The organism is Bacillus sp. SN1, from assembly GCF_002796895.1.
GTDB lineage: Bacteria > Bacillota > Bacilli > Bacillales > Bacillaceae > Bacillus > Bacillus inaquosorum.
Genome location: NZ_PHIE01000004.1, coordinates 287,258 through 344,928, shown reverse-complemented (window position 1 = coordinate 344,928; position 57,671 = coordinate 287,258). Strand labels below are relative to the sequence as shown.

Below are 57,671 nucleotides of genomic sequence, written 5' to 3'. Positions count from 1 at the left end.
AGTTCGCTGATTTGGCTTTCAGCAGCACTGTCATCCTTAACAGATGAAAGAAGAATGTCGATATACTCTTTAGATATATTTTCATACACTTGGTCAGTCAGCTGATATGATTCTTGCTCGCTTAATTCTTTTAGTGTGTCAGTCCACAGTTGGAGCAGTTCATTTTGATTCTCGGCAATGAACTGGTATACAGTCTGATTCGACATCAAATTCGCTTACCTCCCGATAAAAAACAACATATTTTTTTCGTTATTTCACTATTATATCGTTTATGTTTTTTGAAAACAAAAAAAGTTGCTCTATTTGAGCAACCTGTACATATGTCTAAAAATCAATGAGTGCCAAACTGATTTGTAAGGCTTCATCAACCTTATCCATCATTTCATCATCCAGATGAGTAATCTTATCCGTTAACCTTTGCTTGTCAATCGTCCGAATTTGCTCCAGCAAAATAACGGAATCTCTTTCAAAACCGTAGCGTTTTGCATCGATTTCGACGTGGGTTGGTAATTTCGCTTTCTGTATTTGTGCTGTTATGGCTGCAACAATAGCAGTTGGGCTGAAGCGATTTCCGATGTCATTTTGGATCACTAAAACCGGGCGCACCCCGCCTTGCTCTGAGCCAACAACAGGAGATAAATCAGCAAAATAAACATCGCCGCGTTTCACAATCAAATGATTATCCTCCGCTGACTAAGCGCTCAACTGTCGTTTCAGCCTCGCACTCCGCAAAGTGAGCCTCAGAAGAAATATTCAGGTTGATTTTCGCCATTTCCATATAGCCGCGTCTCATCAAATCACGGTTGTGACGAGTTGTTCGTTCGCTGACATACGCTCTCACTGCTTGTGATATCAGTTCGTTTCTGCTTCGTTTCTCCCGCATCGCTACACCATCCAATTCAGCTACTAGGTTTTCGGGCAAGCTGATTTTCATTTCGGTTCTTGCGCTGGATTCAGACAAAAAACATACACCTCCACCAAACTTACGGATACGACTCTTTTATCCATCCAGTGATAATGATACCATTATTCACTCTTCAAGCAAAGCTGTTTTATGAATTCTCATTATGAGATGCTATTTGCTTGCATTTTCCTGCAATAAAGGATTTCTTACTTCCATTATACTCCCATTTTCCAAAAACATACGGGGAACCCGGGAACTTATTGTACAAGATACCTCGTAGTTAATGGTTTCGAGCCTGCCTGCAATCTCATCCATGGAAATATATTCATCCCCCTGCCGGCCAATTAATGTGACTTTTGTGCCTGGCGGATATTCCTGATCCAGCTCTACCATAAATTGGTCCATGCAGATTCGGCCGGCGATTTTCAGCCGTTTTCCCTTCACAAGAATTTCGGTTCCTTTCAATTTTCGAAGCCAGCCGTCCGCATAGCCTACAGGCACCGTCCCGATCCATGTGTCTTTTTTGGCTGTGTATTCCGCTCCGTAGCTGACGCTCTCGCCTTTTCTGATCAATTTGACATGCGACAGCGTCGAATGCAGGGTGAATGCGGGACGCAGCTGAAACGGTATTTCGTCCGTAATGTCGGCTGACGGACGGAGACCGTACATGCCGATGCCGAATCTGACCGCGTTGAAAAAGCCTTTTTTCAGCCGAAGACCGGCGGCGCTGTTGGCACAGTGCACCATCATTTTTTTTAGCGGCAGCGGAGCAATCAGTTCTTTAAAGCGCTCAAACTGCATGAAGAAATAGTCTCTTTCTTTTTCATCCGCTGTCGCAAAATGCGTAAATACCCCTTTGCATTTGAAACGGGGGTTGCGATCAAGAATCGCCATCACGTGATGAACTTCTTCTTCCGTTTTTACACCAAGCCTGTTCATCCCCGTATCGACCTTCAAATGAAAATGAAGGGAACCTTTTTTCAAGTGGCGGGCTGCTTCCTGAAGCCATTCAACAGAATAACCTGTTAATGTCACGTCATATTCCGCCGCGATTGCCACATACTCCGGGGGAACCGCGCCAAGCACCAATATAGGCGCCTTCAGGCCCTTCTCGCGCAGTGAGATCGCTTCATCCAGAATGGCCACGGCCAAGCATGAAGCACCTGCGTCAAGAGCAGCCTTTGCTACTTCTGCATCACCATGTCCGTAGGCGTTCGCTTTTACAACTGCCATCAGATGGACATGTTCGCCGATGTGTTCTTTCATATTGCTGACATTTTCCTTTATCGCGGACAAGTCGATTTCCGCCCACGTATCTCTGTAAAAAGGTTTTGTGCTCATAATGACACTTCCTAGCTTTTATTCAATATCATTTACATATCATACTAAAATTATAGTTCAAAGGGAAACGATGCCTGACGAAAAAAAGGCCAAATCACGTTTGGCCTTTGGCAATTATTTAGATGATTGTCCCTGCATGCTTTTCGCGACTGTCACCATTTCCTCTTTAGAAAGATCTTTTGATGAGAGAAGGTAATCTACGCCGTCATATGTCCATGATAATGATGCATCCGACAAGGCGCCGATGGTGTAGCCGAGATTTACCGGTTCGCCGTTCAGCGTAACTGAGGAAGAAGCTTTGGCAATCTGGGCTTTTTCTTGAATTAAGGTAAATGATTTTTCTCCTCCGTAGGTCATGATGATCCGCTTCCCGTCTTCAGTTGAAATATCTTTTTCTTCAAGCAGCTTTACGCCAAGCGGCAGTTCAAGCGGCGTTTTGACCGCGAATGTATCGGATGGCTTCGCGCTTGTGGCGACATCCATTTGGGAAAGAGTCATATTTTTCTTTTCGTCAAATGATTCTTTGTCGAATTGTTTATTAAATTCAAAGCTGCTGAATTCTACTTTCACCATGACTTTTCGGTCTGTATCCATGACTTTAACAGATGACGGGCTCATATCTTTTTTGTTAAACGTGATTTCTTGCGTTGGCAGCATTTTATTATGCTGATAGTTCGTTTTTGTTTCGAATACGTATTTCTTTTCTTTCGCAGTGAAGACTGCATCTGAATCGTTTTGAACATCCTTTACGAGCGATTCAAACAGATAGACCTGGCTGCTGTTGTTCGGCCAGTCGCTTTGAAATCTGAAGCTCTTATTTAAAGACGGCGTGAGAACAAATACTCCGTTTTCATTTCGTAAAATGACTTGGTTTTGGTCCTTTTTCGGATTTTCTAGATAAACCCTGTACAGAGACGGCTTTTTGTGCCAGATTTCCACATTGTATACTTGAGGCTCACTCCCTGTCTCGATGGTCATTTTCGCTTTTGCTTTGTACGAGGTGTATTCTTTCGCCTTTTCATCTAACCCGGTCACAATATCTTGCTGCGTTTTTTCCCCGCAGGCAGAAAGAATAAGGACAGCAAGCAGTCCCGTTAAAAGCAAAACAAAGCTTTTTCTCACCTTTTCCAACCCCTTTTTCTCAATTGATGTAAAAGGAAGAAATCGCTTGTTTGACTTTAACGGTACGCTCGGTACACGTTAGGCAGAACGGATGCGTACCATAAAAGCCTCAAACAACTTGTCTCCCTTAATGCATTATCAAATATATGAGTGGGGTTTCGCTAATATGCAGACTAGCTTGACAACCTTTCAATCACAACCTGTGCGGCCGCGTATTCCTTTGTATGAGTGATTGATACGTGAACGGCGGCCTGGCTCAGCTTCGCACAAATGATATAGGGCTTGCCATTTTGATCTTTCTTAATTTCAATGTCCTGAAAACTGAGCTGTTTTCCTATACCGGTGCCGAACGCTTTCGAGAAAGCTTCTTTTGCTGCAAACCTCCCCGCAAGAAATTCTATTTTTCTTTTCTCTGAAAGCTCATGATATTGGTCAAGCTCGCTTCGCGTCAAAATCCGCTCAGCAAACCTTTTCTGGCGGCCGGCCATAGAAGCGACCCGTTTAAGCTCGGTGATGTCTAGTCCAATACCGTAAATCATGTGTGATAACCTCCTTTGCGTACGTACTATTTGAATGGTTTGTCTCATAAACGTGTTACTATAGAAATACCAAAATGAAGAAAAGGGGCTCGGAATGTTTATACGGACTGAAAATTTCCAAACGTTTATCAGGCTTTATCCCGTTGTCACCTTTATATTGGCCTTGCAAGCTGTTCTCTGGCTGTTTTTTTCACTTCCTGTCCATTCAGTCGTGTTATGGAGAGATGCCGTCACAGGCTATAATTTAGGCGTCGCTAACGGTGAATGGTGGCGGCTGATCACACCGGTTTTGCTGCACGCCGGTTTTACCCATCTGCTGTTTAATTCCATGTCCATCTTTTTATTTGCCCCTGCTTTGGAACGCATGCTGGGAAAAGCGCGTTTCCTGCTTGTGTACGCTGGCTCCGGCATCATCGGCAATATCGGCACATATGTTACAGAGCCGCTTGATTACGTGCATGTCGGGGCATCAGGAGCGATTTTCGGGCTGTTCGGCGTGTATCTGTTTATGGTTCTTTTTCGCAAAGAGCTGATCGGGCAGGAGCATTCCAAAATGATTCTCACACTGCTCGCATTTGCCGTTCTCATGTCGTTTATCAACTCCAATATTAACATGATGGCCCATCTGTTTGGACTTTGCGGCGGGTTTCTTCTCTCGTTTTTATGTGTGCAAAAAAAAGAGCGGCGGTATTAACCGTCCGCTTTTTCATATGAGTACCAGTTTAAAATGAAGTCCGCATCCTCTTCACCTACATCCCTCACCGATAATTCTTCCATGAGGCTCGATGATTTTACCGAGGTAGAAATGGTATACAAACGGCCTTTCTTTTGAAAATACGATTGGCTGAACTTGCAAACCTGCATTCGTCTTTTTAACACAATTCCCGTTGTTCTGCTGATAAATCTGGACGTCAATTGAAGACGGTCCCCGTTGATCGTCCATCCTGCATCCTTATATGCGAGGTAGCCGAAGATCAATTCAATCGGCAGCAGGATGATCGACAGATACCCCCATGGCTGAAAGAAGATACATAATGGAATGATCAAAAAGATTGAAAAAATGACGGAACGGAATAAATAGCGTTTCAACGCGTGCCGCGGCAGACGGCGGAAGTTTTCTTCCAGCGTGTATTCCGGCGTAAATGTCCGCAGCATGTGCGGAAGCTTTTTTTTATGAATCATCGGGAAGAGAATGGTCAAAGCGCCTTCTTCTTTTTCCCGGTCGCCGCCGCCCGCGCTGACGATGGACACCGTCACAAAGCCGAAAAACTGGCGGATGATGTTTTCTTTTATTTTAATGGCTTGTATTTTTCGGAGCGGAATCGTGACTTGATGTTTTTCAATAATCCCTCTTGAAATCACCAGTTCCTGCTCTTTTTTAATGATTTGAAAGTTCGCGTATTTAAACATCATACCGGCAATGCTGAAAATCCAGGCGATAAATAAACCGATAAAAATGAGTACCGCGTAAATGCCGATGCTGGCGTGCTGAAGAAAGGAAAATTTATCAAAAAACCAATCCATCGGCAGCACTTCATCAAGCTGAGAAATAAGCGCAAATACAGCGGAAATAATCACTCCGATTCCGCCGGATGTAGAGGCGGCCATGAGCAATTCTTTCATGTTCATCCGATAGTGCTCTTGCGGCTCAACCGCCGGAATCCGCTCTTGCTCAGCTTCAAGCCATTCTTCATCGTGTTCGCTTTCGTGTCTTTGTGCTTTTTTCTTAAAGACAGCTTCCTTGATCCGTTCGGCTTCTTCAACAGAAATAGCAGAAAGAACAGCTTCCGCCTCCTTGCCTCCGCCTGCCGTTTCAATTTGCAGCTTCACAAGCTTAAAGATTTGCTGGATCACGCCCGCGCTCGTATTCATCGTTTGAATCCGATCAATCGATATGTATCGTTTTTTCGTGACAAACAAGCCTTCTTCAATTCTAAATTCGTCATCTTCGATCCGATAGGTAAACCTTCTCCATTTGATGATGCTTGCGGCTACAAGCCAGATGAACAGCACACCGAGCGCAATAGCTCCGTAAAAACGGACAGTATTGTTCGAATTGACGATATACACAAAAAAGAATGGCAGAATGATATTTTTTATCGTTTGAATAATGGTATGGCATAAATTCAATATTACTGCCGCCGGATGCAGGCGTTTCGGTTCAGACATCATCGTCAGTCACCCTTGCCAGACGGGAAATGGAGTCTCTCAGCCGATCCGCTTCCTCCATCTCTAAAGCGGGGATCGAATGAACAGTTGCGGCCGTGGAAATTTTTACGGTTGCCAGGTTGTACTTTTTCAATAACGGCCCTTGTGACGTATCGACGTGCTGAACCCTGACCATCGGGACAATCACACGCGTTACCACAAAAATACCTGACTGAATATCTATTTCATGTTCATGGACTTCATAGCGCCATACTTTATGACGGATCTTTGGAATGATAAAGACCGTCACAGCCGAACCCAGCAGCCAAACCGCGCCGAGCACGCCGCTGATCCAGTACGGCCAATGAAAATAATAGCTTAACACTGCTACTGCTATGACAATAAGCAAGCAGACAGCAGATACGATGATCTCTTGAAGTCGCCAAACCTTTAATCCGTCTGGACTGATTTGGTTTTTTGGCTGCTCTCTCAAAATACCTACCTCCCGTTTTTTCGTCGTTACTTATACGTCTCTTATACAGAAAGGTTTCATTCTTAAGCATACATAGAAAAATGGCATCCGTCAGCTGAAAGTTTGCTGAATAACAAATCATGAACATAAAAAAGCCCAAAACGTTATGTTTTGGGCTCTTAATCGATAGAATTAGTAAGATTTTTTCTGGCGTCTGTCACCTGAAGAACGGCGATCGTTTGAACGCTTTTTGTCGTAGGAAGAACGGTTGTTGCTTTTCCCTTTTCCGCCGCGGTAGCCGCCGCCTTGTCCGTCTCTGCGTTTAGAAGAGCGCTGGTTCTTGTAGCGTTTGCTGACCATCGGCGCTTCGTCAGTTAAGCGAACCGGTGTGTTGTCCGGCTCTTTTGTAGCCATTTTGATAGCCGCCGCAACCACTGTTACTGCATCATGATCTTCAAGCAGCTCAGCTGCCGCTGTCATGTAGAAGTTCAGGTTGTTTTCACTGATTGTCGTGCGAAGACGTTCAACAGTAACCTGCTGCTGGCCTTCTAACGCTTCATCAAGTGTAGGCTCCTTCATGCGGTCCATTTTGCGTTTTGTTGTTTGTTCAATTGCGCGAAGCATGCTTTTCTCACGCGGTGTAATGAACGTCATCGCCATACCTGTTTTTCCTGCACGGCCTGTTCTTCCGATACGGTGAACGTAGCTTTCAGGATCTTGAGGCACGTCGAAGTTGTACACGTGTGTTACGCCTGAAATATCAAGTCCGCGAGCGGCAACATCAGTTGCGACAAGAACTTCGATTGCACCTTCTTTAAATTTACGAAGCGCAACCATACGTTTCGCCTGCGTTAAGTCACCATGAATTCCTTCAGCCGCATATCCGCGTAGGTTCAGGGCTTCAGCCAGCTCATCCACACGGCGTTTTGTGCGTCCGAATACGATCGCAAGCTCAGGAGACTGAATGTCAAGAAGACGAGTCAGTGTATCGAATTTTTTGCGTTCTTGCACTTCTAAATAGAACTGCTGAATGTTAGAAACCGTCATTTCTTTTGCTTTTACTTTTACGTGTTCCGGCTCAGTCATAAAGCGCTCTGCAATGCGTTTGATCGGTGCTGGCATTGTCGCAGAGAACAGAAGTGTCTGATGCTCGCTCGGCACGTTTGAAAGAATAGATTCAATGTCGTCAATGAATCCCATGTTCAGCATTTCATCCGCTTCATCCATTACTACAGTGTTTACATTGTTTAAACGAATTGTGCGGCGGTTGATGTGGTCAAGAAGACGTCCAGGTGTTCCGACAATGATGTGCGGATTTTTCTTTAACGCCCGGATTTGCCGTCCAATATCCTGTCCGCCGTAAATAGGAAGAACCTTCGCACGCTTATCTTGTCCGATTTTATATAATTCTTCAGATACTTGAATGGCTAATTCACGGGTTGGCGCGATTACGATTGCTTGAATATTAGGAGACTCGGGGTTAATTTTTTCAACAAGGGGTATACCAAACGCAGCTGTTTTACCTGTACCTGTTTGCGCTTGTCCAATGACGTCTTTATTTGAAAGTCCGAGCGGTATCGTTTGTGCCTGAATCGGTGTTGCTTCTTCAAATCCCATACGATTAATTGCTTTCATGAGATCAGAACTTAAATTAAAATCTTGAAACGTTATAGTCAAATTATTCAAACTCCTTCTAATTGCTGTTTCAGTAATGTCGTGATTTACCACTTATAAAACTGCCCTTTAGACAAAAAGGACAGGATCCATCCGTATACAAAGCCCGAATTACTTTAAGTTTTATCTTACCATTACACTATTTGTTTTTCAATAAGATGAGAAGCAGATCAGCTTCTCGAATATGCCGGCTGATGCTCCATCCGCTCCCATGTGTCCGGCGGAGAACTTCGGGTCGTCGGATGAAACGCCGGACGAATATGTTCGTATCGCGAAATAACCTGTATTTATTGTATCATAGCCGCAGCCGGCCAGATATACATAATTTCTGGCCGGCATACATTAGTGTTTGCACATCATGTTATTTTATGATGCAATATGCGGTTTTTCCGCAAGATTTTTTTACGAAAGCGGGCTCTCTATTAAATCTTTAACGATTTCTTCAAGCTTCATACCTCTGGACGCTTTGAATAAAATCAAATCTCCTTTTGACGCGTTTTCCTTCACAGCTTGAAGGAGATCCTTTTTCTCAGTAAAATGGCTGACGCATTCTTTCTCAAAGTGTTTCAGTGCGCCTTCCGCAATAAATGCTCCCAGTTTTCCGTACGTAAAGACGCGGTCGATTTTTTCAGGGCTGATTACAGCGCCGCACTCTTTATGGAACGTTTCTTCAAGATCGCCGAGTTCAAGCATATCGCCGAGCACGAGCATTTTTTTCCCGTAGCCTTCAAGGCTTTCTGTCAATTGAATGGCAGCCTTCATGGATGTCGGACTCGCATTATAAGCGTCATTGATAATCGAAATGCCGCTGTCTGTTTTGATGAGTTCAAGTCTCATACCGGTTACCTTTAGTCCGCTCAGCCCTTTTGCCGCATCCTCAGGCGTGATGCCGAAATAAGCCCCCGCAGCAATCGCAGCCATGGCGTTCATGACATTGTGCTTGCCGAGTATCGGAATAAAAAACGTTTTTTCCATTCCTTTGATTGTAAAATGGGTTCCTTCCTCACTCTGGCTGACATCCTGAAGCTGATAATCATTTTGAGCTCCCGTTCCGTACGTTTTTGTTTGGCAGCTGTATGATTTTTGAAGGAGCGGTTCGTCCCCGATATAAATCAGCACTCCGTCTTCTTTAAGCCCGTTAATGATTTCAAGCTTCGCCTCCGCAATGCCCTCTCTTGAACCAAGGTCTTGCATGTGGGATTCGCCGATATTCGTAATCACAGCAGCATCCGGGTTTGCCAGGCGGGTCAGGAGGTCAATTTCTCCTTTGGCGCTCATTCCCATCTCCAATACGGCGATCTCCGTATCTTCAGGCATGGCTAAAACCGTCAGCGGCAGGCCGATGTGATTGTTGAAGTTTCCTCCTGTTTTATGGACACGGTAGCGGGTTCCCAGGACGGCGTGAATCATATCTTTCGTTGTCGTTTTGCCATTGCTTCCGGTTACCCCGATGACACGGGTGCCAAGCTCCTGCAAATAAGCTTTTGCAAGCCGCTGAAGAGCGGAAAGGGTGTCGTCCACTAAGATGACGGCTTGATTCTCGGGCGGATTTGGTTCTGACCGATCCCAAAGAACGGCCGCTACACCTGCTTCAAAAGCCTGCGGCACAAAAGTGTGGCCGTTAAAATGTTCCCCTTTCAGCGGGATGAAAAGCTGATGCTGTTCGAGTTTTCTTGTATCAGTTGCCACTCCATGAATGACTGTTTGTTCATATTGCGGATTTGTCAGTGTGCCTTTGACCATCTCGGCAATGTTCTTTACTGTTCGCTTAATCAAGTGAGGTCCCTCTCTTTCTTTTGTATATACGGGAAAAGACACTGCCCTCTTACCGGCAGTGTCCCATCTTCATTAGAATGTATGCTTAATTAATTGTTTCTCAGCGTGGCGTTCTTTTGCAAGCTCTACAAGCTGTTCAATCAGATCAGCGTATTCCACTCCGGCCTCTTTCCAGAGCAGCGGGAACATGCTGAAAGGTGTAAAGCCAGGCATTGTGTTGACTTCATTGATCAGAACTTCGCCGTCAGCTGTCAGGAAGAAGTCCGCTCTGACAAGTCCTGAACCGTCGATCGCTTTAAACGCTTTGATCGCCATATCACTGATTTTTGCGTATTCCTCATCGGACACATTCGCCGGGATCATCAGATCAGTGTCTCCATCCTCATATTTCGCTTTGTAATCGTAGAAATCTGTCTTCGGTGCGATCTCTCCCACAACAGAGCATTTAGGATCGTCATTTCCAAGAACGCCGATTTCGATTTCTCGGCCGTTAATTCCTTCTTCAACGACGACTTTGCGGTCATATTGGAATGCAAGCTCAAACGCTTTTTGCAGTTCTTCACGGTTTCGGCATTTGCTGATTCCGACACTTGACCCAAGATTTGCCGGCTTTACGAAGCAAGGGTAGCCTAATTCCTGTTCTACCTGCTTACAGCTTTCTTCCGGAGAACGAGTCCAATCTTTCTTAAGGAAAGCTGCGTATTTAGCCTGAGCAAGGCCTGCCTGCGCGAATAAATGTTTCATGACGACTTTATCCATGCCTGCTGAGGAAGCAAGCACACCGTTGCCGACATAAGGAATATTCAACAGTTCGAGCATTCCTTGGATCGTACCGTCTTCTCCGTTCGGTCCGTGGAGGAGCGGGAATACGACGTCGATGGCTTCATTTTGCTCTGGCGCTTCCTGCGGAAACATTTTCTGGTTCAGAGCAGCTGGAGAAAAAGCACTGCCTCCTTGCTCAAATTGAAGCATTTTCACGTTTGAAACAGGCTCAGATAAACGGGCGCCTCTTACCCATTCGCCTTTTTCAGTTATATAAATCGGATGTATATCAAACTTCTCAGTATTTAGCGCTTTGATTACAGCCAGAGCTGTCTGCAGTGATACATTATGTTCTGCTGACTTTCCTCCGTACACTAATCCTAGACTTGTTTTCAATGGATACTCCCCCCACTACAAATTCATCTTTACTATCTTATCACTTTCACGAGAAAATGATCTAATTATTTTTGGGCATGCTGATGTGGAATGCATTTGTATGTAATTCCTTTTTATTTTATATTAAAATGGCATTGAAAAGGAGATGTGACATATGAAAAAAATCACGACAAACGAACAATTTAATGAACTGATTCAATCCGATAAAGAAATTATCGTGAAATTTTATGCTGATTGGTGCCCAGACTGCACACGCATGAATATGTTCATCGGCGATATTTTGGAAGAATACAATCAAAACGATTGGTATGAGTTGAATAAGGACGAGCTTCCTGAATTGGCTGAAAAATACCAAGTAATGGGTATTCCTAGCTTGCTTATCTTCAAAAATGGTGAAAAAACAGCTCATCTTCACAGCGCCAATGCCAAAACGCCTGAAGAAGTGACTGAATTTTTATCTGAACATATAAGCTAATTCGTTTAACAGCCTTATTTTATGTCGTCGGGCTCTACATGAACATGAACATGAGTGACATCGTGTTCATGTTTTATTTTATCCTCTACTTCATCCGCCACTCCATGGCCTTCTTCTACTGTAAGCTTTGGATCAACCGTAATAACCATCTCAATATGAACTGTGCTGCCTAAATACCGGGCTTTCACATCCTTTAGACGATGTACACTTTCAATCCTGCCGACGGTCTGTTTGTAAGGCTCAAGATCTTTTAAGTGAAAGCCGTCTGTTAAAGAATGTGAAGCATCTTTAAAGATGTCCCATGCCGTTTTGCAAATGATGATGCCGATGATAAAAGCCGTTACCGGATCGATCCACGGCAGCTGAAGCTGGGATGACATCACACCGATAAACGCTCCGGCACTTACAAAAGCGTCTGATCTGCTGTCCTTTGCCGCTGCCATCAGGGCAGAGCTTTTAATCGATGCCGCCAGCCTTTTGTTATATAAGTAGATGCCATACATAAACAAGGCACTGCCTAACGCCGTCCATGCCGCTATAAGACTTGGCGTTTCCGTAGTTCCGCCCGCAATCGCTTTTCCTCCGCCGATTAACACTTCAATGCCGACAACCATCATAATAAAAGACGCAACAAGAGACGAAATTGTTTCAGCCCGATAATGGCCATATGGATGATCGCTGTCAGCCGGCCTTTGGGAAATACGCAATCCAATCAGCACCGCTACTGACGCAACAATATCTGTTCCATTATTTAATCCGTCTGCTCTCAGCGCTTCGGAATGATAGAGGATCCCAATGACAAGCTTCACAACAGCAAGGATGACATAAGCAAAAATATTGAGGAGCGCCCCTTTTTCTCCCTTTTTCAGATTTTCTGTCCGCTCCATTGAATACCAGCCTCCATTCTATTACATAGTATGGTTCAAAACATGAAAAATAGCAGCGGCAGCATTCAATGAAGAGGGACATTTCGACAGCAAATTATTCCCCGGGAAACTTTTTGTCGATCTTTTGAATGTTTGCATATTTGGGAAAGAATAGGACTGTTTTCACCTTTACAGGCTATTGCGGACATTGTATACTGAAGTTAATTGATAATGATTATCAATATCGTTTGATTGGAGGTTGGTGACACAATGACACCTCAGTCTGCAGAAACCAGAAAAAAACAGCTCATTCATCTGTTAATACAGAATGGTATATACAAAAAGTCAAAACGTCATTTGTATGAATTGTCGCTGACGGAGTTAGAAAGTGAATACAAACATGTCAGGAGGGCGCCGGAGCATGCCGAAGCGTAAAGTAAAAACCTACCAGCAGCTGATCCAGGAAAACAAAGAGGCGATTATGGGCAATCCAAAGCTGATGAACGTCATTTATGACAGGATCGACCGCAAGCATCAAAAAAATCTCCAAGAGCAAAACAATACATAAAAAGAGCCGAAAGGCTCTTTTTTTCATGACTCAAACGCTTCTGCGGCCAGCTTTTGGATCACTGCATCATCCATCGGCGGGTTATGGAGACCGGCGCGCACATCACGATAATAGCGCTGAAGCGGGTTGGTTCGTTCAAGACTTTTGGCCCCGACAATTCTCATCGCTTTATCGACAACAGACAGTGCAGCATTTGTGACGATATGTTTCGCCGCACCAAGCTCGCTTTTCAAGTGAGGGCGGCGCTCCGGATTGTCATACAATTGAGCGATATGGAAAAGAAAATGTCTGGCATTAAGCAGTTCAAGCTCCATTTCGCCTGTTCTTTGCTGTACGGCTGGGACATCCTTGATCGGTCCCTTCAAACTGTTTGGAGAATACTCAGATGCAAATTGCACCGAATAGTCTCGTGCTGCTTGAGCAATGCCAAGATAAATCGCCGGAATATGAAGCAGCCAGCCATTCGGCTTAGCTCCCCGAGGTCCTTGAAGCAATTCCACCAGTTTCTCCTCATCAAGCATTACCTCATTCAGTACAAGGTCATGGCTTCCAGTCGCCCGCATCGCCATCATATCCCACGTTTCTTCAATCGACAAACCGGGATCATCTTTATGAATGAGAAACACGCCTGTTGTTTGTTTTTCTTCAATCCATGCTGTCACTAAAAAATAATCCAGTGCTTGTGACATCGTCGTAAAGGTTTTTCTTCCGTTTACTGCCCATTTGCCATCCTTTTTGACGGCGTTTGTACCGGGACGCCCTCCTCTTGTCGGGCTTCCGGTTTGCGCTTCTGTCGCCGCCCTGTTGATGACGGCTCCGTTTTGGACTTCCTTTGCAACAAACGCAAACACGTTTTTATCCCAGCTGTTTCCTTCTCCGAGCTCCCCGATTACGCTCAAATGCCAGCCGATGCTGAGCGCTGCAGGAGCGTCTCCCCGTGCAAGCCGTTCTTGAAACAGGAGCATGTCGTAAACAGAAATGCCCCCTCCTCCATGGGATGCTGGCAATGTTAACGCCGTATACCCGGCATCACGCAGTTTTTGTATTTTTTCTACAGGAAAACGTCCCAGTTCGTCATCTTCAGCGGCTGTTTGCTGAAATTCATCCGCAAGCCGTCCGATTTTCTCCATCCATTGCCGTTGTTGATCGTTTTGTATAAATAATGACATCCGGCAGCCCCCCAAGGTTTTAATTCCGATAAATTTAATATGTATTATAGATTTCCTGCCGCCATTCCGCAACTGTTAACCTTTTTGTCCGGTTATAAAAAAAACACGCCGTTCCCCCAGGGAACAGCGCGATTACACAGGATTTGCATCCCGGTCTTGTTTCATGCCGAGATAAATCAGCATATATGTCAGGTAACCCATTGTCATCACCAAGCCGCCAAAGAAAAAGCTCGAGAAAATCGGCTCTTCAAAAGCGGTTACTGCAGCAAGCACAATCCAGCTGGCATACAGATAGATGATAAAATAACGAATGCCCGTCTTCATTTTATATATCATGTACAGCCCCGCGAGAGAGAACAACCCAAGCGCGAGTCTGAAATAAACAAGATGTTCAAACTGAAACATGAATGACACAAATGAGAATCCAAGCAGCAATACAATCGGTAAAGCGGTAATAAAGTTCCTCAATCGAGACACCTCCGTCAGTACCTTTAGTATAAACCAAAATATCAAATGATATTGATTCACGTGAGCTTTTTCACAAAAATGTCATTCCTTGCCTTTACACCCGGACATCCCGTTTACAGAAGCACCACCAGCCAACGGCGATGAAGAATATGGCATGTATGATGATAATCCCCGCTGAAAACAATGGCGTCATGCCTGAAAACAACGCGGTCTCCCCGCTGCTGTATTGGGTAAAGTCAGTGTTCGCGAAAAGCAAAAAGCTGCCCCATTTGTTTTCAAATAGCTTCATGAGCTGAACAAGTGTACTCGCTCCATATAAAACGACAAATGAAACGACGACTGCTACCGCGCTGTTGCGGAACAGCGAAGAACAAAGCAGCCCGAATAATCCCATCATTACCGCCTCAAGCCAATTTGACCCGATCAGCTCCAGGGTGTTGATCAGCAATGTCTTTGATTCCGCGGTTACCGACGTGCCAAAAAAGACGAGACCGAATAATAATGCCAAAATGTAGTATGCCAGATACAAATAAAAGCTGACCATCACGACGGTGATTAATTTTGACCAAAAAATCTTTTGGCGTTTAACCGGGCGAATGAGCAGAAATTTGATCGTCTTTTTATCAAATTCCATCGAAACAATTGTCGCTGCAATCACGATCGTTAAAGCCTGCAGCAGGATGTTCAGGCTCGGTGTATACGATAAATAGCCGATGAAGTTTTCATCTGTTCCGGCACTGATGACAATCCGTTTAATGATCAAAGCCATGAAAAATTGAAAGACCGCCATCAGGATAAGAGAAACCAATGTGACCTTCCGATTAAAAAGTTTCATATGTTCATTCCAAATTAATTTAGACAAGCTCTTCTCCCTCCTCTTGATGAGCAGTTGTCGCTTTTATGAATTCGTCTTCGAGTGATTGCGTGTAAGGCGTAATGGAAAATACATTCAGGTCTTGTCCGACAAGTGAGCGGTTCAGCTCCGGAATCTTTTCTTTTGCTACCTCAACAACTATCGCCCCGTCTTGCCGCTCAGCTTGATATTGATTGCCTGTCAGCCAATTGAAGGCTTTTTCTTCCGGCTGCACTTCAATGATCGCTTTTTCTGTTTTTTGATTTGTTCCATGTAGGCTGACTTCAGCTTTGATCTCACCTTTTTGAATAATGATGACACGGTCGCACAGATCTTCAACCTCACGCAATAAATGAGTGGCGAACAGGACTGCCGTTCCTTCCTTTTCTGCGAGCTCCTTAATATGATCGCGAAAATCCTTCATACCCGCAGGATCGAGACCGTTTGTCGGTTCATCTAAAATAAGAAGCTTCGGACGGTGAAGAATCGCCTGTGCAATGCCAAGACGCTGGCGCATGCCGAGAGAATAGGTTTTCACCTTATCATGAATCGCTGACGTCAGCCCGACACGTTCCACCACTTCATCAAGCCGTTCTTCGTCTATTTTTTTGTGCATATTCGCAAAGTGCTTGAGGTTTTCCCAGCCTGTCAGGTACGGATAGAACTCGGGATTTTCGACGATCGCTCCAACGGCTTCCATCGCTTTTTCAAACTCTGTATCATGCTGGAATCCGCTGATTGTCACGCTTCCGCTGTTTTGTTTTAACAGTCCGACGATGATACGGATGAGTGTTGTTTTTCCGGAACCATTCGGACCGAGCAGGCCGATGATTTCTCCCTCCATGACGTCCATGCTGATTTGTTTTAGTATCTGTTTAGACCCAATCTTTTTATCGAGGCCTTCAATATGTAAAATCGGCTCAGCCATAAAGCCTTCCTCCTTTTTCAACAAAAAATAAACAGTGCCTAAAATTAGGCACTGTTTGTATTATAGCATTTGTTGCTTCCAAATGTTTGGTTAAACCGATAGAGTCGGGGTTTGCTCAGGCTGTTTGTTCTTTTCGGTTTCTGTAATGATGACGGCGCAGGCCGCGTCTCCTGTTGTGTTCACCACTGTGCGGAGCATATCAAGCAGGCGGTCAATTCCAAGTATTAATCCAATGCCCTCAACAGGGAGTCCGACAGATTGAAGCACCATGGCGAGCATAATCAAGCCTACACCCGGTACACCCGCTGTGCCGATACTTGCTAGCACAGCCGTCAGTATCACCATCAGCAGCTGCGTAAATGTCAGATCATGTCCGAACACCTGCGCAATGAAGACGGTGGCTACCCCTTGCATGATGGCTGTTCCGTCCATATTAATTGTCGCGCCGAGCGGCTGGACGAAGCTGCTGATCGGCTCAGGCACTTTTAATTTTTTCTGCGCCACATCCATTGATACCGGCAGGGTCGCATTGCTGCTGGAGGTACTGAACGCGACGACCATAACCTCTGAGAAATCTTTAAAGAACGTAAACGGATTTCGTTTTGCCAAAAGAGCAACTGTTGAACCGTACGTCACGACTGCATGAATGATCAGGGACAGCGTAACAACAATCATATAAAGTCCCATCGCCTTAATCGCGCTGAAGCCCTGGCTGCCGATAGCAGTCGCAATCAGACCGAACGTTCCGTATGGCGCAAACTTCATGACTAGGTTGACGAGATACATCATCAATTCATTTCCCTGTTCAACGACTTTCAGAAGCATATCCGCTTTTTTTCCGAGCATCGTGATTCCGAGCCCTACAAAAATAGAAAATACGATGATTTGCAGCATATTTCCTTCTGTCATCGCTTGAACCGGATTCGCAGGAATAATGTTCAGAAGAGTGTCGGCAATACTCGGGGCTTCCTCAGCATTAAACTTGGCAGATGAAACATCATAAGTCCCGAACTCACCAGGTCTAATCACAAGAGCAAGAATAAGCCCGATCGTGATTGCCACTGCTGTCGTGATGAGAAAATAAGAAATCGTCTTCACGCCGATTCTGCCGAGCTTCTTTGGATCACCCAGCCCGGCTACTCCCAGTGTCAGTGAAAAAAAGACAATCGGCACGACAAGCATTTTAATGAGGTTTAAAAAGATGGTGCCAAGCGGACCGAATACAAACTTATTCAAATTTTCAAATAATTCAGGCGATGTAAGGTTGAGGACCAATCCAGTCACCGCGCCAAGAACCAATGCAATAATGATTTTTTTTGCCAGCTTCATCCGCATTCCTCCCTTTTTTGAAAAAAAGCCCGCGAGAGACTCCCGCAGGCTTTGGATGTATCATCAAACCACAGGACTCTCTCTTCACGCTGATGAGGTTAGCTGACGGGTTCGGACGAAGAGATGTCCGTTTTTCAGATGAAAAATTAACCCCAAAAGATTGGGTCCCCCACTCCTTATCAAAGGATTAAGCGTGTGGCTTACTATTGTATGATTTAGTTTATTTATACAGAAAAGATCCAATTTTGTAAACTATTTTTTGTTACTTTTCTCTCGGAATCTTTTGGGTCCATCTTCCTTGTTGGTAACATCAAGAATATCAAGGAGAAACACAAAAATCGGAATCCCGATAATTAAACCCCAAATGCCGAAAAAGTGCTCAGAGAAAATGAGTACTGTAAAGGTGAAAAAGATCGGCAGCTCTGTTTTCGCAGACATCAGCTTCGGATTTAAGAAATAGGTTTCGATCGCATGAATAGCGAATATGACAAGCACAATATAGAGCACATACATTCCGCCGCCAGTGCTGTAAGCGATAATACTGAGTGGGATCAGTGAAATGACGACGCCTGCTACAGGGATCAATCCAAGGAAGAACACCATAATAGAAAGCCCAAACAGCTGCGGGAAATGCATAATCCAAAGCGCGATAAACGTCAGAATACAGTTGACGAGCGCAATGATAAATTGAGCCTCAAGCACCTTGCCGAACGTTCTTGCAAATTTGCTTCCGAAAAAAGCAATTTCCTCATAAAAGACCGCCAGTTTGCTCGTTTTAAATTTCGCCATGAATTCAGATAGCCGCTTTTTCTCAAATAAGAAAAACATGCTGAGAATGAGCGCCATTACGATCTGCAAGCCGAACGTGCTGATATCGGCCAGATACGTATACACCACATTGAAACCCTCTTTGACATATGAACTGATATTAATATCACCGAAAACACTGGTGATCTCATCAAAGAAAGGAATGCTGTCCGGGTGATACGCAATATGTTTAATCTGCTTAACCAGCTGCTGAATCTGCGCCGCGACGACCGGATAAAATACAAATCCACCGACTGTAAGCAGCACAGCCAGCAACATGTAAAGAAACGTAATGACAATCCGCTGGCTCACGCGGAAGAAGCGGCTGACAAACTGCCGTACGACAAGCTCCAAACGATCCATGAGAAATGTGAAAATGAAGGTAAGCAATATTAAGTTGATCATGCTCTTAAATAGATATAACACACCAGTTAACACGACAAAGATGGAGAAACGCCTTACTCCCGGGTGCTGAAAAAATTTAACTAAAGCGGCCATTTATACACTCCTGTTAGGACAAACGTCCTTCATTCAATATAGTATCCATTTGTAAATTATATAACAAAAAAATGCTGAGGTCTCTGTCCTTACCTTAATAATTCTTAAACAATTAAAAAAACGGCCCACTGATGGGCCGCTCTTTTTTCAGACTGCTGTTTTCATTTTTTTCATGCCTTCAACAGCCTCTATGCTTTTCGCTTCATCGAACTCATTTTCACTTTTTGCAACAATGATCGTGGCGATTCCGTTTCCGATCAGGTTCACAATCGCCCTTCCTTCACTCATGAATCGGTCAACCCCAAGCAGGAGTGCAAGGCCCTCCAGCGGAATGACCTGAAGCGCTGACAGCGTTGAGGCCAGGACGATAAATCCGCTTCCCGTCACACCGGCCGCTCCCTTCGATGTCAGCATCAGAACGAGGATAATTGTAATTTGCTGGCCGATGCTGAGGTCTACTCCAAACACCTGTGCCAGAAAGACAGTCGCCATTGATAAATAAATGGATGTGCCGTCGAGGTTAAACGAATAGCCCGTCGGAATGACAAGCCCGACAACGGATTTCGAACAGCCGTAGCGCTCCATTTTATCCATCATTCGCGGAAGCACTGATTCTGAAGAGCTTGTGCCAAGCACGATCAGAAGCTCATCTTTAATGAAGCGAAGGTAATTCCACAGGCTGAATCCGTAAAGCTTGCAGATGATATTTAAAGCAACAAATACGAACAGGAACATCGTAATATAAACAGACATCATTAAGCTTGCCAGCGGCTTGATGGAATCGAGACCGAAGTGCCCGATCGTATACGCCATCGCCCCGAATGCCCCGATTGGCGCCGCACGCATGATGTAGCCGATGATTTTGAAAAAGACGTGAGAAATCTTGTCGAAGAAATCAATGACGCTTTTCCCTTTTTCACCTAATGCCGCGAGACCGACTCCGAAAAGAATTGAAAAGAATAAGACCTGCAAAATGTCCCCTTTTGCGAAGGCATCAACCATGTTGGATGGAACAATGTGTGTGACAAATTCAATCCAGTCGATTCCCTGACCGCCATTTTGCGTGTATTGTGATACATCTCCCTTTTCAAGCTTGCTGTAATCAAGACCCGCCCCCGGCTTCAGAATATTGACGACAAACAAACCGATAATGAGTGCGAGGGTGGTGACAACCTCGAAATAAATGAACGCTTTTCCCCCTACTTTTCCAACCTTCTTCATATCGCCCATTTTTGCAATCCCGAGAACGATTGTGAAGAAAATGATTGGAGCGATCACCATTTTAACAGCGTTGATAAATGTATCGCCAAGCGGTTTCATCTCTTTGCCGACATCCGGCCAGACCAGCCCGACAATGACCCCGATGATGACCGCGGTTATGACCTGAACTGTTAAATTTTTAAACAGTTTCATATCCTTCATCCCCCTGTCCTATTCGCCTTTGTGTCTTTCTTACTAGAATGATAGCGTTTTCATACAGTCTGGGGAAGTTTATGATCATAACGGACATTTTGGTCTTTTTGGTCTCAGGTTTATCCTTTAAACACGTAGCGGTTGACGGGCCGGCCGACTCCGCCGTATTGAACGTCCAGCTTAATCATTCCGTTTTTTTCAAGATAATCAAGGTATCGTCTGGCTGTCACTCTGGCGATTCCGAGCGCCTTGGCGACCTCTTCTGCAGAAAGCGATGCGGTTTGCTGTTTCAAAAAAGCAGTGACTTCATTCATCGTGAAGTGATTCAATCCTTTCGGCAGATCCTGTACGGCCTGCTGCGGGATATTCAGGATCGCATCGAGCTGCTCCTGGGACAGCGTATCATTTGCTTCGATTTTTTGTTTATATTGCTTGTACTTTTCAAGGGCCTGTCTCATTCGCTCAAGCTTAAACGGTTTTAAGATATAGTCAGCCGCTCCATTTTGCAGCATAAGAGAGATCGTTTCTTTGTCTTTTGCGGCGGAGACGACAATGACATCGACTTCAAGCTTTTGCTTTCTGATCTCCTGTAACGTTTTGATTCCGTCTTTTTTCGGCATGTATACATCGAGAATAACGAGGTCGGGCTGTTTTTCTTTAATCAGCTTGATGCCTACTTCTCCGTTTCCCGCTGTTGCACAGACAGTAAAACCTTTGACAGTTGTGATGAAATCCTTGTTTACCTCTTGAACCATCGGATCGTCTTCAATGAGCAGAACCTTCCATTCCTTATGAGCCATGCTGTGCTTCCTCCCCCTTCATTGGAAAAACGATAGAAAAAGATGTTCCCTGTCCCGCGTGTGAATCAACTTCTATCGTACCCGATCCTTTATCTGTGATTTGTTTCACTAAATACAGGCCATAGCCTGTGCCTCCTGTTTTATTAACCGTAAATCCTTTGTCGTAAAGGTGCGGCATATGTGCCGGTTCAATCCCGCAGCCGTTATCTTCTATTAAAATGGCAAGGACATCATCCGTTTGCTCGATGCTGATGTCAATTCGTTTGTCATCAGATTGAACCGTTTCAAATGAACCGAAGGCATTTTCAATCAGGTTGCCGAGAAGGACGACGATATCATGCTGATCAACATGCTCGGGAAATTGCTGGAGGCTGCTGTTTTCATCAATATGAACTGCAATGCCGAGCTCTCTTCCTCTTCTGATTTTACTTAATAGAAGGCCCGCCGCCGCGTCATTTTGAATCGAGCGGTGCAGAAATTCAGTCACATTTTCCTGCTCAGTTGATACCTGAAATGCAAGCTGCAAGGCTTTTTCAGATTTACCCAGCTGGATGAGGCCAGCGATCGTATGCAGCTTATTCATATGCTCATGATTTTGGACGCGGAGCGCCTCCACAAAGTTTTTGACGCCAGTCAATTCCTCTGCCATCTTGGCCGCTTCCGTTCTGTCCTGAAAAATCGCGACGGCGCCGATGACTTTTTTCTTCATGACGATCGGAATTCTGCTGCTCATGATCACCTTTCCGCTGACGCGAATTTCTTCATTATAAACTGCTTTGTTTCGCTCTACGATTTCGGGCAGGCGCGAATCCTTGAGAACCTCCCAGATCACCTTTCCGACCAGATCCCCCTGCACTTCAAAAATCTGTTTCGCTTTTTCATTGAAAATCGTGATGATCAGCCGATTGTCAATGGCAATCACGCCTTCATTCATCGAGTGAAACGTCGCTGTCCGTTCTTCATACATTCGGACAATCTCATGGGGCTCAAGCTGAAACATTTGTTTTTTGATATGGCGGGCCAGCAGAAAGGAGCCTGCAAGGCCGAAGCCGAGTGTCAGCACAACGATGAATGCGATATCACGCTTTAAATGAAGGAGGATGTCGGCGATCCCCGGCAGTGTTTTCCCGACAAGCACCACGCCTATCTGATTCAGATCGTGATCCTTCACCGGATAAAAAGCGCGGACCGCTGTGCCGATCTCGCCCTTTGCTTCTGAGAAATAAATGTGCTCCGCAAACGCCGCCTCTTCGTCTGCTCCCTCAGATTTTTTGCCGATGCTCGTACTGACAGGATGCGTGTAGCGGATATGATTTATATCCATGACGACAATATAGTCTGCTTCATTAATCATCCTGATTTCTTCAACCGCATAGCGAGCAGCTTCTGTTTGTTTTTTCCGCGCCAAAGCCTCTTTCACTTCTGTCATCTCCGACACTGTCCGGGCCGTATTCATCAGGCGTTTTTTCAGCTCCCGCTCCTCTGTATGCTGGATATTGCCGATGAGCACAATGCCTCCGATCAAAAAGGAGAAAATGACGAGTATATAGGATAAGATCGTGATTTTCCAACGGATTGAGAGCTTCTTTTTGTTCATCAGCTTCTCCTTTCAGGTCTTTACGAATGGCATGGCCCCCATTATTCTTAACATAGAGGGAGGGGCTTTTCATGAAGAGTTTGCTTGCATGTCTCGCACTGATGATCGCCGGAATTGCAACCGCTTTATTTATCGGATTCCATGATCGTTCCAGCAGTGAAGAGATTGTTTATGATGACGATCAAGAAGGCTTACAGGATCAAATCGTGTTTAAATTCAGCCATGTGGTTGCCGAAAATACGCCGAAAGGGCTGGCTGCCAATAAGTTTGCCGAGCTGGTGAACGAAAAATCAGGCGGGAAAATGAAAATTGAAGTGTTCCCGAATGGAAGCCTGTATTCGGACATTGAAGAAATTGAAGCATTGCAAAACGGCGAAGTTCAATTTATCGCCCCCTCCACATCGAAGCTCGGCATGCTCTCGCCCGAATGGGGAGTGCTCGATCTGCCGTATGCATTTACAGGTTACGATGCCGTCAAAAAAGGGCTGAATGGCAGTATCGGTACGCAGCTGTTTGATTCTCTAAAGAAAAACCAATTAAAAGGACTCGCCTATTGGACAAACGGCTTTAAACAAATCACGACGAATCAAGGACCGGTCAAAACCCCGGATGATTTAAAAGGACAGGATCTCCGCATTATGCAAAGTGATGTGATAGAGGATCAGTTCAAGTTGCTTGGCGCAACACCTCATCAGGAATCCTTCAATTCTACCTTTCAGCTGTTAGAAAAAAATGTAGTTGATGGCGAAGAAAATACAATCTCAAACATCTATTCTAAAAAATTTTATAATGTTCAGGACTATTTGACAATAAGCAGCCACGGTTATCTCGGCTATGCTGTCATGACTGATGAGCATTTCTGGAACACACAAACACCGGAAACACGGCGCATTTTGACTGAAGCGATGAAGGAAACGACGGAGTGGAATGAAACGTATGCCGAACAAATGAACAAGGAGCAGCTGGAAGAAATCAAAAAGAATTCTTCTATTAACATCTACGAGCTGTCGGATAAAGAGAAAAAAGAATGGATGAAGCGCCTTGATCCTGTTTACCGGCAGTATGAGCCAATCTTCGGCCAGAAGCTGATTCAGGAGCTTTTGGAGCTGCGAGAGAATTCGTAGTCCCCATCTCGATACGCTGCTTTTCGTTTATCTTTCAATCGATCGGAAATATAGAAAGAGAGAAACGAAAAAAGGAGATGGGTACATGTTTAAGCACACAAAAATGCTGCAGCATCCTGCTAAACCAGATCGTCCAGATCCATTATTCGCTAAAAAAATGCAAGAAATTTTAGGCGGGCAATTCGGAGAAATTTCTGTTGCCATGCAGTACTTATTTCAAGGCTGGAATACAAGAGGAAATGAAAAATACAAGGATTTGCTGATGGATACGGCAACTGAGGAAATCGGGCACGTTGAAATGATCGCCACAATGATCGCCAGACTTCTTGAGGATGCCCCGCTCGATCAGCAGGAAAAAGCCGCTGAAGATCCGGTCATCGGCTCTATCCTGGGCGGCATGAACCCTCACCATGCAATTGTGTCAGGACTTGGCGCCATGCCGGAAAGCAGTACAGGCGTCCCTTGGAGCGGCGGTTATATCGTTGCAAGCGGAAACCTGCTGGCAGACTTCCGCGCCAATCTGAATGCGGAATCACAGGGCCGTCTGCAGGTCGCACGCCTATTTGAAATGACGGATGACAAAGGCGTCAAAGATATGCTCAGCTTCCTGCTGGCACGTGACACGATGCACCAAAATCAATGGCTCGCCGCCATTAAAGAATTAGAAGCACAGGAAGGCCCGGTTGTGCCGGGAACATTCCCGAAAGCACTCGAAAAACAAGAGTTCTCGCATCAGCTGATCAATTTCTCTGAAGGCGAAGAAAGTGCCGAACAAACCTGGCTGAACGAAAAAGCGCCGGATGGAGAAGCCTTTGAATATGTGAAAGAAGCAAAAGCGTTTGGAGAAAAACCGGAGTTAAACCCAGCACCGCCTTTTGTTCATAATACGCTTCCTGGACGCGAGTAAAAACACAAGCCCAAAACATGATGTTTTGGGCTTTGTTTATGCCTTCAGAACTGTCCAGTCTGGTTCGTACCGGATGTCAGGGTTATGTAACAGATCGTGAATGAACGGTTCATCCTCTTCATACAGCGTCACATCTATCGAAAGAATGACAGCCTTCTGTTCGTTTTCTTCGTAAATGCTGTCATGTTCGTTTTCCATAAAATGATCATAGGCAACTCTGTTTTCCCAAACGCTGATAATTTCTGCGATGAACAGCCCGTCTGCTGTTTTCCGCCAGCCGCCGGCCTGTTTGACAAAGCCATTTACAAGTGACAATGCTCCCCACTGTGACTGCGCTTTTGAAAATGCTTCAGCGTTTGCTGCGTCTACTTCACATACAATCTTTTTGATCAGCATGGTGATTCTTCCAGGATGACTGTTTTCGCTTGTTTATGCTCGACGCAAAGATTCACGGTTCTGACGTAAGAGCGCGTGCGGTGAACGGTTCCTTTTGGAATCAGCAGGCTGTCATTTGCTTTGAGTACCGCGGTTTCTTTGTCCTTAAAATCGATCAGCAGCTCACCTTCAAGAACAATGAACAATTCATCTGAGTCAGGATGATGGTGCCAGTCGTATTCCCCCGTAAACACTGCGAGGCGCACGCAGTGATCGTTGACCTCTGAGATTGAAAAATTGGCGTGTTTTTCTTTGACTTCATTGGCGATGGCGAGCAAGTTTTGCATCTCGGACATTAGCAAAAACCCCTTTTTCACTTATTGTATCGCAATACCAGTGTAGATTGAGAAATTTCCAAAATAAAAAGCGATCCAGCTGATGCGCCGGATCGCTTTTTACCTACAGGTTGTCTGCCTTTATGCTTATGATTAGTCGTTGTTGCGGGCGTTTCCGCCTTTTGAGCCAATTTCTTGATAGAATTCTTTATCATGATTTTTGCTTGTTGCCTCTCCGCCTTTACGGCCGATTTCTTGATAGAACTCTTTGTCATGATTTTCGCTAGTGGCTTCTCCGCCTTTTTCACCGATTTCTTGATAGAACTCTTTGTCATGATTTCGGCTAGTGGCTTCCCCGCCTTTTTCACCGATTTCTTGATAGAATTCTTTGTCATGGTTTTCGCTAGTGGCTTCTCCGCCTTTTTTGCCAATCTCTTGATAGAATTCTTTATCATGGTTTTTGCTTGTAGTTTCTCCGCCTTTTCTACCTGCTTCTTCTCTGCTCATTTTGTTATCGTCTGCCATTTTGAATTCCTCCTTTAATTGGTGTTGGTTGTTGTATTCCCGCTATCAATTCTTTTAAACAAACAAAACACATTGGGTGTGTTTCCACTAAAAAAAGCAGGCGGATCGTGGTGTCCGTCTGCTTTCTGCTATTCCATCCCTTGTTCTGTTTCTTTCAGTCGCGCAAGAATGCGCCGCTTTTTATACAGCATCATGCCCGTTTCGGTAATGTCGTTTAATGTTGAGCGATTGGCTGCCGCGCCAAAGACCATTCCTGCGACCGGCACCAGCTGAAAAAGCTTTTTCCAGCCAAACGTGTCGCGATAGCCTAAAACGACTTCACGCCAGCCCTGGATTTCAGAAGCGACATTCTTATATGTACGATCTTGATCATAGTCTTTTAATCCTTGCAAAATCGATTTTTTGCCGACAACATCAGCCGATGTCAGCTGCAAACATTTTACGATGAAGACACGCTCTTTTTTCTCCTTTGGGTCATAGCCGTAAGCAACCGCAATATCCTGTAACGTTTTTAACGACAGGCCAAGCACGGCCGGAATGTCTGCCGCCAGGGTAAACACACCGCCCACACCCGTTGTCGCGCCTTGAACGGTTGCGGCGTTTATTCTGTTTTTGCCCATTCCTTCCGCAATTTCATCCATGACAGAAAGAGGCGCCTTTTGTACGTCTTCGAGTGATTCGAAGATCTCCTCCGGCAGTTTCTTTTGAAACATCTTAATAATCTGTTTTTCCGATGTCAGGTACTGTCCTCCTGTTTGAACAAAGCTGCCGACCTCATCCAAGAGCTTGCCGATTTTTTTCTGAATGAATTCCGGCGTCAGCTTGTCCAGCAGCTGAAACGGGAGACGGCTGAGCTTTTCCCAAAACCAGACTTTTTGCTGATCTTTTTCCCATTTCTCTATTTCTTTTAATTGCTGATGTAAGTCTTCTTTTCGTTCTGTTATCACCCAACTCGCACTTCCCTTCCGTTTTTCTACTATATAGTATACCTTCATTTTCTCGGAAACGTTTTTATTTTTCACCTGCGGGTACCATTTTTATAAAAGGAAAAGGAGTGATGGACATGCCTTGGTCGATGAAGGATTATCCCGCTTCATTGAAAAATCTTGAGAAGCCGGTGAAGAAAAAAGCCATTGACATTGCGAATGCGATGATTGATGAAGGCTATGAGGATGGACGCGCAATTCCGATTGCGACAAGCAAAGCAAAGGAATGGGCGGAAAACGCCTCTAAAGAAGAAATTGATGATTTCCTCAAGCATGATGATAAGACAGAGCGAGATGAAGATTCAAACAGCGGCGGAGACCCTGAGCTCATGGATAAAGCAGAGCATGTCATCAAGCATAAAAACGGCTGGGCGGTCAAAGCCGAGGGTGCCAAACGTGTGTCTGAGATCAAGGATACAAAGAAAGAAGCGATTGAACGGGCAATGGAAATCGCAGCGCATAAAGGCACTGAGGTCATTGTTCATTTGGCTGACGGAAGCGTGCAGCGAAAAATCAAAACAGTTTCATAACGCGATATGCTTTTCAATGTTTCGAGTTTGGCATAAGCGGTTATTGATTGATAAATCATTTATGAGAGGTGAGTATGATGATTAGCTTTTTGGTTTCATTAGTCGTTGCTATCGTTATCGGATTAATCGGAAGCGCTATCGTAGGAAATCGGATGCCGGGAGGAATTTTCGGCTCTATGATTGCCGGGCTGATCGGCGCTTGGATCGGACACGGACTTCTTGGCACTTGGGGACCGAGCCTTGCCGGCTTTGCTATTTTCCCGGCCATCATCGGGGCCGCCATCTTCGTGTTCTTGCTGAGCCTCGTGTTCCGCGGGCTGCGGAAGGAAGCCTAAATTCATTTGATATAGGAGGCATCGTTTCGAACTGAAACGATGTCTTTTTATATGGGACTTTATCCGAATCCCTACATATCATGTTACATAACAGGGAAAAATTTGAGAGTGTATTTTAAACATCTTCGGTTGACAAGAAACCGGGATGGTCATATGATGTAGATAAAATAATTTGGTTTAAGGAAACTCTTTGTTGTATGGCAAAAACAATCAGAATTCAGGTGAGACATGATGAACAAGGACATCACAGCACAATCTCCCCGTTCCAAAGCAGTCCAAGATGCGCTTGACGGGAAAATCAGAGGATTCAGAGGGCTGCTCCCTTTTCTGGGCCCTGCGTTTATAGCAGCCATCGCCTATATTGATCCCGGCAACTTCGCAACGAATATATCGGCGGGTTCTAAATACGGCTATATGCTGCTATGGGTGATTTTATTTTCTAATATCATGGCGCTTTTAATCCAATCATTATCCGCCAAACTCGGTATTGCGACAGGCAAAAACCTGCCTGAGGTTGCCCGCGAAGAATTCCCAAAGCCGGTCTCCATCGGTTTATGGATTCAGGGCGAGCTGGTCATTATTGCAACTGATCTGGCGGAATTTATCGGAGCGGCTCTGGGACTGTATTTGCTGTTCGGCATCCCGATGCTCGAAGCGTCTATTATAGCGGCGATCGGCTCTTTCGCGATATTGGAGCTTCAGCGCCGCGGTTATCGCTCACTTGAAGCCGGCATTGCCGGTATGCTGTTTGTAGTGGTAATCGCCTTTGCACTGCAGACCTTTTTCGCAAAGCCTGATGCCGCGTCAGTGATGAAGGGCCTTTTTGTCCCGACGTTTCACGGCACTGACAGTGTGCTTCTTGCAGCGGGTATTCTCGGCGCAACCGTTATGCCGCACGCGATTTATTTACACTCAGCCCTTACACAGCGGCGGGTGGTCGGCAAAACGGATGCGGAACGGAAAAAAATCTTCAGATTCGAATTTATTGATATTTTAATAGCGATGCTGATTGCAGGTGCTATTAATGCGAGTATGCTGATTGTGGCTGCCGCACTATTCTTCAAAAACGGGCTGTTTGTCGAGGATCTTGATGTCGCATTTCAACAATTCGGACATCTTGTCAGCCCTGTGTCAGCGGCTTTATTCGGGATCGGGCTGCTCGTTGCGGGACTATCCAGTTCGTCTGTCGGCACACTTTCAGGCGACGTGATCATGCAAGGATTTATCAACTACCGCATTCCGCTGTATGTACGGCGTTTTATCACGATCATTCCGCCTATCCTGATCATCGCGTCAGGCGTCAATCCGACGACCGCTCTCGTTCTGAGCCAGGTTGTGCTCTCCTTCGGCATCGCCTTTGCCTTAATCCCGCTTATTATGTTTACAAGCAATAAACGGATTATGGGGTCACTGATCAACGCTAAATGGGTCACAGTGGTTTCTTGGCTGATAGCTGTATTGATCGTTGCTTTGAATGTATTTTTAATTGTCGATACGTTTCGTTAGAAAAAACCGGCTGCTAAGCCGGTTTTTGATGTTGCGGAAAAGCTCATTGATATCCTTTTTGACAGAAATTTGTTATGATAGAAGAAAAAATCGGAGTTTTGATGATGTCAGTATTTATTTTGTTTTATTTGTGGATTGTTCCTATTGTAATCGGAATTTTATGTTCTGTTGTTGCCTATAAATCCAAAGGAAAAATGAGAGTCGCGCCCGGCATTGCCATGATCGTGCTCAGTATTATCTCCTTGATCACCGCGTTTACGGCCGGACACACGAATTTCCACGTGTTTATCGGCGGCATGTTTTTATTCGGCACCTTCTTGGTCGGTTCTGCTTTTCCTTTCTTTTTCGGACTGAAGAAAAAAGAGAAATAAGCTTATGAAGACATGCACTCTGTAAGATTTGATAAGAATAAACATATGAAACACACAAGGACAAATGCGCTGATCTTTTTGCTTTGAAAGAAGATGCATTTGTCCTTGTGGCCGTTTTGAGCATGGCGAACATCATGACAGGCTGCATAAATCATTCCTGCGGATCCTAATAAGTACGGCGATCATTTTATGGATTCAAACATGGTTTCCTCCTAACATGCAATATAATGCTATGATAACTAAAATACATTTGTTTCCAACACAAAAACAGGGGCTTTTTCAGGCCCCTGTTTTTTTAGAATAACCGCTTTAAACTTTTCTTCAGTGACGGCATTTCGATTTTTTGGTTTTCGAAGAAATTTTTCAGCATGTACTTGCTGAAGCCTTTTGCCTGCCCATAGGTGATTTTGCCAGGGAGCGGCGGTTCATTTCCGATCATGACGTCCACAACGGTCGGCTGGTCAGCGTGTAATGCCTCATGGAAAGCAGGTGCAAGCTCTTCCGCTCTGGTCACCTTGATGCCCTTTGCTCCGCAGCTTTCTGCAAATGCGGCATAGTCGACATTTTGAAGTTTTGTCACATAGTCGATATTGCCTTTAACCTGCTGCTCATACTCGATCATGCCTAGGTTTTCATTGTTTAAAATGACGACGGTGATTGGGAGCTTGTATTTGACGGCGGTCGGAAGATCCTGCATGACCATGGAAAAGCCCCCGTCACCACAGACAGCGATCGCCTGACGCTCCGGTTCGGCTAAGCTTGACGCAATCGCTCCCGGCAGGCCGCAGCCCATTGTCGCAAGCCAGCTGGAAACGATGAAATCCTGGTTCGCGTTCATTTTGAAATGCCGCGCCATCCAGACTGTCACAGTGCCGACATCTACAGAGAGCACCGCATCATCTGCTGCCGCTTCCTGAAGACGTGCCACGACCTGCTGGGGTTTAAGAGGTGTTGCCGCCTCTGTCTCATCTTTTTCAATTTCGTTCCACCAATGCTGCATATGTTCCGTGCAGGCATTCAGGAATCTTCTGTCTTCCTTCCGTTCAATATACTCCGTCAATTCGCGCAGGCCGAGAGCTGAATCGCAGACAAGGCCCGCTGTCACCGGATAGCGTTTTCCGATTTTCGCCGGATCTGAATCGAGCTGGATCGCCGGCGTGTCATCAGGCAAATAATCACGGTACGGGAATGATGTCCCGAGCATGATTAATAAATCGCATTCCTCCATTGCCTCGTAAGCCGGCTTTGTGCCGATCTGCCCGAGGTTGCCGAGAAAATGCGGGTGCTTATCGGGAACAACGCCTTTTGCCGGAAGCGTGACAACGATCGGAGCAGCGGCTTTGTCCGCAAACGCCAAGAGCTCCCGCTTCGCCTTTTTCATTCCCTGCCCCGCCAAGATAATCGGCTTCTTGGCATTATTAATATATTGTGCGCAAGTGACGAGCTGTTCTTTTTTCGGTTCAAGGTTCCCTTCAATATACACTGGTGAAGTGTACACGGGCTCGCGTTTGATCTTCTCTGCAAACAAATCATCTGACACGCTCAATACCGCGACGCCTTTTTTGCTGTAGGCGGTGCGGATAGCCTGATTCAAGAGATCCGGCAGCGTTTCCGCGCTATGTACCTCTCTGTTGAACACAGCCACGTCCTCAAACATTTGCTCAAGCTTGATCTCCTGAAAATAATCCCGTCCAACTTCGCCTGATGAGACCTGTCCGGCAATCGCCAGCACAGGGGCGCCGTCCGCTTTTGCATCATATAAACCATTTAATAAGTGAACCGCCCCCGGCCCTGCGATCGACAGGCAGACGCCGATCTTGCCGGTGAGTTTTGCCTCAGCCGCGGCTGCCAGCGCTGCCACCTCTTCATGGCGGGTTTGAATGAATTTCAATTGATTTCTTTCGTGTCTTAATTCTTCAATAAACTCATTTATACTGTCTCCGGGGATGCCATAAACATGATCAACTCCCCATTGTTCTAGCAGTTCTGTCATTGCTTGTCCTGCAGTTTTGTGTGCCATGCCGTATCCTCCTTTTTCCTTTTTTCAATACCACAGGAGAAAGGCTTTAAAACCCGGAGACCTTTATCACTTGCCCAGTCTTCTTTTGAACAAGTCAATCGCGCAAGCATGCCGCTGTCCTTGAGGATGATGTTTGTATCTAGAGCGCCATTCATGAAATCTTTGATTTGTCTTTTTCGGTTCGGCACCATAAAAAAAGGCAAACGCTTCGGAGAAATCCACTTCAAACCCGCCGTCTCCATGCCGTTCGCTATCGCTCGTCCGCCTGTTATGTTTCCGGCAAACACATGCTGTTCATCTTGAAACTTTGGCCTTCGATAAACACCTATTTTCGCAGAAAGCGCTGCTGTGTATCCCGTCTCTTCCAATACCTCCCGGACTGCCGCTGCCTCAGCCGTTTCCCCGGCATCGACCCTGCCGCCCGGCAAATCCCATAAAGGAACGTCTTTTCGTTTAACCAGCAGAATCTGCTGATTTTCGTTCAATACAATGACAAATGCGCCTTTCGTATACATTGCATGTCTCCTTTTCCCGCAAAAAAAGACCAAGGTGGATTCCCTTGGTCCTAGAGCTTTACTTTTTAAAATGATACGGCAGTGTGGCAACGATTATGTCCTTTTTCCAGAACAGCCGGACTCTTAGGAGGAAGGCTGATTGATTGTGAAGGATGGTGTGCCAGCGTTTTTTCGTAATAAATTGCGGAAACAGCACCATGACGGAAAACTGCTCCTTCTTCGCTTTTGCTTCTACTGTTTCTAAAAACTTATCAAACGGATGGACAAGGCTTCTGTACGAGGAGTGAAGCGTAACGAGCCGCACTCCGTTATTGAGCTCTTCCCAGCGTTTTTCGACTTTCTTTTCCTGTTCTCTGTCAAATGACACGTGAACGGCAATCACCTGATCGGACAGTGATTTTGCGTATTGAATCGATTTTTGCACGACGGTCGTGACGCCGGCTACAGGCACAATCACGACCGTGCCTTTGATTTCTTCCGGCTGTTTGTCTACGATGCGAAGCTGTTCGCCGACAGCTGTATAGTGATTTTTAATTACGTAAAACAACAGAACGACGATAGGCATAAAGATTAAAACCGGCCATACGACATTAAACTTCGTCACGAACAGGATCGACAGAACCATAAACGAAATCAAAGCGCCGCAGGAGTTGATCAGCATTTTTCCGATCCAGCCTTTTGGTTTTTGCTTGATCCATTTGATGCACATGCCGGTTTGCGAAAGCGTAAATGGAATAAATACGCCGACAGCATATAACGGGATTAAGTGTTCTGTCTGTCCTCCGAATAACAGGATGAGCACAATGGAAGCAACGCCTAAAAAGATAATTCCATTTGAGAAGCCTAAGCGGTCGCCTCTGACTGTAAACATACGCGGCATATACTGGTCTCTCGCCAGGTTGAAGGCAAGCTGCGGGAAAGCTGAAAATCCCGTATTCGCCGCAAGAACCAAAATAAGCGATGTGACGCCTTGGATGACATAGTAGAACACATTCCGCCCAAAGGTTTCGGACGCAATTTGTGAAACCACCGTTTCATCGGGCTTCGGCGCCGTTCCATATCCGTATGCGAGCACCGTAATGCCGGCGAACAGAATCGCCAGCAAAATTCCCATCATCGCAAGCGTTCTTGCCGCGTTTCGCGCTGGAGGGTTTTTGAAAGCCGGAATCGCGTTAGAAATAGCCTCAACCCCGGTCAGCGCCGAGCAGCCGGAAGAAAAAGCCTTAAGCAGTAAAAACAGCGTAATACCGGCTACCGGTGTGCCGAGCGGTGTATGATGGACTGGCTGATCAATTTGCCCCGTCATGAGTTTAAACAACCCGACTGCAATCAGAACCAAAAGCGCCACCACAAACAGGTAAACCGGATAGGCAAGAATCGATGCCGATTCCGAAAGCCCGCGCAGGTTCAAAATCATAATGACTAACACCAGAAAAACAGCGATCGGCACATGATAATCATGCAATGCAGGAAAGGCCGACGTGATGGCATCCGTACCTGCGGAGATACTTACCGCTACTGTTAAAATATAATCGACAAGCAGTGAGCCGCCTGCGATCAATCCCGGCTTTTCACCGAGGTTTTCTTTAGAAACGACATACGCCCCGCCGCCCTGCGGGTAAGCGTAAATAATCTGCCTGTATGAAAGAATCAGTGCGAGCAGCAATATAAGAACGCCAACCGCAATCGGTATGGAGTACCAAAATGCAGCAGCACTGATTGTTGCCAAAATGATTAGAATTTGTTCTGTCCCGTATGCAACAGATGACAGCGCATCTGAGGAAAGCATTGCCAAGGCTTTTAATTTCGTCAGTTTTTGCTCTCCAGCTGCTTGAGATTTTAGTGGTTTCCCAATCAAAAAACGTTTGATTGAATGATACATCGATGTCTTCCCCTTTTAATTTCTCATTTTTCAATTAAAACAATAAAACATCAGCATCTTGCTCTCACATTTTGTAATAGTCCTTTCTGCTATGATGTCTCTGTATGCGATTTACATTCTAAAAAAATGAACGGCAAAAAACACAGAGGCAAACGGATGCCCCTGTGCCATTACATCGAACACAGGTTTCATTCATCTCCTCTCACGAACGCTTACGAGGTTAGCTGACGGATTCGGGCATATGAGAGTTAGCCCTACCTAAAAAGGATTCACCCCAACGGCAAAAAGCCGTTCTATTGGGTCCCCCGCTCTGATTTCAGATTAAGCGATTTGTTTTATAAAAGAGATCATACTCCCGTTCACGCGCGTTGTAAAGGGGCTTTCGGCTGGGCGAGAAAAAATAAAATGACAGGTTCCACAAATGGAATTTACATACCAAAAATAAAAAAACAGAGGCTAAATTGCCTCTGTTTTATTCTGTATCTGTCTTTCTTTTTCTGCGTCTTACGGCAATCCAAATGAACACTGCCGCAATCACCATAATGAGTGCCAGCACACCAATATACAGCCATTTTTGGCTATGATCCTGTGATGGTTGTTCTGCGCTGGAACGGTTTGTTTCCGATTTAAGCTGCTGATGGTTTGTAAACACCTGCTGGCTGTTTGTTTCATTAACGACGGTTGCCGAGTCATCGGTGCTGTTCAGATAACTGATGATCTCTTTTGTGACGGCCGTGCCATTTCCTTTTAACGGTGCAAAGACAGCCATCGTGTAGCCTGAATCCCAAAGAGAGGCTTGGGTAAATGCCACTTGTTTTGTTGTCTCATTCAGCATCTCAAAACCTGATACATCAAACGAACCGTTTTTTGCTTGCGGCACAAGCAGCTCTGATGATCTCTCCTTTAGAAGAGAAAATTGATTGATGCCCCCTAAGAAAATGAGGTTCCGTCCTTTGGCATTATTTGCTGTTATGTCAGATGATTTCTTTATCGTATATGAATGCTGCGCCTCGCTGCCAAAGGACTCCGTTACGAGAGAAAGCTCCTCAAGCTTTGATTGGCTTACCGTGTCAGGAAGCACAATTAGCGTTGTCTGTTCCTGATTTCCGGCGTAAGGAAGCGGCCACTCTTGAAAATCCGCTGACGGAGACATACCTTTGATGGCGTATGCCAATGTACTGCTTTTATCGATAAAGACCCACTTTTCTTCATCAGTGGTGTTGCAAGGATTGTTTTCCTTTAGCCCAGTTGTGACAAACTGAATATCAATGTAGCGGTTTTTCTGTAGCAGCTTAGGGTCCACTTTTACCGTGACATGATAGAACCCGTTTTTATCTTCTTTTCCTAATTCATCAAGCCCGACCGAGTGCGGCTGGCCATTGATCATGATCTTCAGCTCTGCTGCCTGAGAGGCCGATCCGTTTTCGGCCGTTGAGGCTTGAATCGTTTCGGACTTTTTCAGCTTAAGCGACAGCTTTGCTGATTGATTTTGATCTAAAACCGCTGATGCAGGATAAAAGTAATGGGTTGAAGATGTTTTGTCAGCTCCAATTGTGATATCATCCGCTCCAAAATTCTCGAGGGTCAGCTTATTGCTTTCCTTTTTTTCAGCCTGCTGAAGCTTGCTGATCGAAAGTGTATCGCCGCTGAGCTGGCCTGTGTAAGTCTGATCCGTGATGACGCTGATTTTTTCAGTGACCACGTCAGCGGATGCCGCTTGTGCGAATAGAACCGGCTGCTGCTTGCCCTCTGCTTTCAGCACCCGCTCCGCAAGCAGGAGTTTTTCACCTTTTGCCTGTAAGCCGGCTTGTTTCATCAGCTTTTTCACCTTGCCGTTCCAATGCTTGTCCACTCCGATGAAAATCGTCGGCTTGTCGATTTTCTTCAGTTCAGATTCCGTGACATACGAAATGCTGATACTGCTGTCCACCGTTTTCAAATAGCCTTCTGTTTTCACTGCAGCTTCAATTTCCGCCGAACTTGGGTCATCCGGAATGACGATGGCGGTTTTCTCCGCTGTATTTCCCGATTGGGCGAAAGGATACGGATAATGGTCCAGCGACGTTCCCTTCGCTTCACTGCTGTCCGCCAGCGTCAGGCGGCTGTCGGGATAAATTTTGATCCAGTTGCCGGACGTATCCTGTCTGACGCAGACGCCCTCTTTCATCACGCCGTAAAATTTCAGCGATACGTTGTGATAGCCTTGGGCAGACTGGCTTTTATTCAGGTTTAGCTTCACTGTTTTCCGTTTGGAATCACCATCAAGCTTTAACGTTTTAACCGGTTCATCGTCAATGACAGCCGTTAACGATGATGGAGAAATTAAAAGATTTGATGCCTCGTATTCAATCACCAATTGCTGGCTGCCGGAAGAGGCGCCTGCCGGGATCTGATACGTCAGCTCAGCGCTGTCTTTTGATCCGTGCAGTGTAATCAGGTCGCTTGTCAGCACCTGCTGTTTGGCATGTTCTTGGCTGCTTTTTCCGAGGAGCGAACCGCTGACCTCCACCTCTTTGGCAAAAGCCGCTTGTCCAGTCATCGCCAGCATCATGAGGCTAGTGAGAAAAATTATTATTTGTTTCAAAAAGGTCACCCGCTTTTATGTTGATTGTATCGTTCCGTTTTGTACCATTTGACCTCCTGCTTGAATAAACGGTGCTTGATTTCTACGAATAAAGAATAGATGACCAGCACAATCCATGCCTGCGAGTATGTAAAGTACATGAGAAATACGATAAAAAAGTTTTGCCTGTTCATTTCTGTTTTTTCAATGCTTAGCGTAATCATGACCTCTGTCATAAATAAGAAAAATGCCAAGATCCAGAGAATCATTGCCAAAAAACCGACCGACAAATGCAAATCATAAAACAGATTGACAACAAATATCGTATTTGACATGATCACGCCAAAGAAAAACAAGAAGTACGTAAAGAAAAAATAAAACAAATCAAAGATAATCCGTTTTCGTTTCAGCTTGAAAAACTGCGCCAAAAATTTCAGCACGACATATTGATTGCCTCGCGCCCATCTGGTGCGCTGGCGCCACCAGACCTTCCACGTTTCCGGCTCCTGCTCCCAAGTGATGGCCGCAGGGAAAAAACGGATGTGATAGCCGAGATTATACACCCGGATCGTCAGCTCGGTATCCTCAGCGAGCGCTTTGTCATCCCAGCCTCCGAGCTTTTCGATAATGCTTCTGCGGATTGCAAAGTTGGTGCCTGGGATGGTGGCGATTTTGAACCATTTCCATCTGCCTCCCTGGGCCATCCACTGAAAACAGATCGTTTCGATATTAATAAACTTCGTCAATAGCGTTTTTGCCGCATTGATGACGCGGAATTTCCCTACCACGGCGCCTGCCTTTTCGTCATTCATCAGGCCGAGCACAAGGTAATACACGGCCATTTTCTCAGGCGTGTTGTCGGCGTCATATACACAGATCACATCGCCGTTCGATTCGGCAAAACCAGAGTTAAGTGCAGAGGATTTGCCTTTTCCTGCGTTTGGCGGCTTCGTAATCACCATTTTGATGAAATCGTATTTCTCGGAAAATTCATTGACGATATCACCCGTCCGGTCTGATGAATTGTCATTAACGACGATAATCTCCAGCCGATCCTTCGGATAATAAAGGTTGACCATCGCCTTCAGCGTCTGCCGAATCACAACCTCCTCGTTATGCGCCGGTATGAGAACACTGACCTTTGGCAGCTCCTTCATGTTTTCTCTCCACTTCGGGATGTTCCGTTCGAAGGTCATATAGTGGCGGAACCCGCCCTGCATGAGAAACATGTGGTAGAGAAGCATGACCCATATTAAACTTAGCGAGATAAAGAACAGCGTATTACCCATGGCTTCTTCTCTCCTTAAAAATTCGTTTTTTCAATGTAGCTCTCAAATAAAACGTATAACTGACAAACATGACGACAAATAAGAGCACAACCGCGGAGAGAATCCATAACGCCTTTTCCATAGGGGTTTGCCGATGATGATCGAAAAACTCGTCAATGGCGCTTACGCCGTTTTTCACCTGAATCGTTCCGTCACCGCTTGTATGAATTTCCACTTTGTCTGTTTTGACGGTTTGTTTCGTTTTCTTTAAATCAAGCCATTCACTGTCCGGAATGCGTTCCATCTGATCAACCAGCTCCGGCAGATATTTCATCCCGAGATACGGATGATAAAACCCTCCGGCTACTCCGCCTTCAAAATCAATCATCTGGGAGATGTGCTCCTCCAAATCGCCGAGCGGGTTTTGCTTTGATGTATCGACAAACCCAATCGTTTCCGGATACAGCGTCATGCCGTGCAGCATCGAAGGAGCGGTCACATACGGAGATGCACCTGATGTTTTCCACGTTGTGCTGCTGAGCTGGACCTGGCCAAAAATGCTTGTAAAATACTGCGAAGCAATTTGATAGCCATATTCGGACATCGTATAATGCGGCGCTTCAAATGCGAGCGGGTAGAGGCCTGATGATGTCAAATCCTCAATGGCGCGCGTCAGTTTTTGCTTTGTATACGTTTCTTCCTTTTCCCGAAATGGTTTTAGATAGCTGTTATAGGCTTGTTCATTCGGAAAGTCCTGTTCGTCTTCCAAAATAGACGGGGTGTCTTCGGCGTTTCCGGATGTAATCGGCTGATCCGCCTTTGCATCCCAAAATTCAAAGCCCTCTCCTGTTTCACTGTAGCGATAGGCGTGTGTATAGCCGTGAACAATGATACTGCCGCCCATGCTTTGCAGCTTTTTCAGCACCTTGACCATCTTCGGTTTATCAGACAAATACACTTTGTCGCCTGTTTCCGGATTCAAGTAAACCGGTATCACTGCCAGGATAAAGGGAACATGCCTCTTATGCAGATATGTACCGGCTTGAAGCAGCAATGTTTCATCAGACATCGGACTGATATCCTCAAGACGCAAATACAATAGCGTCGTCCCCGCCTTCTCTTCGAAAGCTTCTCTGAGCTGTTTCGCCACGATCAAATTGTCATTTAACAAATTCGTTAATCCAATGTACACATTCGCTTTTTTTGTTTTCCATATAAAAGAATGCGTTTTGCCGTCATCGGCTTTGAAGGTATAAAGCGCCTTTCCTTTGAGGCCTGATACGCTCAGCACGTTAAGCCCGCTCTCCAGAGACACATCGGTCTTTTCCGATCTAGTGTGGACCTGATACACATTTTCTTTCCGGGCTAATGAAAGCCCGGAAAACTGGCTGATTTGGCCTGCGTTATAGCCGATGGCGACAACTGGTTTCTTTACGCTGCTGATAAGAGACACCAGTTTTTTGCTGAGCTTTCTTTTTGTTTGGCCGTAATAAATCACATGGTCTTTGCCATTGAAATCAGCCGCTTCAACATCCAAATCATTTTTGACTGTCACATGTGATGTAAAGTGGCCCGCAAGCAAATCAAGCATTTTGACTTGAGAAGACTCCTTGCCGTCCAAGGTTGAATAAATGATGAGAATGCCGGCATCCCGCTCTTTCGCTTGTGCCGAAACGGGAAAAGCCGCAATAGCTGAAAGCAGAAGCATTGTGAGGCAGAGCAGCGTGATTCCTTTATAGTTCATTCATCATCATCTCGTTTTCCAGTTCTTCTAAAAATTGATCAGCTGTTTTGATATCTTTGCGGTAAGGCAAATAACAGACGTGGAACGTGAGCGACACATACTTGCCATTTTGCAGCTGATACGTGTCCAATTGTTTTTTCAGCTTTGTCAGGACGGCCGGCATATGTTCAGCGGGCGTGTGCGTCAGCACGATTCCGATACGCTCGTCAGTAGGGCGGAATTTCTTATCCGTTTCCCTGACGCTTGACCTGATTTGCTGACTGACATATTGGAAGAGGCGGTCGGTTTCTTTTTCACCGTACAAAGACTTAAACTCTTTGAAATAATGCATATGCAGCAGCAAAAACACGAAAGAATTGCCGTAGCGCTCCGCCCGCTTGATTTCTTCTGAAAGCTCCAGCTTCATCCTCTGCTTGTTATCAAAGCCGGTCACTCTGTCCACAGCGACAAAGCTTTTGATTTCGGATTGAAGCCGTGTAACTGAGCGCCGAAGCTCTGCTGCAATATCGTGGATTCTTCCAGCTATAAAAGAAAACAGCAAAAGCGCAATTCCCCACATGACAAGCATTCGCAGCCCTTCTTCAGCCGGAAATAGCGTAGCCTGTCCAGTCTGGAAAAACATCATTAAAGTGCCGAGGGCAAAGAGTACGATTAAGGTCACTGCCAGCGCGTAAATCGGGCCGAACCATATGCCTGCGGCGATGACGACAAACGTGATGCAAAGGATCAGAGCGCCTTCCGATTGCTGAGCTGACACATAATAAATAAACAGAGACAGGGCTGCAATCAGCCCTGAAAAATAAGCAAATAATTTTTGTGATTCATTGAATGATATTTTCATTAAAAAGCTTCCTTTCGGCTAACAGCGGCAGCAGATTGTCAAAAGAATGCGTCTGAGTGCCGCTCATATAGCCTCCATAATACGATTTCACCGGATCAAGAATTTCAAAGTCATTCATTCGGTCATATATGGCTTTGATGACAGAGCTGTTTTCATGCTGTTCCGTTAAAAATAATACGGCTAATGCGTATACGGATGGCGACTCATATTGGACGGCAGGCTCCTTCGTATCCGCCGAATATCGTCCGTACAGCTTTCCGTTTGTCTGAAATTCCTGCTTGATCCAGTCCGCTAAAACAGCGGCTTTTTTATCCCCTTCCGGCAAATGCCAAGCAGCGTACAGCTGATCAATGAGGTTGATTTCACTGTCATATGTGTATTCCTTCGTGTCTGAGCTGTAGGTCTTCGGCAGAAAGCCATTTTGTAAAGGAGCTGAATAGAGAACATTGGCATTCCGCTGTTCCGTTTCTTCGTCTATGATTCCATTCTTCTTTAAGACAGCTAATGCATCGGGCATGACGTATGAAATCGTCACATCCTTTGAAGCGGCCTGTGAGTCGTAAAAATCTGTAAATAACCCGTTATTCATATTGTATGTCTTCAAAGCTGTGCCGATATTCCGGGCCGTTTGCGCGTAGTCGCTGCGGCCCCATTTTGCGGCGGCTTGGTCAAGAGACAGCATAATTCTCATATCATCTATCAGCGCATTCGTCCCGCTCGCTTGGCCGTTTTGAATCTTCCACGTTACCAAGTGATTGCTCAGCAGAAATGAATCAGTCAGATGCTGATATTGCTCCTGAAAATGCGGGGCGTCATTTTTGCTGACCAAAAACTCCATCCACAGGCCGAGAGATTCTGATAAATACGAAGGCTGGTCTGAAAAATCAGTTTTGATCAGCCCTTGGTCATTCATTAGATTGTGATAGATGAAATACTCTGCCGGCTGAAGCGGACTGGCGTTCGTTTCTGCCGCAGACTGATATTGGGTCTTGTTTCCAGCTTCAGCACACCCTGCGGAAAGTCCGATAGATAAGAAGAATAAGATGACAGCGATCAACACATGCCTCACAGGCAAATCCCCCTTTGTCGCCTGAAGCGAATCAGACGCTCACAAATATATGTAGACGAAAATATGACTGCCATGTTACAAATTACATTTACTATAAAAGAAAAAAATGCAGATTGCTAGCTTTTTTTTCCCTTTTTAAACATTCAAATAATGGGACCTAAGTCCAATAAAAAACCTGTGCGATATGCACAGGTTTTTCTGTTATTTATCCAAACCGAGTTTCTTCAGCTGTTCTGCCAGCGCGTTGTTAATCGGCTCATCTTTATTATTTTGTTTTTTCATATAAGAGGAAACGTCCCGTTTGGAAGCGCGCCCTTTGTCTTTATTTTTTCGCTTTTCAAATACGGAAAGCTTTTCACGGTGCCCGCAGACACACGCGAAGGTTTGGCCTTCTCCTTGGCCGCGAAGCTCCATTCTTTTATGGCAGTTCGGGCAGCGCGCGTTTGTTTTTCTGGCAATCGTTTTTCTGCTTCCGCATTCACGGTCTTGGCACACGAGCATCGTGCCGCGTTTGCCGTTTACCTTCAGCATCATTTTGCCGCATTCCGGACATGCCGTTCCCGTGATGTTGTCGTGTCTGAAGGTTTGGCTGCTGTTTTTGATTTCTTTTACCGTTTGGTTAGCATAAGCCTTCATGTCTTTAATAAAGACAGCGGATTTCAATTTTCCGGCGGCGATCGCAGACAGCTTTTGCTCCCATTCTGCCGTTAAGGCCGGTGATTTCAGATCCTCCGGAACAAGCTGAAGGAGCTGTTTTCCTTTAGAAGTGATAAAAATATCTTTGTCTTTTTTCTCTATTAAAAAGCTGTTGAACAGTTTTTCAATAATGTCGGCACGCGTTGCCACCGTGCCGAGGCCGCCTGTTTCTCCAAGCGTTTTGACGAGGCCTTTTTCTTCTCCCTGCATAAAGGCGCTTGGGTTTTCCATCGCTGACAGCAGGGTCCCTTCGTTAAAGCGGGCAGGCGGCTTCGTTTGTCCGCTTGTTTCAGTCAACGTGCGGACGGCAAGAGTGTCGCCTTTTTGAAGGGCCGGGAGTGTCTGATCTCTGTCATCCTCCTGCTCATCATCCTCATCCGCCATGTCATAAACAGCTTTCCACCCTTGCGACTGCACGGTCTTGCCTTTCGCCGTAAAGGTTTCTCCGCCGATTTCTGCGATGACCTTTGTTTCCTCATATTCGAATGCAGGCATTAATACAGCAAGGAAACGTTTCGCAATCAGGTCATACAGCTTTCGTTCTTTGTCACTCAGACTGCTGAGAACGAGCGGCTCTTCAGTCGGGATAATCGCGTGGTGGTCTGACACCTTCGCGTCATTGACGTAGCCTTTATGGGATTTAATGCCGCGTTTTTTAATTTGGCTGACATATTGGGCATACGGTTTTACTTCCATGCCTTCCAGACGGTCTTTTAACGTCGGGACGATGTCACTGGATAAAAATCTTGAGTCCGTCCGCGGATATGTGACGAGCTTATGCTGCTCATACAGCTTCTGCAGCACAGAAAGCGTTTCTTTAGCAGAAAATCCGAAGCGCTTGTGGGCGTCACGCTGAAGCTCCGTTAAATCATAAAGGGCAGGTGCAAAGCTTTTTTTCGCTGTTTTTTTCAGCTCAGCAATGACCGCTTGCTTTCCATCGAGGTCTTTTACCAGACGGCTTGTTACGTCTTGATTGAACGTTCTCGTCTGCTTTGATTTTTTATCCTGCCACGTCAGCGTCATGCCATCAACCGCCGCGCGGATACCGTAGTATGGAACCGGTGTAAACGCTTGAATGTCCGCCTCGCGCTTTGCAATCATGGCAAGCGTCGGTGTCTGCACACGGCCGCATGAGAGCTGGGCATTGAATTTTGTGGTGAGTGCACGGGTCGCATTAATTCCCACAATCCAATCCGCTTCCGCTCTGGCGACGGCAGAATGATACAGGTTTTCATATTCTTTGCCGCTGCGCAGCTTTTGAAAGCCTTCCTTGATTGCTTTATCCGTCACAGATGAAATCCACAGCCGCTTGATCGGCTTGCGGACATTCGCTTTTTCAATGATCCAGCGCGCAACAAGCTCCCCTTCCCGGCCTGCATCAGTCGCGATGACAATCTGATTGACGTCTTTACGGGTAAGCTGGGATTTGACCGCATTGAACTGTTTTCCGGTTTTCTTGATCACAACAAGCTTTAATGGTTCTGGGATAATCGGCAGATCCTCCAGCCGCCATGATTGAAATTCTTTTCCGTAGCCTTCCGGATCAGCAAGTGTTACCAAATGGCCCAAAGCCCATGTAACAATATATTGATCGCCTTCGAGATAACCGTTTCCTTTTTTATGGCACTTCAGCACCCGGGCCAAATCCCGGCCGACTGAAGGTTTTTCAGCTAGTACAACTGTTTTTGACATGCTTGATCACTTCTCTTTCTTTCACGCTCATCCTTTTATTATAACAGACTTGAACAAGCACTCTCTAACTGCGTCCGTTTTTCGTGTCAATTTCTGAGAAAATAACGTGAGTGACGGTTTGCGCGTATGGCGATGTTTTGTTAATGAAATCTTCTACCGCTTCGAGGCTTTCAGCATTGATTTTCAGCATATAGCAGGCTGCGCCCGCAATCCGGTAGCAAAATTCGATATTCGGCAATGTTTGAATATAGCTTTTGAACCGCTCGTAATCCGCGTTTTTGACGGTTGCTTCCACAATGCAGGAAACGGGAAGCCCCAGCTTTTTCTGATCGACCTCCAGCGTGTATTGCTTGATGATGCCGAACGATTCAAGCTGCCTCACCCGTTCTGTCACAGAAGGCGGCGACAGCTTAATTTTCCTGCCTAATTCCCGCATCGACAAACGGCTGTCCTTCTTCAGCTCCTCAATAATATTCAGATCAATCTGGTCAAGTTTCATTTCAACATCCTTCTTTTATGATTTTGTACACATTATCTCGGGTATTTTTGTAAATGACAAGTACAGTTCCCGAGAAAAAGCAATTAAAAATGAATGTTTTCCGAACATTTTCTAAAAGGTGTCATATGCGCCCTCCGGATTGTTTATAGTATAGATGAAAACGTGTCCACAAGGAGGGCGATTTATGCTGCAAACGCCGATCGGAAGACTTCGCACGATGGGTTTTATTGAAGGAATGTCACTCTTAATCCTGCTGTTCATCGCCATGCCGCTGAAATATTGGGCGGGCCTTCCGCTTGCGGTGACAATTGTCGGTTCGGTTCACGGCGGATTGTTCATATTGTATTTGCTTGTCTTGGCGTATGCGGCCTTCTCTGTCAAATGGCCGCTGAAATGGTCAGCCGCCGGCTTCATCGCCGCTTTTGTCCCATTCGGAAACTTTTTGTACGACCGCGGATTAAGGAAATATAAATAAGTAAGTGCGAAAAAGGCTGGATCCTTTATGATCCAGCCTTTCTTATTAAAACCACTTTGTCAGCCACGCGATATAGTAGGCGCCCGGAATAAACATCAGCTGGGCGAGGAGTGTGCCCGCCACCCTTGATGTGACCATCGTTACAGAGGTCCATTTTAAATACGTATAGCTTCGTTTTCCTTTTGCCACATCGTCGGCAAGAACGGATACCTTAGGATCAACAAAAACGGCCAGCAGCATCGTCGCAATCCCGTTGATCAAGCCCGATGCCATGACCGCTGTCGTGCTGCGCTCCGGCGCCAGAAGGCCTGCGTACAAAGCTGAAAGCACGCCGATCGTATAAATGGATGTGATCAGCATGTTGATCACAAATAAACGCTTAGGAATCAAGCGAATGTGAAACCCTTTTACATACGAAATAGACGGCAGACGCAAATAGGAAAGGGCATTTTTGAATCCTTGTTTGGAGAGTCCCTTTTTGAACACTTGAAAAACGGAGCCGCCGCCGCTCGCCAAGTGAATAATCGCCCGTGAAAAAAGAGCGACGAAAGACGGAAGCAGGATAATGCCCAGGATGGTGCCGACTGTCGATCCGAAAATCAAGAAGCGGAACTGCTCGCCGACAATCGCCAGGGCGTTTTTTCCCGCATCATCAATTAAATGTCCGGTAAAGGGCTGCTGCACCATGTTCGACATTCTTGACACAATAACCATGACATTAAACAGGGAAAGCGCGGACGCAATAAATCCAACGCGGGCCCCGGAAAGCCTTGTGGCATAAGCTAACGTTTCTATCGAGTGAATCAGTAATAAAAAACAGAAAATAAAAAGTACTTGTGTTGTAATAACATGCACGTTATTCTTCCTCCAATTTCATCCTAGAGATAAGACTGGAAAGAAGACAAAGAGGTTTCAGTGCGATGTGTTTTTTAACAATAAAAAAACCGCCGGCATACGCCGAGCGGTTTGTCTTATTCTTTTCTATACGCAAATAAAGATTATATCATCCGCCAAGTCGGGCGGGGTAGATTCATAAAGCATTGTTCCGAAGAATCATTCTGGAAAGTAAACACCATGGAAATTTCTTGAACACAAGACAACGAAAGCCCTACCTCTCAATCGTCACTGCGGCTCCGAAGCCGCGCCGGTGTGAATTGTAAAACAAAAAAGTCTTTTTTCCATCTCATCGTTAGGGGCGATTTGTTATGAAGGAAAAGAATAAGGGCAGCTGGTTTGCTGCTTGTGAAGCGGTAAAGCTTCTCTCTTAAAACAGAAAAAAGAAGTTTACTTTCTTTTTTATTTGCTTATTTTTCTTGCTTAGCTATTCATGATAACATATCGCCCCTGCAAATACAAACTTTTTATAATTCGAGTGAGACTGGCGTTTTCTCTCCGGCATTCATCAATCTGACATCCTCCGGTTCAATTTCAAGAATCACCAGATTCGGATCATCCTTACCGTCAAACCAGCGCTCTAATTTGGAACTCCATATTTTATCCTTCAGTTCAGCCGAATTGTTGATTTTGGCTTTTCCTTCAACTTCAACATACGCGTCGCCAAAGCCCTCACAATCATAACCTAATAAAATATGAACATTGGGGTTATTCTCAATTTCTTCGGCTTTATGAGTGTCCTTGCTTGTCGGTGTGTAAATCGTCAGCCCGTCATGGAAAAAAGTCATGTAGCGGGAATGCGGCTTGCCCTTTTCAACCGTTGCGAGCGAGCCTACTTTATGGTGATCTAGAACATCAAGCACTTTTTGTTTAATGTCTTGCTGATTCATCTCGAATCACTCCTTTTTAACGTCTCCGCTGTTACTTTTCCACATCCCGGGAAGATTTAAACAAGAAAATGCGCGCGCTATGTTTTTATCCTTTCCATTCACGCTTTAGCAAGCTGTAATAGACAAGGTCATGATGACTGCCGTTAACGAATAAGCCGTCCCGTGCCATTCCTTCTTCTTGAAAGCCGAGCCGCTCGGGGACCGCTCGGCTTTTTTGATTCCCGGCAGCCGCGCAGAGAGCAACGCGATTCAGTCCAAGCTCTTCGAAAGCATATGTGATGAGAGTTCGGCAGGCGGCGGTAATGATGCCTTTGCCTTCAAACTCTTTGGCAATCCAATAGCCGATTTCCCCTTTTTGATTGATCTGATCTAGATGATGGAGGCCGATCATGCCGCATAGGGTGCCGTCATAAAGAAGCCCCGCTTCGATGCTGCTTAGGTCGGCATACTCCCGCCGCCAACCTGGAATGATCGTTTCTCTGTACGTTTCAGCGCTGCTTGGATTTTCCGCCCAAAACAGCCACTGGCCGAGCCGCTGCTGATTTTCGATAATGAGTTCGGAAAGCCGCTCCGCATCCTTTGGCTCCAGTAATCGAATGGTGATGTGCTCATTTACCTTGCAGGTAAACATTTCCTCGCCCTCTTTCCTTTTTTACCCATTATAGCGGCGATTTTATTTTTTTCAATACAAAAAAGGATGGGCTGTTACACCTCATCCTTATATTCTTGGATCGGTAAAGATATCATGTTGATCTGTGCTCGTCGAAGACATTTCCGTCACCACGGCACCTTCTTCCCCGGCCTGGAACCAATGCTTGGTGTTCGGCGGAATCGTATATTGCCCGCCCGGTTCAAGTTCAATTTCGTGCCAGACCGTATAGTGTTCTCTGTCCTCCTGCGGTGGGAGAACCTTTGGAAGCTGCGTTTTTTCTCCTTCTACGTAAAGATACACTTTTCCGTAGCGGCAGCGGAATGTCTCCTGCTTGCCTTCCTGGCCGTCGACCGGCGGATGGCGGTGTTCCGGGCAAGTCTGTCCCGGAAACAGCACCAGTTCCTTTGAGCAATAACGGTCTGTATTGACGTAGATGAAGAGCTGGAGCCCGACTTTTCTTTCTTTTCCTAAGCCGTAGTCCATCAGCTGGATGTGGTCTACTTCCTCATCCGTTAATACAATACCGGCCTTTTGATAATAGCTGTTTACTTCCTCTTTCGTGATACCCATATGTCTCACTCCCTCTTACGTCGTCACAAAATCTCCGCCGTTGACATGCAGCGTCTGGCCTGTCATGTAAGATGACTCATCTGAAGCCAGCAGCACATAGCAGCCGACGTGCTCAACAGGCTGACCTGGACGGCCCATCGGGGTATTTTGCCCAAATTGAGCGACTTTATCTTCAGAGAACGTAGATGGGATTAATGGTGTCCAGATTGGACCCGGTGCCACTGCGTTTACGCGGATGCCGTCTTTGACAAGCGCCTGCGCCATTGTTCTTGTAAAGGCATTGATCGCGCCTTTTGTTGCTGTATAATCAATCAGCGTCGGGTTCCCGCGATACGGATTGATAGATGTCGTGTTGATGATGGCGCTGCCTGGTTTCAAGTAATCAATTGCTTTTTTAGTCAAATAAAATTGAGAATAAAAGTTTGTTTTGAATGTGCGGTGAAGCTGTTCGCTCGTAATGTCTTTGATGCTTTCCTTCGGGTGCTGTTCACCGGCATTGTTTACAAGGATGTCCAGGCCGCCTAGTTCCTTGACCGTATTTTCAACCGCTTCATTGCAGAATTCCTCTTCGCCTACGTCACCAGCGATCAACAAGCATTTTACGCCTTCTTGTTCTACACGCTTCTTAGTCTCTTCGGCGTCCCCATGCTCATCCTTATACACAATGGCGATGTCAGCGCCTTCCTTTGCGTAAGCGACGGATACCGCGCGTCCGATCCCGCTGTCGCCGCCTGTAATGAGCGCTACTTTTCCTTTTAATTTGTCCGCTCCCTTATAATTCTCATACTCATACACCGGACTTGGATTCATTTCGCTTTCAATTCCCGGCTGGCGATTTTGGGTTTGGGCCGGCAGTTCTTTTGGATAATTGGCCATGATGATTCTCCTCCTTTGTTTTCATGTCTATTTGTTGTGTACCTCACACGTTCTTTGGATAAACATGGATTGGCACCTTCGCATTGCTTTATCAGAAAAATGTTTCACATGAAACGCAAGGAGGAAATAACTTGCAAAGGGGGTTGCTGAATGATTAACATGCTTTCTAAAAAATTCAGCAAGCCAAAGGGCGTATTCGGCATGATTGCCGGGTACATCATGGCTGCTGAAAATAGAACACTGAATCAGTGGACAATCAATCAGCTGGGGATCACACGCGGGGACAGTATTTTAGAAGTGGGGTTTGGGCCGGGATACTGCATGCAGCAGGTGCTGAAGCGTGAAAAGGACGTTGACCTTCACGGGATTGATGTGTCAGAGGTGATGCTGAAGCTGGCCGCCCGCAGAGTAAAATCGAAGCCTGTGCGCCTGATACAAGGAAGCGTCGAGACATTTCCTCTCACCGACTCGTTTTATAATAAAGTGATTTCCGTTAACAACTACACCATCTGGAACGACCAGACAAAAGGCATGAAACAGATTTATCGGGCGCTAAAGCCCGGCGGCAAAGCAGCGATTACGATGCAGCCGAGGGAAGCGGACGCCAGTCCTAAGAAAACCAAATCATTTGGAAAACAGATGATTGCTGACTTCAAAGCAGCCGGCTTCGAAGACATTGAGTTGCAATTTAAAAACATTAAGCCTGAGCTTTCTGTCTGTGCTACTGCAAAAAAGCCCGCCACATAAGTGGCGGGCTTCTTCTTTTACGAATGTACGGCCTGCTTGCGCAAGACGTCTTTTTTTACTTTGCCGAGGTTATTTTTCGGCAGTTCGTTAACAAATTCAACTTCAGGTATTTTGTAAGCGGAAAGGCGTTCCTGGCAAAATGCGATGACGTCCTCTTCCGTTATACGCTGGCCGCCGTTTGTCACGATAAACGCTCTCGGTTTTTCCCCGTACAGCGGGTCTGGTATACCAACTACCGCTGTTTCAAGGATTCCCGGGATCTGCTGGATGACTTCTTCAACCTGATCCGGATAGACGTTATCGCCTCCGTAAATAATGACATCCTTGTAGCGTCCAGTGATAAAAATAAAACCATCTTCATCTACATAGCCTGAATCTCCGGTTTTGAACCAGCCGTTTTGCAGCACTTTCGCTGTCGCTTCAGGGTTATCTTCATAGCCTTTAAATAAGAATGGCGTGTGAACAACGATTTCGCCGATTTCTCCTTGAGGGAGTTCTACTCCCGTCTCAGGATCTTCGACTTTGACTTTAACGCCTTCCACAGGTTTCCCCGCAGATGCCGCTTTATCCATTCCCATCTCAGGCAGCCATGTGCTGATTCCCCAAGCCTCAGTGCTTCCATAGCCGTGCGCGAGCGGAATGCCGATATCAAGATAGCGGCGGATCAGGCTGCTCGGCACTTTTGTTCCGCCTGTCATCAAAATCACAAGCGAAGATAAGTCGGTTTGATGCGTTTCCCACGCTTCAAGCAAATACGTGTAAAACACAGGAAGAGCCATCACGGTTTGAATTTTTTCTTCTTCAATGACCTTCAGCATATGAACAGGATCTTGATCCTTTGTAAAAATGAAGGTTGTTCCCGCAAAGGTTCCAAGCATGATGCAAATGAGCGCACTCGTATGATAAATCGGGTGGCACGCGAGAAAACGAAGGCCCTTCATGCGTGTTGTTGAGCTGTTGGATCTTGTTACGTATCTGTATATGCCGCCATGTGTGATCATGCATCTTTTCGGGTTTCCTGTCGTTCCAGATGTAAACATCAGAAGCGCTGTATCGTCAGGGGAAACCATTTCAGTTTCCGGCAAATGGTCAGGACCGGCAAACAGAGCTTCAAATTCAGCAGATGTTTCGTAAGCTGTTCCTGTTTCCATCGTAATCCGGAGTGTGGACAGTTCAGGAAGAACTTCGTCCAGTGTTTCTTTAAACTCCGCTCCGTAAAACATCGCTTTCGGTTCACTTGCTTTTAAAATGCCTGTCATTTCATATGGTTTCAGCTGCCAGCTGACAGGTACGACAACAGCACCTATTTCAAGCGCGGCGAACATAACAGTTGATGCGGGATGGCCGTTTTTGCAAAGCAATGCAACGCGGTCGCCTTTTTGAATTCCTTTTTGCAGCAGGGCATTCGCCAGCTGGTTAATCCGTTTGCGGTAACCTGCATACGTCAGTGTATGGGCTCCGCTTTTTACAGCCTCTATTTCTTCGCTATCCGGCATGTCATGCAGAATAAGATGCTGTAATGTCTCCATATCGTCATCTCCTATATTCTCTTGAATCTTCAATAATTTGTTAGATTTTCTTCCTTACCTCACCCATTTTAACCCAAAAAAGATCACTTGTAAAACAATTTCATTTTGGAATTATTCTATTACTGAATGATAAAATAGTCCCGCATTTTCTTATTTTTTACCCCATTCACATAAAAACACACGCCAATTTTTTGACGTGTGCCATGTACTGTTATGGTATGTTTTTTTCTTTCATCCAAGTGAAAAATATGCGGTTTAACCGCTGATACAGTTCTTGTTCTCCCTCTTCCTGAAACCCCGCCATGCTTTCGCTGCTCTCGATAATGGCGGAGCTGATCGCGCTTAAAATTTCCGATCCTTCAGCAGATAATGAGCCAGGCGCCATCATCACGAGGATGCGTGTCATGTTGAGGGTATTTCCGTCCATGCCATTCACTTCATAAGAGGTGCTGAGATCATACATTTTGAAAAAAGGCAGGACGATTTCATCATTTTTAAGATGATAGAGCGCCATGTTTGTCCCAGGGATTCCCAACCCCCCTTGTTTCTCCCGCTCCGCCAGGCAAACCGCGGCTTTTTTCGGATCTCGGATCAAGCCATCCTCTTTCAGCTGCTGGAATAGCTCTAACAGGAGCATGCCATGATCGGGTTTCGTTTTGATGTGTGTAAGTGTAAAGTGGCGCAGCACATCTTGAATAACGGCCATATACCGCCCCATGCTTTCCGACGCTGCCAGCATGTCAGGTACATCAGCTTGCTGCGCCTCTTCCTTCGGGCTTCTTTTTTTCTCAAGAATGAGCGGAATTTTTCGCTTGATATACTGCTTCACCTGGTTTGCGTCTTCTTCATTTAAAAGCGGACTGACCATAATGTAATCAATGTTTTCGTAAGGAATCGGAACGGTGGAAACAATCATGTCATAGGACTGAACTTCCCTGCCCTTCAGCTCGATCAAGGATGACATGTCAAACGATTCAATCTCCGGCAGCTCTTTCTTCAGTCTGGAAGCTAGCATTTTCGAAGAGCCGATCCCGCTTGAGCAGACGACAAGCGCTTTCACTTTTGCTTCTTCTTTTTTGATTTCAAGGGCCGAGCCGAAGTGAAGGACGATAAAAGCGATCTCATCATCAGAAAAGGACATGCCCGGAAAATACTTTTCCACGCCTTCTTCGATCGCCATATAGAGCAGAAAATAATCGCGTTTGATCTGTTCCTTCATCGGATTGTATATCTCGATATTTTCTTTTATGCGGCTGACGGCCGGCTCCAAATGGGCAATCAGGCCTTCATATAAAGAGTAGTTTTTCGTGAGATCCATTCTGATTTTGTCTGAAATAAAAGCAATGAGCCGCTTTGTTTGCAGGGCTGTTTCCAGTTCGATTTCCTGCGCTTTGTATTCTGTTTTGTATTTCCGATTGGCGCTTCGAAGGTGAATCGTGATATAGCCGACCTCCGCCTCCGGAATCGCCACACTGAAGGCACGTTCAAGCTCGCCCGCGATTTCAAGAGCGGAGCTGTATTCTTTCGCATTTTTCAGTTCCTCAAGCTCATTTTGCTCCATGGTGATGGTTTCCCCAAGCTGGATCCGTTCGATCGCAAACGTCAGATGGACGACGAGCGCTATATAGGAGCTGTCGGACAATGAAAAAGCGATTTTTTCTTTCAGCTGAAACAAGATACGCTCCATTTTTAACAGCTCGCCTTTACTGACTACGCCGAACATTTTCTCTGAAGAATCTGCTTTTCCTTTGATGTTTAATTCAACCGCTTCCAAAAACATTTGGATGTCGAGGCGATTCACAATCAGGTTGCCGACAATTTTACGTTTCGCATTCTCCGGCCCTATGAGCTGGATGCCAAAGCCTCTTTTACGGATCAGTGTCAAACCGAAGGGAGAAATCCATTTTTCGAGCTCATCTAAGTCGTAGCTGATCGTGGCATTCGTCACCTGCAGATCATGGGCTAGCGTGTACAGTTTGACGGGCTCCTGAGACTCTAATAACGAACAGAGAATGAGCAGTTTTCGTTCGTCCGCGCTATATTCATGCTGTTCATATGATAAATCGGTAAGCAGTTTTTGTTTATCCTCGGGACTTCCCACAGCCTTCAGCCCTTTGCCAGGCTGTTTATCGAGCGTAAGCCCGACGGTTTCCATCAGCGGCTTAATTGATTTGAGCTCCCTGTGGATGGTTCTCGTGCTGACTTCCATCAGCTCAGCAAGCTCAGTTACGGTTACATATCGGCTTTGTAATAATAAGTGCTTTAAAAGCTTTTGTTCTCTGGCAGTCATATACATAAAAAAGGCCTCCTAGACAGTCGTGTTGTGCGGGTGAAGTTGCAAGGAGATTCATGAGAGGAAAAAAGAGAGGTTTCTTTATAATATAAAACGCTTTCAAATGAGATTCAATCACTTATAAATGGGAATTTGGCACTAAGCGGTGTGACAATATTGAAAAAGCACCAGCTGCTAAGCTGATGCTTTTTGTTATGGAATATCGTGACCCTGTGCAGCTGTAAAAATACGGAACCACTGATCATGGTCCAGCTTGTATGCCAACGCATTTACTGCGGCGGAAATCCGCTCGCGTTTTCCGCTTCCGACAATCGGCATGATGCCGGCCGGATGCGTGAACAGCCATGCGTACATCACCTCGTCCAACGAAGCGGCGCCGATTTCCGCCTGAACGGATTCAAGCGCCGTGCGGACCCGGCCGTCTTTTTCCGTGTCACCAGTGAATACTCTGCCGCCTGCCAACGGTGACCAAGCCATCGGTGAAATCCGTTTTTCCTGACACAGGTTCAGAGTGCCGTCCAGAACATTTTCTAATTCATATGCGGAAAGCTCAATCTGGTTGGTCACGAGCTTCTCAGGCAAATACGATTCCAGCATGCGATACTGGTGATCTTTAAAATTGGAAACACCGAAGTACCTGACCTTGCCGGAGCCTTTCAGCGCCTGAAACGCCTCTGCTACTCCCTCCGGATCCATGAGCGGGTCCGGTCTGTGAATCAGCAGCACGTCGATATAATCCGTTCCAAGGTTTAGAAGGGATTGCTCAACGGATGCCAAAATATGTGATTTACTTGTATTATAATGATGCGATCTGTGAGCGGGACGTTCAGGTGATTCAAGAACGATGCCGCATTTTGTGACCAGCTCTATGTTTTCTCTTAATCCGGGCGAAAGGGCAAGGGCGTTTCCAAACAGCTTTTCGCACGTATAGCCCCCGTAAATATCCGCATGATCAAAGGTCGTGATGCCGTGATTGATACACCATTCAATGAGGCTGAGCAGTTCAGCATCTGAATAGTTCCATTCATTCAGCCGCCAAAGCCCGTGTATGACTCTTGAAAATTGAAGATCCTCCGCCAATTGAATACGCTGCATGCAAAATCCCTCTTTTCCTTGTATAAACCGGGTCTTGCCCCTTACTAGTTCATTCGGCCTCAGATCCCCTTTTTCCTTTCGCTCCCGTCAAAAAGGCATTTTAATTCGATTGAAATAGCTTCTTCGCTTTCTCCACAACATAGTGGCTGCCGCCGCGGTCCTGCACATTTTGAATCATCATGGCGACAAGCAGGTCTTTGTTTTTGTAATCGTACCCGACGAACCAGCCATTTTCTGCGCCGTCTTTATCATCTTTTGATGTTTTCAGCTCAGCTGTTCCTGTTTTTCCGGCAACAGTGATTCCTTTCACAACAGGCTGATACGCTGATCCGCGCTCGTCTTCCACAACGCCTTTCAGACCTTTTGTAATGTCTGCCGCTCCTTCCTTCGTGACCACTTGCTTGTGCCAGACATCAGCTGTTTGTGAGTCTTTTTTGATCAATGTCGGTTTGACAAGATCCCCGTTGTCAACAAATGGTGTGTAAGAAGCTGCCAAGTGAAGCGGAGACATTTGCATTTGCCCTTGTCCGTACCCTGTATCCGCAAGCAAAATGTCTGAATCGAGCTTGTCATTTGCAATAGACGACTTCTGGGTCGGGAATTCATATGGAATGTCCTCTGAGAAGCCAAACGTGTTCAACCCTTTTGTAAAGTTGTCTGCCCCCATATCAAGCGCGTTCTGTGCAAAATAAATATTGTCTGATGTAATGAGGGCATTTTCCAGATCGACTTGCTGAAGGCTCTCAGACACACGTGTCACTGAATAACCGCCCCAGCTTGAATCCTTTTGCCACTCTTTTCCTTTGATTGTTTTCTTCTCATCTGCTTTAAGAGTGCCATTTTTGATTCCGATGGCAGCCGCAATCGGTTTAATCGTAGAACCCGGTGCGTATGTTTTGTTGAATTTCGCTGAAAACGGATTGTTTTTATCTTCGTTTAGTTTTTTCCATTCCTTATCACTCCAGCCGAAAATAAATCCGTTTGGATCGTAAGAAGGTGCGCTGACAAGAGCGAGTGTTTCGCCTGTCTTCGGCTGCAGTGCAACTGCCGTGCCGCTGTCATCCTTCAATTCATCATACAGCTTCGTTTGCGTGTTGATATCAATTGTGAGGCGAAGATCCTCGCCGTCCTTCGCTTTCTTTTCAGCGATGACTTCTCCGGTTTGCGGCACGTAGATTTTCCATCCGGTTGTGCCTCTTAGTTTGTCCTCATACACATTTTCAAGTCCGGCGATGCCGATGTTAGACGTATCACTGTACGTTCCGTCTTTCTTTTTCTTCAATTCTTCTGCAGTAATAGCGCGGACATAGCCTGTTAAATGGGCTGTCTTTTCGCCATACGGATAATAGCGGGAGCCGACATTCGTTCTTGTTACGCCTTGTAATGACGTCGCCTCAGACACTAATTTTTTCTGGTCCGGCTTGACTTTTTTGAGCGGCACAAACGAATCGTCTTTCACCCAGCTTTGATTCAGATTTTTCTTGATGTCATCTTCAGTCAAATCAAGTTTTTTCGCGAGCTCTTTTATGACTTTTTCTTTTTTATCGCCAAGCTCTCCGGGAACAATTCCGATTTGAGGAACATCTGTATTGATGGCTAAACCTTTCCCGTTTTTATCGTAGATTTGGCCGCGTTTCGGTTCAATGCTGGCGATTTGCACTGTTTTGTCATCTGCCAGCTGCTTGAAAATAAACGACGGGTCCCAATCTATATTCCATGACTCCTCATCATCTGTTTTTTGTTTTTTCAGCACAGCGGTATTTTTGAAGCTGACCTTGCCCGCATTTGTATCCATGCTGACTTTATATGGGATGTGCTTCATTGTCTCGTTGTCTTTATCGTCCTTATCCACTTCTCCCGCAGTGACTTTCAGATTTTTTACGCCTGCCTGCTCATAGATGGTTTTATACCTGTTGACGAAATCTTTTTTGGAGATTTCTTTTTTAACATCTTTGGTCAGGCTTTGATACATGTCATCGAATTGCTGATCGTTCCATTGTTTCACAAATGCTTCCATGCGATCCTCTGGTGAATCTGTCTTGGAGCATCCGATTAAACCAATCAATCCGACGCATAGAAATACTAGTAGAATACACTTTTTTAACATGACTTTCCCCTGCCTTCCATTTGTTATTTTCTCTTAAATGAATTGGTGCGTGCAAGATTTTTTTGAAAATGAAGGAAAAGGTTCACCGATTTTGCAGAAATCTCCTGTCGTTTGCTGTAGACTATTTGAAAAGAAGGAAAGAAGGGATGACATGGTCAGAGAGGCAGCAATGCTTCACATTAAAGAAGGGCTTGAACAAGAGTTTGAGGAGGCGTTCCGGCAAGCGGCGCCGATCATTTCCGGCATGAAGGGCTATATCACGCACTCGTTATCTAAATGCATGGAAGAAACGCATAAATATTTGCTGCTTGTGGAGTGGGAAACACTTGAGGACCATACGGAAGGCTTTCGCGGTTCTTCAGAATATCAGGAGTGGAAAGCCTTGCTTCATCGGTTCTATACCCCGTTCCCGACGGTCGAGCATTTTCAGGATGTGTAATAGATTTATATAATATGAAGTGTAAAACCGATGAGAGAGACAGACCATACGAAAACGGCGGTATAAATATTAAAAGCGCCTGAGCCGTCGTTTTCTTTTTTGCGCTCTTCAAGCCCCTGCATAAACATGACTGCGCCAAGAAAGACGAGCATGACCGATTGAATAACAGAGGTATGTTCCGTATAGTTAAAAGCAATAAGCGCCAGTATAATAATGATAACCGCAAAAGACATTTTAAAAATCCGAAACAAAAGGACCATCCTTCCTTATATACGAAATATTGAACGTTATGGCTATATTTGCCTACGTCCTCCATTATTCTAGCGCACTTTGTTTGTCTGTAGAACAGAAGACAGAGAATTTTAAGTTTCTTTTAATATTTCAATCACACATAAAAAACGCGCCCTGTCATGAGG

At 45.6% G+C, this 57,671-nt stretch carries 57 protein-coding genes, 1 pseudogene and 2 riboswitches (1 of these 60 cut by a window edge); of the genes and pseudogenes, 13 read left to right on the top strand and 45 right to left on the bottom strand.

Features of this window, described 5'->3' with window-relative positions; genetic code table 11:
- From rsbRA to acpS, 6 genes are all read right to left on the bottom strand, one after another.
- Positions 1-209, bottom strand: partial view of an RsbT co-antagonist protein RsbRA gene (gene rsbRA / locus CVV77_RS15850; protein WP_003240350.1) — the 5' portion only. The gene continues 616 nt to the left of window position 1, outside the view; the window shows 209 of its 825 coding nt (coding positions 1-209); it begins with the start codon at positions 207-209; the stop codon falls past the left edge of the window.
- 115 nt (positions 210-324) lie between these two features.
- Positions 325-675, bottom strand: a complete 351-nt coding sequence (gene ndoA, locus CVV77_RS15845) for a type II toxin-antitoxin system endoribonuclease NdoA (protein WP_003156187.1) — start codon at positions 673-675, stop codon at positions 325-327.
- 4 nt (positions 676-679) lie between these two features.
- Positions 680-961 (bottom strand): type II toxin-antitoxin system antitoxin EndoAI, encoded by a 282-nt coding sequence (gene endB, locus CVV77_RS15840; protein WP_003225183.1) that lies wholly within the window; start codon positions 959-961, stop codon positions 680-682.
- 114 nt (positions 962-1,075) lie between these two features.
- Positions 1,076-2,245 (bottom strand): alanine racemase, encoded by a 1,170-nt coding sequence (gene alr / locus CVV77_RS15835; protein WP_019257537.1) that lies wholly within the window; start codon positions 2,243-2,245, stop codon positions 1,076-1,078.
- A 114-nt stretch (positions 2,246-2,359) separates the two neighbouring features.
- The gene (locus CVV77_RS15830) at positions 2,360-3,376 is read right to left on the bottom strand and encodes a LolA family protein (RefSeq protein ID WP_100275857.1); all 1,017 of its coding nucleotides are present in this window, start codon (positions 3,374-3,376) and stop codon (positions 2,360-2,362) included.
- 164 nt (positions 3,377-3,540) lie between these two features.
- The gene (gene acpS / locus CVV77_RS15825) at positions 3,541-3,906 is read right to left on the bottom strand and encodes a holo-ACP synthase (protein WP_019257535.1); all 366 of its coding nucleotides are present in this window, start codon (positions 3,904-3,906) and stop codon (positions 3,541-3,543) included.
- Positions 3,907-4,000: 94 nt separating this feature from the next.
- On the opposite strand from acpS, the gene CVV77_RS15820 reads away from it, so the two are divergent.
- On the top strand, positions 4,001-4,600 hold the full coding sequence (locus tag CVV77_RS15820) for a rhomboid family intramembrane serine protease (protein WP_003240338.1): 600 nt from the start codon (positions 4,001-4,003) through the stop codon (positions 4,598-4,600).
- Here the strand turns inward: CVV77_RS15820 and CVV77_RS15815 are convergent.
- From CVV77_RS15815 to CVV77_RS15790, 5 genes are all read right to left on the bottom strand, one after another.
- Positions 4,597-6,078 (bottom strand): PH domain-containing protein, encoded by a 1,482-nt coding sequence (locus CVV77_RS15815; protein WP_100275856.1) that lies wholly within the window; start codon positions 6,076-6,078, stop codon positions 4,597-4,599. The two genes, CVV77_RS15820 and CVV77_RS15815, sit on opposite strands and share 4 nt — an antisense overlap.
- The gene (locus tag CVV77_RS15810; RefSeq protein ID WP_100275855.1) at positions 6,068-6,547 is read right to left on the bottom strand and encodes a PH domain-containing protein; all 480 of its coding nucleotides are present in this window, start codon (positions 6,545-6,547) and stop codon (positions 6,068-6,070) included. Before CVV77_RS15810 ends, CVV77_RS15815 begins: the two co-directional genes overlap by 11 nt.
- A gap of 171 nt (positions 6,548-6,718) precedes the next feature.
- The gene (gene cshA / locus CVV77_RS15805; RefSeq protein WP_019257533.1) at positions 6,719-8,203 is read right to left on the bottom strand and encodes a degradosome RNA helicase CshA; all 1,485 of its coding nucleotides are present in this window, start codon (positions 8,201-8,203) and stop codon (positions 6,719-6,721) included.
- A gap of 399 nt (positions 8,204-8,602) precedes the next feature.
- Positions 8,603-9,976, bottom strand: a complete 1,374-nt coding sequence (locus CVV77_RS15795) for a UDP-N-acetylmuramoyl-tripeptide--D-alanyl-D-alanine ligase (protein ID WP_100275853.1) — start codon at positions 9,974-9,976, stop codon at positions 8,603-8,605.
- 72 nt (positions 9,977-10,048) lie between these two features.
- Entirely contained in the window at positions 10,049-11,134 is a 1,086-nt protein-coding gene (locus CVV77_RS15790; RefSeq protein WP_100275852.1) for a D-alanine--D-alanine ligase, read from the bottom strand.
- A 154-nt stretch (positions 11,135-11,288) separates the two neighbouring features.
- On the opposite strand from CVV77_RS15790, the gene CVV77_RS15785 reads away from it, so the two are divergent.
- A complete protein-coding gene (locus CVV77_RS15785) occupies positions 11,289-11,609 on the top strand; it encodes a thioredoxin family protein (RefSeq protein WP_003225161.1) in 321 nt (106 codons plus the stop codon).
- 14 nt (positions 11,610-11,623) lie between these two features.
- On the opposite strand, the gene CVV77_RS15780 is transcribed toward CVV77_RS15785, so the two are convergent.
- Positions 11,624-12,496 (bottom strand): cation diffusion facilitator family transporter, encoded by an 873-nt coding sequence (locus tag CVV77_RS15780; RefSeq protein ID WP_003240325.1) that lies wholly within the window; start codon positions 12,494-12,496, stop codon positions 11,624-11,626.
- A 249-nt stretch (positions 12,497-12,745) separates the two neighbouring features.
- On the opposite strand from CVV77_RS15780, the gene CVV77_RS15775 reads away from it, so the two are divergent.
- Both CVV77_RS15775 and fbpB read left to right on the top strand, forming a co-directional pair.
- Positions 12,746-12,910 carry a Fur-regulated basic protein FbpA gene (locus CVV77_RS15775; protein ID WP_019257529.1) on the top strand — a complete coding sequence of 55 codons (165 nt, stop codon included), beginning with the start codon at positions 12,746-12,748 and terminating at the stop codon, positions 12,908-12,910.
- Positions 12,864-13,043 carry a Fur-regulated basic protein FbpB gene (fbpB, locus tag CVV77_RS15770; RefSeq protein ID WP_010886410.1) on the top strand — a complete coding sequence of 60 codons (180 nt, stop codon included), beginning with the start codon at positions 12,864-12,866 and terminating at the stop codon, positions 13,041-13,043. The genes CVV77_RS15775 and fbpB overlap by 47 nt, the downstream gene beginning before the upstream one ends.
- Before the next feature lie 23 nt (positions 13,044-13,066).
- On the opposite strand, the gene CVV77_RS15765 is transcribed toward fbpB, so the two are convergent.
- From CVV77_RS15765 to dctS, 9 genes are all read right to left on the bottom strand, one after another.
- Positions 13,067-14,212 (bottom strand): acyl-CoA dehydrogenase family protein, encoded by a 1,146-nt coding sequence (locus tag CVV77_RS15765; protein ID WP_100275851.1) that lies wholly within the window; start codon positions 14,210-14,212, stop codon positions 13,067-13,069.
- 132 nt (positions 14,213-14,344) lie between these two features.
- Entirely contained in the window at positions 14,345-14,680 is a 336-nt protein-coding gene (locus tag CVV77_RS15760; RefSeq protein ID WP_019257527.1) for a hypothetical protein, read from the bottom strand.
- Between the two features lie 94 nt (positions 14,681-14,774).
- Complete coding sequence (locus CVV77_RS15755; RefSeq protein ID WP_003240320.1) at positions 14,775-15,542, bottom strand: ABC transporter permease; 768 nt, start codon at positions 15,540-15,542, stop codon at positions 14,775-14,777.
- Complete coding sequence (locus CVV77_RS15750) at positions 15,535-16,461, bottom strand: ABC transporter ATP-binding protein (RefSeq protein WP_100275850.1); 927 nt, start codon at positions 16,459-16,461, stop codon at positions 15,535-15,537. The genes CVV77_RS15755 and CVV77_RS15750 overlap by 8 nt, the downstream gene beginning before the upstream one ends.
- A gap of 90 nt (positions 16,462-16,551) precedes the next feature.
- Complete coding sequence (locus CVV77_RS15745) at positions 16,552-17,790, bottom strand: dicarboxylate/amino acid:cation symporter (protein ID WP_019257525.1); 1,239 nt, start codon at positions 17,788-17,790, stop codon at positions 16,552-16,554.
- Between the two features lie 73 nt (positions 17,791-17,863).
- Positions 17,864-17,994, bottom strand: a riboswitch (cyclic di-AMP (ydaO/yuaA leader).
- Positions 17,995-18,042: 48 nt separating this feature from the next.
- Positions 18,043-19,095, bottom strand: coding sequence for an AI-2E family transporter (locus CVV77_RS15740; protein WP_019257524.1), 1,053 nt, complete (start codon positions 19,093-19,095; stop codon positions 18,043-18,045).
- 147 nt (positions 19,096-19,242) lie between these two features.
- Positions 19,243-20,508 carry a C4-dicarboxylate transporter DctP gene (dctP, locus tag CVV77_RS15735; protein WP_019257523.1) on the bottom strand — a complete coding sequence of 422 codons (1,266 nt, stop codon included), beginning with the start codon at positions 20,506-20,508 and terminating at the stop codon, positions 19,243-19,245.
- A gap of 119 nt (positions 20,509-20,627) precedes the next feature.
- The gene (gene dctR, locus CVV77_RS15730) at positions 20,628-21,308 is read right to left on the bottom strand and encodes a two-component system response regulator DctR (protein WP_084995379.1); all 681 of its coding nucleotides are present in this window, start codon (positions 21,306-21,308) and stop codon (positions 20,628-20,630) included.
- Positions 21,298-22,905 (bottom strand): two-component system sensor histidine kinase DctS, encoded by a 1,608-nt coding sequence (gene dctS / locus CVV77_RS15725; protein ID WP_100275849.1) that lies wholly within the window; start codon positions 22,903-22,905, stop codon positions 21,298-21,300. Before dctS ends, dctR begins: the two co-directional genes overlap by 11 nt.
- Positions 22,906-22,976: 71 nt before the next feature.
- On the opposite strand from dctS, the gene CVV77_RS15720 reads away from it, so the two are divergent.
- Entirely contained in the window at positions 22,977-24,029 is a 1,053-nt protein-coding gene (locus tag CVV77_RS15720) for a TRAP transporter substrate-binding protein (protein ID WP_088111521.1), read from the top strand.
- A gap of 85 nt (positions 24,030-24,114) precedes the next feature.
- Positions 24,115-24,936 (top strand): manganese catalase, encoded by an 822-nt coding sequence (locus CVV77_RS15715; protein ID WP_019257519.1) that lies wholly within the window; start codon positions 24,115-24,117, stop codon positions 24,934-24,936.
- 36 nt (positions 24,937-24,972) lie between these two features.
- Here the strand turns inward: CVV77_RS15715 and CVV77_RS15710 are convergent, their stop codons facing one another.
- The 4 genes from CVV77_RS15710 to CVV77_RS15695 all read right to left on the bottom strand — a co-directional run bounded on the left by CVV77_RS15710 (position 24,973) and on the right by CVV77_RS15695 (position 27,118).
- Positions 24,973-25,332 carry a YdbC family protein gene (locus CVV77_RS15710; RefSeq protein ID WP_100275848.1) on the bottom strand — a complete coding sequence of 120 codons (360 nt, stop codon included), beginning with the start codon at positions 25,330-25,332 and terminating at the stop codon, positions 24,973-24,975.
- On the bottom strand, positions 25,326-25,667 hold the full coding sequence (locus CVV77_RS15705) for a cupin domain-containing protein (protein ID WP_019257517.1): 342 nt from the start codon (positions 25,665-25,667) through the stop codon (positions 25,326-25,328). Before CVV77_RS15705 ends, CVV77_RS15710 begins: the two co-directional genes overlap by 7 nt.
- 132 nt (positions 25,668-25,799) lie before the next feature.
- Positions 25,800-26,171, bottom strand: a complete 372-nt coding sequence (gene gsiB / locus CVV77_RS15700) for a glucose starvation-inducible protein GsiB (protein WP_003240302.1) — start codon at positions 26,169-26,171, stop codon at positions 25,800-25,802.
- Positions 26,172-26,299: 128 nt separating this feature from the next.
- Positions 26,300-27,118, bottom strand: a complete 819-nt coding sequence (locus CVV77_RS15695; RefSeq protein WP_019257516.1) for an EcsC family protein — start codon at positions 27,116-27,118, stop codon at positions 26,300-26,302.
- 116 nt (positions 27,119-27,234) lie between these two features.
- On the opposite strand from CVV77_RS15695, the gene CVV77_RS15690 reads away from it, so the two are divergent.
- The 4 genes from CVV77_RS15690 (at position 27,235) to CVV77_RS15675 (ending at position 29,899) form a co-directional block, all read left to right on the top strand.
- Complete coding sequence (locus CVV77_RS15690) at positions 27,235-27,687, top strand: DUF2188 domain-containing protein (RefSeq protein WP_100275847.1); 453 nt, start codon at positions 27,235-27,237, stop codon at positions 27,685-27,687.
- Positions 27,688-27,764: 77 nt separating this feature from the next.
- The gene (locus CVV77_RS15685) at positions 27,765-28,022 is read left to right on the top strand and encodes a GlsB/YeaQ/YmgE family stress response membrane protein (protein WP_003225121.1); all 258 of its coding nucleotides are present in this window, start codon (positions 27,765-27,767) and stop codon (positions 28,020-28,022) included.
- A gap of 228 nt (positions 28,023-28,250) precedes the next feature.
- Positions 28,251-29,528 carry an Nramp family divalent metal transporter gene (locus tag CVV77_RS15680; RefSeq protein WP_033878536.1) on the top strand — a complete coding sequence of 426 codons (1,278 nt, stop codon included), beginning with the start codon at positions 28,251-28,253 and terminating at the stop codon, positions 29,526-29,528.
- 104 nt (positions 29,529-29,632) lie between these two features.
- Entirely contained in the window at positions 29,633-29,899 is a 267-nt protein-coding gene (locus CVV77_RS15675; protein WP_041521127.1) for a hypothetical protein, read from the top strand.
- Between the two features lie 295 nt (positions 29,900-30,194).
- On the opposite strand, the gene CVV77_RS15670 is transcribed toward CVV77_RS15675, so the two are convergent.
- From CVV77_RS15670 to lrpC, 10 genes and pseudogenes are all read right to left on the bottom strand, one after another.
- A complete protein-coding gene (locus CVV77_RS15670; protein WP_100275846.1) occupies positions 30,195-31,919 on the bottom strand; it encodes a pyruvate oxidase in 1,725 nt (574 codons plus the stop codon).
- A 66-nt stretch (positions 31,920-31,985) separates the two neighbouring features.
- Positions 31,986-32,434, bottom strand: a pseudogene (locus tag CVV77_RS15665) (NUDIX hydrolase).
- Between the two features lie 58 nt (positions 32,435-32,492).
- Complete coding sequence (kimA, locus tag CVV77_RS15660; RefSeq protein ID WP_019257509.1) at positions 32,493-34,316, bottom strand: potassium transporter KimA; 1,824 nt, start codon at positions 34,314-34,316, stop codon at positions 32,493-32,495.
- 194 nt (positions 34,317-34,510) lie between these two features.
- A riboswitch (cyclic di-AMP (ydaO/yuaA leader) is annotated at positions 34,511-34,654 on the bottom strand.
- 134 nt (positions 34,655-34,788) lie between these two features.
- Positions 34,789-36,900, bottom strand: coding sequence for a cellulose biosynthesis cyclic di-GMP-binding regulatory protein BcsB (locus CVV77_RS15655; RefSeq protein ID WP_100275845.1), 2,112 nt, complete (start codon positions 36,898-36,900; stop codon positions 34,789-34,791).
- A gap of 5 nt (positions 36,901-36,905) precedes the next feature.
- Positions 36,906-38,168 (bottom strand): glycosyltransferase family 2 protein, encoded by a 1,263-nt coding sequence (locus CVV77_RS15650; protein ID WP_003240289.1) that lies wholly within the window; start codon positions 38,166-38,168, stop codon positions 36,906-36,908.
- A complete protein-coding gene (locus CVV77_RS15645; RefSeq protein WP_100275952.1) occupies positions 38,161-39,870 on the bottom strand; it encodes a DUF2334 domain-containing protein in 1,710 nt (569 codons plus the stop codon). Before CVV77_RS15645 ends, CVV77_RS15650 begins: the two co-directional genes overlap by 8 nt.
- A 10-nt stretch (positions 39,871-39,880) precedes the next feature.
- A complete protein-coding gene (epsK, locus tag CVV77_RS15640) occupies positions 39,881-40,732 on the bottom strand; it encodes a cyclic-di-GMP receptor EpsK (protein ID WP_100275844.1) in 852 nt (283 codons plus the stop codon).
- Entirely contained in the window at positions 40,713-41,801 is a 1,089-nt protein-coding gene (locus CVV77_RS15635) for a glycosyl hydrolase family 8 (protein WP_100275843.1), read from the bottom strand. The genes epsK and CVV77_RS15635 overlap by 20 nt, the downstream gene beginning before the upstream one ends.
- 201 nt (positions 41,802-42,002) lie before the next feature.
- Positions 42,003-44,189, bottom strand: coding sequence for a DNA topoisomerase III (locus tag CVV77_RS15630; RefSeq protein WP_100275842.1), 2,187 nt, complete (start codon positions 44,187-44,189; stop codon positions 42,003-42,005).
- 64 nt (positions 44,190-44,253) lie between these two features.
- The gene (lrpC, locus tag CVV77_RS15625; RefSeq protein ID WP_003240281.1) at positions 44,254-44,688 is read right to left on the bottom strand and encodes a transcriptional regulator LrpC; all 435 of its coding nucleotides are present in this window, start codon (positions 44,686-44,688) and stop codon (positions 44,254-44,256) included.
- Between the two features lie 184 nt (positions 44,689-44,872).
- On the opposite strand from lrpC, the gene CVV77_RS15620 reads away from it, so the two are divergent.
- Positions 44,873-45,163 (top strand): DUF3817 domain-containing protein, encoded by a 291-nt coding sequence (locus tag CVV77_RS15620; protein WP_019257503.1) that lies wholly within the window; start codon positions 44,873-44,875, stop codon positions 45,161-45,163.
- Positions 45,164-45,208: 45 nt separating this feature from the next.
- Here CVV77_RS15620 and amj read toward each other — a convergent pair whose 3' ends face one another.
- From amj to CVV77_RS15595, 5 genes are all read right to left on the bottom strand, one after another.
- A complete protein-coding gene (amj, locus tag CVV77_RS15615; RefSeq protein ID WP_100275841.1) occupies positions 45,209-46,018 on the bottom strand; it encodes a lipid II flippase Amj in 810 nt (269 codons plus the stop codon).
- A gap of 506 nt (positions 46,019-46,524) precedes the next feature.
- Positions 46,525-46,947 carry a pyridoxamine 5'-phosphate oxidase family protein gene (locus CVV77_RS15610; RefSeq protein ID WP_088111530.1) on the bottom strand — a complete coding sequence of 141 codons (423 nt, stop codon included), beginning with the start codon at positions 46,945-46,947 and terminating at the stop codon, positions 46,525-46,527.
- 85 nt (positions 46,948-47,032) lie between these two features.
- Positions 47,033-47,578, bottom strand: coding sequence for a GNAT family N-acetyltransferase (locus tag CVV77_RS15605; RefSeq protein ID WP_088111531.1), 546 nt, complete (start codon positions 47,576-47,578; stop codon positions 47,033-47,035).
- An 87-nt stretch (positions 47,579-47,665) separates the two neighbouring features.
- Entirely contained in the window at positions 47,666-48,169 is a 504-nt protein-coding gene (lyxE, locus tag CVV77_RS15600) for a D-lyxose ketol-isomerase (RefSeq protein WP_084994629.1), read from the bottom strand.
- 15 nt (positions 48,170-48,184) lie between these two features.
- Positions 48,185-49,045: an SDR family oxidoreductase gene (locus tag CVV77_RS15595; protein WP_019257500.1), complete on the bottom strand. Its 861-nt coding sequence runs from the start codon at positions 49,043-49,045 to the stop codon at positions 48,185-48,187.
- A 150-nt stretch (positions 49,046-49,195) separates the two neighbouring features.
- Here CVV77_RS15595 and CVV77_RS15590 point away from each other — a divergent pair, with 150 nt between their 5' ends.
- Positions 49,196-49,792 carry a class I SAM-dependent methyltransferase gene (locus tag CVV77_RS15590; RefSeq protein ID WP_181280843.1) on the top strand — a complete coding sequence of 199 codons (597 nt, stop codon included), beginning with the start codon at positions 49,196-49,198 and terminating at the stop codon, positions 49,790-49,792.
- A gap of 17 nt (positions 49,793-49,809) precedes the next feature.
- Here CVV77_RS15590 and CVV77_RS15585 read toward each other — a convergent pair whose 3' ends face one another.
- The 4 genes from CVV77_RS15585 to pbpC all read right to left on the bottom strand — a co-directional run bounded on the left by CVV77_RS15585 (position 49,810) and on the right by pbpC (position 56,816).
- The gene (locus CVV77_RS15585; RefSeq protein WP_100275840.1) at positions 49,810-51,321 is read right to left on the bottom strand and encodes a class I adenylate-forming enzyme family protein; all 1,512 of its coding nucleotides are present in this window, start codon (positions 51,319-51,321) and stop codon (positions 49,810-49,812) included.
- A gap of 211 nt (positions 51,322-51,532) precedes the next feature.
- Positions 51,533-53,617: a mannitol operon transcriptional activator MtlR gene (mtlR, locus tag CVV77_RS15580; RefSeq protein ID WP_100275839.1), complete on the bottom strand. Its 2,085-nt coding sequence runs from the start codon at positions 53,615-53,617 to the stop codon at positions 51,533-51,535.
- A gap of 189 nt (positions 53,618-53,806) precedes the next feature.
- Positions 53,807-54,709 (bottom strand): aldo/keto reductase, encoded by a 903-nt coding sequence (locus CVV77_RS15575; protein WP_088111533.1) that lies wholly within the window; start codon positions 54,707-54,709, stop codon positions 53,807-53,809.
- Between the two features lie 100 nt (positions 54,710-54,809).
- The gene (gene pbpC / locus CVV77_RS15570) at positions 54,810-56,816 is read right to left on the bottom strand and encodes a penicillin-binding protein 3 (RefSeq protein ID WP_100275838.1); all 2,007 of its coding nucleotides are present in this window, start codon (positions 56,814-56,816) and stop codon (positions 54,810-54,812) included.
- A 151-nt stretch (positions 56,817-56,967) separates the two neighbouring features.
- Between pbpC and CVV77_RS15565 the strand changes: the two genes are divergently transcribed.
- On the top strand, positions 56,968-57,255 hold the full coding sequence (locus tag CVV77_RS15565) for an antibiotic biosynthesis monooxygenase family protein (RefSeq protein ID WP_019257494.1): 288 nt from the start codon (positions 56,968-56,970) through the stop codon (positions 57,253-57,255).
- Positions 57,256-57,260: 5 nt separating this feature from the next.
- Here the strand turns inward: CVV77_RS15565 and CVV77_RS15560 are convergent, their stop codons facing one another.
- Entirely contained in the window at positions 57,261-57,506 is a 246-nt protein-coding gene (locus tag CVV77_RS15560; protein WP_003240256.1) for a YczI family protein, read from the bottom strand.
- Positions 57,507-57,671: the final 165 nt, after the last annotated feature.

Bases quoted from the DNA above. Each gene is read 5' to 3' on its own strand.
- CVV77_RS15820 (WP_003240338.1), top strand. From the start codon at position 4,001: ATGTTTATACGGACTGAAAATTTCCAAACGTTTATCAGGCTTTATCCC.
- CVV77_RS15715 (WP_019257519.1), top strand. From the start codon at position 24,115: ATGTTTAAGCACACAAAAATGCTGCAGCATCCTGCTAAACCAGATCGT.
- acpS (WP_019257535.1), bottom strand. From the start codon at position 3,906: ATGATTTACGGTATTGGACTAGACATCACCGAGCTTAAACGGGTCGCT.
- CVV77_RS15720 (WP_088111521.1), top strand. From the start codon at position 22,977: ATGAAGAGTTTGCTTGCATGTCTCGCACTGATGATCGCCGGAATTGCA.
- dctP (WP_019257523.1), bottom strand. From the start codon at position 20,508: ATGAAACTGTTTAAAAATTTAACAGTTCAGGTCATAACCGCGGTCATC.
- CVV77_RS15565 (WP_019257494.1), top strand. From the start codon at position 56,968: ATGGTCAGAGAGGCAGCAATGCTTCACATTAAAGAAGGGCTTGAACAA.
- CVV77_RS15620 (WP_019257503.1), top strand. From the start codon at position 44,873: ATGCTGCAAACGCCGATCGGAAGACTTCGCACGATGGGTTTTATTGAA.
- lyxE (WP_084994629.1), bottom strand. From the start codon at position 48,169: ATGGGTATCACGAAAGAGGAAGTAAACAGCTATTATCAAAAGGCCGGT.
- CVV77_RS15750 (WP_100275850.1), bottom strand. From the start codon at position 16,461: ATGGCTGAGCCGATTTTACATATTGAAGGCCTCGATAAAAAGATTGGG.
- CVV77_RS15710 (WP_100275848.1), bottom strand. From the start codon at position 25,332: ATGCTGATCAAAAAGATTGTATGTGAAGTAGACGCAGCAAACGCTGAA.
- CVV77_RS15685 (WP_003225121.1), top strand. From the start codon at position 27,765: ATGATTAGCTTTTTGGTTTCATTAGTCGTTGCTATCGTTATCGGATTA.
- CVV77_RS15745 (WP_019257525.1), bottom strand. From the start codon at position 17,790: ATGAAGCTGGCAAAAAAAATCATTATTGCATTGGTTCTTGGCGCGGTG.
- CVV77_RS15650 (WP_003240289.1), bottom strand. From the start codon at position 38,168: ATGGGTAATACGCTGTTCTTTATCTCGCTAAGTTTAATATGGGTCATG.
- CVV77_RS15585 (WP_100275840.1), bottom strand. From the start codon at position 51,321: ATGGAGACATTACAGCATCTTATTCTGCATGACATGCCGGATAGCGAA.
- CVV77_RS15680 (WP_033878536.1), top strand. From the start codon at position 28,251: ATGATGAACAAGGACATCACAGCACAATCTCCCCGTTCCAAAGCAGTC.
- CVV77_RS15775 (WP_019257529.1), top strand. From the start codon at position 12,746: ATGACACCTCAGTCTGCAGAAACCAGAAAAAAACAGCTCATTCATCTG.
- dctR (WP_084995379.1), bottom strand. From the start codon at position 21,308: ATGGCTCATAAGGAATGGAAGGTTCTGCTCATTGAAGACGATCCGATG.
- CVV77_RS15590 (WP_181280843.1), top strand. From the start codon at position 49,196: ATGATTAACATGCTTTCTAAAAAATTCAGCAAGCCAAAGGGCGTATTC.
- CVV77_RS15675 (WP_041521127.1), top strand. From the start codon at position 29,633: ATGTCAGTATTTATTTTGTTTTATTTGTGGATTGTTCCTATTGTAATC.
- CVV77_RS15705 (WP_019257517.1), bottom strand. From the start codon at position 25,667: ATGTCCGAGATGCAAAACTTGCTCGCCATCGCCAATGAAGTCAAAGAA.
- CVV77_RS15690 (WP_100275847.1), top strand. From the start codon at position 27,235: ATGCCTTGGTCGATGAAGGATTATCCCGCTTCATTGAAAAATCTTGAG.
- gsiB (WP_003240302.1), bottom strand. From the start codon at position 26,171: ATGGCAGACGATAACAAAATGAGCAGAGAAGAAGCAGGTAGAAAAGGC.
- epsK (WP_100275844.1), bottom strand. From the start codon at position 40,732: ATGAAAATATCATTCAATGAATCACAAAAATTATTTGCTTATTTTTCA.
- dctS (WP_100275849.1), bottom strand. From the start codon at position 22,905: ATGAACAAAAAGAAGCTCTCAATCCGTTGGAAAATCACGATCTTATCC.
- mtlR (WP_100275839.1), bottom strand. From the start codon at position 53,617: ATGTATATGACTGCCAGAGAACAAAAGCTTTTAAAGCACTTATTATTA.
- CVV77_RS15605 (WP_088111531.1), bottom strand. From the start codon at position 47,578: ATGTTTACCTGCAAGGTAAATGAGCACATCACCATTCGATTACTGGAG.
- CVV77_RS15630 (WP_100275842.1), bottom strand. From the start codon at position 44,189: ATGTCAAAAACAGTTGTACTAGCTGAAAAACCTTCAGTCGGCCGGGAT.
- CVV77_RS15765 (WP_100275851.1), bottom strand. From the start codon at position 14,212: ATGTCATTATTTATACAAAACGATCAACAACGGCAATGGATGGAGAAA.
- CVV77_RS15780 (WP_003240325.1), bottom strand. From the start codon at position 12,496: ATGGAGCGGACAGAAAATCTGAAAAAGGGAGAAAAAGGGGCGCTCCTC.
- alr (WP_019257537.1), bottom strand. From the start codon at position 2,245: ATGAGCACAAAACCTTTTTACAGAGATACGTGGGCGGAAATCGACTTG.
- pbpC (WP_100275838.1), bottom strand. From the start codon at position 56,816: ATGTTAAAAAAGTGTATTCTACTAGTATTTCTATGCGTCGGATTGATT.
- CVV77_RS15785 (WP_003225161.1), top strand. From the start codon at position 11,289: ATGAAAAAAATCACGACAAACGAACAATTTAATGAACTGATTCAATCC.
- CVV77_RS15575 (WP_088111533.1), bottom strand. From the start codon at position 54,709: ATGCAGCGTATTCAATTGGCGGAGGATCTTCAATTTTCAAGAGTCATA.
- CVV77_RS15610 (WP_088111530.1), bottom strand. From the start codon at position 46,947: ATGAATCAGCAAGACATTAAACAAAAAGTGCTTGATGTTCTAGATCAC.
- CVV77_RS15740 (WP_019257524.1), bottom strand. From the start codon at position 19,095: ATGGCCGCTTTAGTTAAATTTTTTCAGCACCCGGGAGTAAGGCGTTTC.
- CVV77_RS15595 (WP_019257500.1), bottom strand. From the start codon at position 49,045: ATGGCCAATTATCCAAAAGAACTGCCGGCCCAAACCCAAAATCGCCAG.
- CVV77_RS15815 (WP_100275856.1), bottom strand. From the start codon at position 6,078: ATGATGTCTGAACCGAAACGCCTGCATCCGGCGGCAGTAATATTGAAT.
- lrpC (WP_003240281.1), bottom strand. From the start codon at position 44,688: ATGAAACTTGACCAGATTGATCTGAATATTATTGAGGAGCTGAAGAAG.
- kimA (WP_019257509.1), bottom strand. From the start codon at position 34,316: ATGTATCATTCAATCAAACGTTTTTTGATTGGGAAACCACTAAAATCT.
- CVV77_RS15670 (WP_100275846.1), bottom strand. From the start codon at position 31,919: ATGGCACACAAAACTGCAGGACAAGCAATGACAGAACTGCTAGAACAA.